This is a genomic window from Paenibacillus sp. YAE3 (genome assembly GCF_057546105.1).
Genome location: NZ_BAAIYF010000010.1, coordinates 1 through 57,671, shown reverse-complemented (window position 1 = coordinate 57,671; position 57,671 = coordinate 1). Strand labels below are relative to the sequence as shown.

49 protein-coding genes, 9 tRNA genes and 1 rRNA gene are annotated in these 57,671 nt (G+C 45.4%); 39 read left to right on the top strand and 20 right to left on the bottom strand.

Annotated features, from left to right (window positions below; all coding sequences use genetic code 11):
- Positions 1-269: 269 nt before the first annotated feature.
- The 3 genes from AC27KL_RS19530 to AC27KL_RS19520 are packed head-to-tail and all read left to right on the top strand — an operon-like array spanning position 270 to position 3,973.
- A complete protein-coding gene (locus tag AC27KL_RS19530) occupies positions 270-1,514 on the top strand; it encodes an ABC-three component system protein (protein ID WP_024982829.1) in 1,245 nt (414 codons plus the stop codon).
- Entirely contained in the window at positions 1,498-1,995 is a 498-nt protein-coding gene (locus AC27KL_RS19525; protein ID WP_024982828.1) for a three component ABC system middle component, read from the top strand. The genes AC27KL_RS19530 and AC27KL_RS19525 overlap by 17 nt, the downstream gene beginning before the upstream one ends.
- Before the next feature lies 1 nt (position 1,996).
- Complete coding sequence (locus AC27KL_RS19520) at positions 1,997-3,973, top strand: DUF3732 domain-containing protein (RefSeq protein ID WP_024982827.1); 1,977 nt, start codon at positions 1,997-1,999, stop codon at positions 3,971-3,973.
- Between the two features lie 129 nt (positions 3,974-4,102).
- Here AC27KL_RS19520 and AC27KL_RS19515 read toward each other — a convergent pair whose 3' ends face one another.
- Together AC27KL_RS19515 and AC27KL_RS19510 are read right to left on the bottom strand one after the other, a co-directional pair.
- Positions 4,103-6,034 (bottom strand): UvrD-helicase domain-containing protein, encoded by a 1,932-nt coding sequence (locus AC27KL_RS19515; protein WP_024982826.1) that lies wholly within the window; start codon positions 6,032-6,034, stop codon positions 4,103-4,105.
- Positions 6,035-6,038: 4 nt separating this feature from the next.
- Entirely contained in the window at positions 6,039-8,048 is a 2,010-nt protein-coding gene (locus tag AC27KL_RS19510) for an ATP-dependent nuclease (protein WP_024982825.1), read from the bottom strand.
- Positions 8,049-8,210: 162 nt separating this feature from the next.
- On the opposite strand from AC27KL_RS19510, the gene AC27KL_RS19505 reads away from it, so the two are divergent.
- The 31 genes from AC27KL_RS19505 (at position 8,211) to AC27KL_RS19355 (ending at position 32,212) form a co-directional block, all read left to right on the top strand.
- Positions 8,211-8,408: a hypothetical protein gene (locus AC27KL_RS19505; RefSeq protein ID WP_024982824.1), complete on the top strand. Its 198-nt coding sequence runs from the start codon at positions 8,211-8,213 to the stop codon at positions 8,406-8,408.
- A gap of 26 nt (positions 8,409-8,434) precedes the next feature.
- Entirely contained in the window at positions 8,435-8,602 is a 168-nt protein-coding gene (locus AC27KL_RS19500) for a ribonuclease HepT family protein (RefSeq protein WP_213581089.1), read from the top strand.
- 213 nt (positions 8,603-8,815) lie between these two features.
- A complete protein-coding gene (locus tag AC27KL_RS19495; protein ID WP_340673239.1) occupies positions 8,816-9,391 on the top strand; it encodes a hypothetical protein in 576 nt (191 codons plus the stop codon).
- Positions 9,372-10,607, top strand: coding sequence for a MobP3 family relaxase (gene mobP3, locus AC27KL_RS19490; protein ID WP_024982822.1), 1,236 nt, complete (start codon positions 9,372-9,374; stop codon positions 10,605-10,607). Before AC27KL_RS19495 ends, mobP3 begins: the two co-directional genes overlap by 20 nt.
- Before the next feature lie 280 nt (positions 10,608-10,887).
- On the top strand, positions 10,888-11,538 hold the full coding sequence (locus tag AC27KL_RS19485) for a hypothetical protein (RefSeq protein WP_024982821.1): 651 nt from the start codon (positions 10,888-10,890) through the stop codon (positions 11,536-11,538).
- Between the two features lie 33 nt (positions 11,539-11,571).
- On the top strand, positions 11,572-12,270 hold the full coding sequence (locus tag AC27KL_RS19480; protein ID WP_024982820.1) for a hypothetical protein: 699 nt from the start codon (positions 11,572-11,574) through the stop codon (positions 12,268-12,270).
- 54 nt (positions 12,271-12,324) lie between these two features.
- Positions 12,325-13,170 (top strand): hypothetical protein, encoded by an 846-nt coding sequence (locus AC27KL_RS19475; protein WP_024982819.1) that lies wholly within the window; start codon positions 12,325-12,327, stop codon positions 13,168-13,170.
- A complete protein-coding gene (locus AC27KL_RS19470; protein ID WP_024982818.1) occupies positions 13,167-13,661 on the top strand; it encodes a hypothetical protein in 495 nt (164 codons plus the stop codon). Before AC27KL_RS19475 ends, AC27KL_RS19470 begins: the two co-directional genes overlap by 4 nt.
- Positions 13,630-15,222 carry a VirD4-like conjugal transfer protein, CD1115 family gene (locus tag AC27KL_RS19465; RefSeq protein ID WP_024982817.1) on the top strand — a complete coding sequence of 531 codons (1,593 nt, stop codon included), beginning with the start codon at positions 13,630-13,632 and terminating at the stop codon, positions 15,220-15,222. Before AC27KL_RS19470 ends, AC27KL_RS19465 begins: the two co-directional genes overlap by 32 nt.
- Positions 15,223-15,237: 15 nt before the next feature.
- Positions 15,238-15,579, top strand: coding sequence for an Mbov_0395 family pilin-like conjugal transfer protein (locus AC27KL_RS19460; protein WP_024982816.1), 342 nt, complete (start codon positions 15,238-15,240; stop codon positions 15,577-15,579).
- Between the two features lie 64 nt (positions 15,580-15,643).
- Positions 15,644-15,874, top strand: coding sequence for a DUF6133 family protein (locus tag AC27KL_RS19455; protein ID WP_024982815.1), 231 nt, complete (start codon positions 15,644-15,646; stop codon positions 15,872-15,874).
- Positions 15,875-15,931: 57 nt separating this feature from the next.
- The gene (locus tag AC27KL_RS19450; protein ID WP_231504261.1) at positions 15,932-16,780 is read left to right on the top strand and encodes a conjugal transfer protein TrbL family protein; all 849 of its coding nucleotides are present in this window, start codon (positions 15,932-15,934) and stop codon (positions 16,778-16,780) included.
- 15 nt (positions 16,781-16,795) lie between these two features.
- Complete coding sequence (locus AC27KL_RS19445; RefSeq protein WP_231504263.1) at positions 16,796-16,996, top strand: mercury transporter; 201 nt, start codon at positions 16,796-16,798, stop codon at positions 16,994-16,996.
- 74 nt (positions 16,997-17,070) lie between these two features.
- Positions 17,071-17,400, top strand: a complete 330-nt coding sequence (locus tag AC27KL_RS19440) for a hypothetical protein (protein ID WP_487170723.1) — start codon at positions 17,071-17,073, stop codon at positions 17,398-17,400.
- Positions 17,401-17,413: 13 nt separating this feature from the next.
- The gene (locus tag AC27KL_RS19435) at positions 17,414-17,839 is read left to right on the top strand and encodes a prepilin peptidase (RefSeq protein WP_487170722.1); all 426 of its coding nucleotides are present in this window, start codon (positions 17,414-17,416) and stop codon (positions 17,837-17,839) included.
- Positions 17,840-17,851: 12 nt separating this feature from the next.
- Positions 17,852-18,607 (top strand): Flp pilus assembly protein CpaB, encoded by a 756-nt coding sequence (gene cpaB, locus AC27KL_RS19430; protein WP_487170721.1) that lies wholly within the window; start codon positions 17,852-17,854, stop codon positions 18,605-18,607.
- Complete coding sequence (locus AC27KL_RS19425) at positions 18,600-19,409, top strand: hypothetical protein (protein WP_487170720.1); 810 nt, start codon at positions 18,600-18,602, stop codon at positions 19,407-19,409. Before cpaB ends, AC27KL_RS19425 begins: the two co-directional genes overlap by 8 nt.
- Positions 19,406-20,752 (top strand): ATPase, T2SS/T4P/T4SS family, encoded by a 1,347-nt coding sequence (locus tag AC27KL_RS19420; protein WP_487170719.1) that lies wholly within the window; start codon positions 19,406-19,408, stop codon positions 20,750-20,752. Before AC27KL_RS19425 ends, AC27KL_RS19420 begins: the two co-directional genes overlap by 4 nt.
- The gene (locus AC27KL_RS19415; RefSeq protein WP_487170718.1) at positions 20,749-21,681 is read left to right on the top strand and encodes a hypothetical protein; all 933 of its coding nucleotides are present in this window, start codon (positions 20,749-20,751) and stop codon (positions 21,679-21,681) included. The genes AC27KL_RS19420 and AC27KL_RS19415 overlap by 4 nt, the downstream gene beginning before the upstream one ends.
- A gap of 25 nt (positions 21,682-21,706) precedes the next feature.
- The gene (locus AC27KL_RS19410; protein ID WP_487170717.1) at positions 21,707-22,006 is read left to right on the top strand and encodes a hypothetical protein; all 300 of its coding nucleotides are present in this window, start codon (positions 21,707-21,709) and stop codon (positions 22,004-22,006) included.
- Positions 21,963-22,754 carry a JAB domain-containing protein gene (locus tag AC27KL_RS19405; RefSeq protein WP_487170716.1) on the top strand — a complete coding sequence of 264 codons (792 nt, stop codon included), beginning with the start codon at positions 21,963-21,965 and terminating at the stop codon, positions 22,752-22,754. Before AC27KL_RS19410 ends, AC27KL_RS19405 begins: the two co-directional genes overlap by 44 nt.
- Positions 22,755-22,767: 13 nt before the next feature.
- On the top strand, positions 22,768-23,640 hold the full coding sequence (locus AC27KL_RS19400) for a secretion protein F (RefSeq protein WP_487170715.1): 873 nt from the start codon (positions 22,768-22,770) through the stop codon (positions 23,638-23,640).
- A gap of 15 nt (positions 23,641-23,655) precedes the next feature.
- Positions 23,656-24,051, top strand: coding sequence for a DUF4320 family protein (locus AC27KL_RS19395; protein WP_487170714.1), 396 nt, complete (start codon positions 23,656-23,658; stop codon positions 24,049-24,051).
- A complete protein-coding gene (locus tag AC27KL_RS19390) occupies positions 24,048-24,584 on the top strand; it encodes a hypothetical protein (RefSeq protein WP_163859538.1) in 537 nt (178 codons plus the stop codon). The genes AC27KL_RS19395 and AC27KL_RS19390 overlap by 4 nt, the downstream gene beginning before the upstream one ends.
- Positions 24,585-24,697: 113 nt before the next feature.
- Positions 24,698-25,303, top strand: a complete 606-nt coding sequence (locus AC27KL_RS19385; protein WP_487170713.1) for a DUF6550 family protein — start codon at positions 24,698-24,700, stop codon at positions 25,301-25,303.
- Between the two features lie 73 nt (positions 25,304-25,376).
- The gene (locus AC27KL_RS19380; RefSeq protein WP_487170712.1) at positions 25,377-27,116 is read left to right on the top strand and encodes a DUF8193 domain-containing protein; all 1,740 of its coding nucleotides are present in this window, start codon (positions 25,377-25,379) and stop codon (positions 27,114-27,116) included.
- Between the two features lie 25 nt (positions 27,117-27,141).
- Positions 27,142-27,834, top strand: coding sequence for a TraC-like domain-containing protein (locus tag AC27KL_RS19375; protein WP_024982799.1), 693 nt, complete (start codon positions 27,142-27,144; stop codon positions 27,832-27,834).
- Positions 27,824-28,669, top strand: coding sequence for a C39 family peptidase (locus AC27KL_RS19370; RefSeq protein ID WP_487170711.1), 846 nt, complete (start codon positions 27,824-27,826; stop codon positions 28,667-28,669). The genes AC27KL_RS19375 and AC27KL_RS19370 overlap by 11 nt, the downstream gene beginning before the upstream one ends.
- Complete coding sequence (locus AC27KL_RS19365; RefSeq protein WP_213618259.1) at positions 28,670-30,490, top strand: VirB4 family type IV secretion system protein; 1,821 nt, start codon at positions 28,670-28,672, stop codon at positions 30,488-30,490. It begins immediately after the preceding gene.
- 95 nt (positions 30,491-30,585) lie between these two features.
- On the top strand, positions 30,586-31,596 hold the full coding sequence (locus AC27KL_RS19360) for a hypothetical protein (protein WP_244862489.1): 1,011 nt from the start codon (positions 30,586-30,588) through the stop codon (positions 31,594-31,596).
- Positions 31,597-31,870: 274 nt separating this feature from the next.
- Positions 31,871-32,212 (top strand): acyl-CoA thioester hydrolase/BAAT C-terminal domain-containing protein, encoded by a 342-nt coding sequence (locus AC27KL_RS19355; protein WP_487170810.1) that lies wholly within the window; start codon positions 31,871-31,873, stop codon positions 32,210-32,212.
- A gap of 52 nt (positions 32,213-32,264) precedes the next feature.
- Here the strand turns inward: AC27KL_RS19355 and AC27KL_RS19350 are convergent, their stop codons facing one another.
- From AC27KL_RS19350 to AC27KL_RS19330, 5 genes are all read right to left on the bottom strand, one after another.
- A complete protein-coding gene (locus tag AC27KL_RS19350; protein ID WP_213618261.1) occupies positions 32,265-34,151 on the bottom strand; it encodes a hypothetical protein in 1,887 nt (628 codons plus the stop codon).
- Between the two features lie 7 nt (positions 34,152-34,158).
- The gene (locus AC27KL_RS19345) at positions 34,159-34,569 is read right to left on the bottom strand and encodes a transcriptional regulator (RefSeq protein WP_163859544.1); all 411 of its coding nucleotides are present in this window, start codon (positions 34,567-34,569) and stop codon (positions 34,159-34,161) included.
- A gap of 50 nt (positions 34,570-34,619) precedes the next feature.
- Complete coding sequence (locus tag AC27KL_RS19340; RefSeq protein ID WP_340673245.1) at positions 34,620-35,192, bottom strand: hypothetical protein; 573 nt, start codon at positions 35,190-35,192, stop codon at positions 34,620-34,622.
- A gap of 398 nt (positions 35,193-35,590) precedes the next feature.
- Entirely contained in the window at positions 35,591-37,282 is a 1,692-nt protein-coding gene (locus AC27KL_RS19335) for a methyl-accepting chemotaxis protein (RefSeq protein ID WP_340673246.1), read from the bottom strand.
- A gap of 171 nt (positions 37,283-37,453) precedes the next feature.
- On the bottom strand, positions 37,454-44,062 hold the full coding sequence (locus tag AC27KL_RS19330) for a fibronectin type III domain-containing protein (RefSeq protein ID WP_487170710.1): 6,609 nt from the start codon (positions 44,060-44,062) through the stop codon (positions 37,454-37,456).
- A gap of 263 nt (positions 44,063-44,325) precedes the next feature.
- Between AC27KL_RS19330 and AC27KL_RS19325 the strand changes: the two genes are divergently transcribed.
- Entirely contained in the window at positions 44,326-46,944 is a 2,619-nt protein-coding gene (locus AC27KL_RS19325; protein WP_340673916.1) for a winged helix-turn-helix domain-containing protein, read from the top strand.
- Here the strand turns inward: AC27KL_RS19325 and AC27KL_RS19320 are convergent.
- The 3 genes from AC27KL_RS19320 to AC27KL_RS19310 all read right to left on the bottom strand — a co-directional run bounded on the left by AC27KL_RS19320 (position 46,918) and on the right by AC27KL_RS19310 (position 52,531).
- Positions 46,918-47,325 (bottom strand): S-layer homology domain-containing protein, encoded by a 408-nt coding sequence (locus AC27KL_RS19320; protein ID WP_163859575.1) that lies wholly within the window; start codon positions 47,323-47,325, stop codon positions 46,918-46,920. The genes AC27KL_RS19325 and AC27KL_RS19320 overlap by 27 nt on opposite strands.
- A gap of 513 nt (positions 47,326-47,838) precedes the next feature.
- Positions 47,839-51,891, bottom strand: a complete 4,053-nt coding sequence (locus tag AC27KL_RS19315; RefSeq protein WP_340673914.1) for an Ig-like domain-containing protein — start codon at positions 51,889-51,891, stop codon at positions 47,839-47,841.
- A gap of 55 nt (positions 51,892-51,946) precedes the next feature.
- Positions 51,947-52,531 carry a TetR/AcrR family transcriptional regulator gene (locus tag AC27KL_RS19310; RefSeq protein WP_163859577.1) on the bottom strand — a complete coding sequence of 195 codons (585 nt, stop codon included), beginning with the start codon at positions 52,529-52,531 and terminating at the stop codon, positions 51,947-51,949.
- A gap of 988 nt (positions 52,532-53,519) precedes the next feature.
- On the opposite strand from AC27KL_RS19310, the gene AC27KL_RS19305 reads away from it, so the two are divergent.
- The 4 genes from AC27KL_RS19305 to AC27KL_RS19290 all read left to right on the top strand — a co-directional run bounded on the left by AC27KL_RS19305 (position 53,520) and on the right by AC27KL_RS19290 (position 56,258).
- Positions 53,520-53,903 (top strand): sigma-70 family RNA polymerase sigma factor, encoded by a 384-nt coding sequence (locus AC27KL_RS19305; protein ID WP_163859578.1) that lies wholly within the window; start codon positions 53,520-53,522, stop codon positions 53,901-53,903.
- A gap of 75 nt (positions 53,904-53,978) precedes the next feature.
- A complete protein-coding gene (locus tag AC27KL_RS19300; RefSeq protein ID WP_340673913.1) occupies positions 53,979-54,179 on the top strand; it encodes a helix-turn-helix domain-containing protein in 201 nt (66 codons plus the stop codon).
- Positions 54,180-54,757: 578 nt separating this feature from the next.
- On the top strand, positions 54,758-55,027 hold the full coding sequence (locus tag AC27KL_RS19295) for a helix-turn-helix domain-containing protein (protein ID WP_213581040.1): 270 nt from the start codon (positions 54,758-54,760) through the stop codon (positions 55,025-55,027).
- 76 nt (positions 55,028-55,103) lie between these two features.
- Positions 55,104-56,258, top strand: coding sequence for a tyrosine-type recombinase/integrase (locus tag AC27KL_RS19290; protein WP_163859582.1), 1,155 nt, complete (start codon positions 55,104-55,106; stop codon positions 56,256-56,258).
- A gap of 59 nt (positions 56,259-56,317) precedes the next feature.
- On the opposite strand, the gene AC27KL_RS19285 is transcribed toward AC27KL_RS19290, so the two are convergent.
- The 10 genes from AC27KL_RS19285 to rrf all read right to left on the bottom strand — a co-directional run bounded on the left by AC27KL_RS19285 (position 56,318) and on the right by rrf (position 57,486).
- Positions 56,318-56,403 (bottom strand) — tRNA-Leu (locus AC27KL_RS19285).
- Positions 56,404-56,579: 176 nt separating this feature from the next.
- Positions 56,580-56,653: transfer RNA gene (locus AC27KL_RS19280), tRNA-Arg, on the bottom strand.
- 5 nt (positions 56,654-56,658) lie between these two features.
- Positions 56,659-56,733 (bottom strand) — tRNA-Gly (locus tag AC27KL_RS19275).
- A 15-nt stretch (positions 56,734-56,748) separates the two neighbouring features.
- Positions 56,749-56,824, bottom strand: a tRNA-Lys gene (locus AC27KL_RS19270).
- A gap of 49 nt (positions 56,825-56,873) precedes the next feature.
- Positions 56,874-56,950: transfer RNA gene (locus tag AC27KL_RS19265), tRNA-Asp, on the bottom strand.
- Positions 56,951-57,023: 73 nt separating this feature from the next.
- Positions 57,024-57,097 (bottom strand) — tRNA-Met (locus AC27KL_RS19260).
- Between the two features lie 32 nt (positions 57,098-57,129).
- Positions 57,130-57,205, bottom strand: a tRNA-Val gene (locus tag AC27KL_RS19255).
- A 1-nt stretch (position 57,206) separates the two neighbouring features.
- Positions 57,207-57,281 (bottom strand) — tRNA-Glu (locus tag AC27KL_RS19250).
- A gap of 4 nt (positions 57,282-57,285) precedes the next feature.
- Positions 57,286-57,361, bottom strand: a tRNA-Asn gene (locus tag AC27KL_RS19245).
- 8 nt (positions 57,362-57,369) lie between these two features.
- Positions 57,370-57,486 (bottom strand): 5S ribosomal RNA (gene rrf, locus AC27KL_RS19240).
- Between the last annotated feature and the right edge of the window lie 185 nt (positions 57,487-57,671).

Sequence of the window (57,671 nt, the reverse complement as noted above, 5' to 3'; positions counted from 1 at the left end):
ATAACCATACGATTCTAATCATACTGATCATATACAAAAGGACGAATCTAAAATAGAAATTACAATTGCTATACACCGGGGTACATCGGTCATCATACAAGGCATTGGTCCTAGTTGAGGATATGAGCATTGGTTGAGGATACCAATGTTTAATGTTACCATATATTAAAGAAAACTTCGCAAGGTGCTATATAATCATTTTCATTAGACTAAATTAACTAACCTTGCTACTGATAGCTCTCTTATCCTCGTAACAGGAGTTGAAGTCAGTGGTTAAAAAGCAAAACAAAATCCCCAAAAAAGAGATTAATTTAGCAAATACGCACGTTCCTGATAAAGTATACGCATATTCTTTACAGGTAAAACATGCTTTATATGAACTACAAAAATGTTCGGGCGATGACATGGTAAGTGTTGAGGTTCTTGAAGATGTCGCTATCCAGAAATCAGATGGAACCGTAAAAGCTATACAATTAAAAAATGTTTCATCTAAGCATAATCCAATTTCCAATCGTGCTAAAGACCTTTGGAAAACGTTATCTAACTGGTTGTTAGCCGTCAATAGCAAAGAACTCGATGTTAATAGCACAAAATTCATTCTCTTTGTTACTGCTGACAGGAGCGGATCAATAGTTGATTCGTTTAATAAAGCAACAACATTTGAAGAGTCACAAAAGGTTTGGGATGAAGCTAGAAAAGAATTTTATCATGAATCCGGGGAAGAAAAAGAAACACCTGAGGATTACGTTTTTTATATAAGACATTTTTTTAACCCAGCAAATAAACTGTTGGCAAGCAAAATTATTGAAAACTTTAGTCTAAGTACGATAAATGTAAATTACACTGCTCTTCTTTTTGAAGCATTCTGTGAGAGAGCTATGGTTGAGGAAGAACTCGGGGATGTTTTATTTAAGTATATGCTGGGATGGATAGAAAAAAAGGTATCCGAGTTGGTCGAAAACAAAAAACCAATGTGTATTGCCTACCAGGAATATAAAACTGAACTTATGGCAATTAGACGCGAGTACAATCAAAAATTAAGTCTAAAAGAATTAGCCCCGAGGCCAACTGAACAAGAAGTTCAAAATGAGATGAATGCATTGAGGAGATACTTAGAGCAACTGGACATTGTTGAGTGTGATTATACAGAAAAAATAGAAGCAATAAATGATTATCTCAGAGCTTCTACTAACCGAACTATCTGGGCAAAGCGTGGAGATATTAGTGACGGTAGCTTAACAAGTTATCAAGAAACATTGATTAAAAAATGGGATACTAAGCGAAAAATATTGTCACTTAAAAATAAAAGTCTTAATCTTTCACCCGAGGAATTGGGAAAGCTTTTGTACCTTGAGTGTAAAGATGAGCCAGTAAATATAGATCATCTTTATGTTCCCGATTTTTTTACTGCAGGATGTTATCATGCTTTATCTGATGATGTAATAATTGGTTGGCATCCACATTATAAAGATATTTTTATGCCAGGGAGCGGATTTAATGTCCAACTTAAATAGGGAAATTCAGAATGTACAAAACCCTGCCTTTGGAGCTTTTATTATATGGAACTTTGTAAGGGGATATTACAGCAATAATAGCAAACTGGTTCCTTTCCCTTTATTGTTTATTGTATTACCTATCATATTTCGTGAAGATTTTTCTGATTTGTTGGCTTCCACTAATAGGCCATCTGGCCTAAGGTACTTCGCGAACAAATTCCTTTCAACAAAAGTACTTAAAAATGATCTTGTATCGAACATTCATGCAAATGCTTTAAATATGAAGGAATTATCCCTTCAGTCCATTCGGATAGGACTCTATTCTTCCCTCATTTCTTTGGACTATGAGGAGGCCCTTGTTTTTCCATTTACAACAACTGAACGTAAGCAGGAGCCTAAGTCCATTATTAAACTTGGAAAGGCATCCGAAAAGTTGGGCTATTGGTGTTCTCAACTCACACTTCATGAAATCTCTCAAATACTGAAAGTGAGGTTTTAAAATGAATCTTCAAATAAAGAGATTAATCCTGTGGCCAAAAGATCCTCAGTTCAAGCCAAAGGAAATTGAATTTAAAACAAACTCTGTAAATATTATAACCGGAGCATCGCGTACAGGAAAATCCGCTATCATTCCAATAATTGACTATTGCTTAGCTTCGGATTCTTGTCACATACCAGTCAAAACAATAAGAAATGCTTGTAGTTGGTTTGGTATCGTCATTCAAGTCAATCAAAGACAAGTACTCCTAGCTCGACAAGAACCGGGCCTACAAAAATCAACTGATAATATGTACATAGCATCAGAAACAGTAGTTAGTACACCTGATATTCCTATTAAAAATACCACTAAGGATTCCGTTAAAAAATTTTTGGATGAGTTATCTTCATTGTCTTTTTTAGACATTGATGCCGATAATTCAAATAATTACTTAGGAAGACCTTCCTTCAGAGATTTAATGGCATTTTGTTTTCAGCCCCAAAACATCGTAGCAAATGCAAATACTTTATTTTATAAGGCTGATACTACTGATCACCGAACAAAATTAATAAACATTTTTCCGTATATTCTTGGTGCAGTAACTCCGGAAATTCTAGCAAAACGACAAGAAATTAATAATCTTTCTAAAGAATTAAAGCGTAAAGAAAAAGAATTACTAAAGCTTAAAGAAGTGTCGGATAAATGGAAGACTGAAATAAATGGTTGGCTCGCAGCAGCACAAGAATTCGGACTTATAAAACTGGATACATCAATTGATCGTTCCTTTGAGGAACAAATTGAAATTCTCTCATTAATATCCCAAAAAAGAGCATCTGATTCTAGTATTCTAAATAGCAATATTGAAGCTTCTTCACAAGAAATTGTGGCATTAAGGAAGGAAGAAAATGACCTCTCACTTAAACTCTCTTCCTTGAAAAACCGTTATACTGAAATGAATCAGCTGATGAATAGTTTAAATGATTACCGCGAATCTTTGACTATACAGGTTGAACGATTAAATATTTCCAAATGGCTGAAAAGCTTAACAGATGATAATGAAACTTGCCCTATATTCGGGAAAAATGTAGAGCATCCCAAAGAGCAAATAGAGAAATTTTATACAAATTTGATTAAGCTCGAAGATGAAACAGGGTTCACCAGCAAAATTCCTGCGGCATTTGAACGCGAATATCAAAATGTAAAAACAGAGATTAAAGTGTTGACTGAACAAATTATGGCTGTTCAAAAAAGAATAAAATTACAAAGCCAAATAAGAAATTCCGCAGCAAATGAAAAATATACTATAGAGAATATCTCCAGATTCATCGGTCAGGTTCAATACGCAAGCGAAACTTTTAAATCGTTAGGCTCAGATAGCCAATTAATTGCTGAAATTAATGCTATCAACGAACGTCTAACGAGTTTGCGGGCTGAAGTAAATGAAAGTGCAATAGTAAATAGAGTCAATGCAGCATTAAGTAAAATTGGTGCTTATGCAATAAGACTTCTACCTTTACTTGATTCAGAACGTCCAAATGATCCGATTCGTATTGATTATCAAAATCTTACTGTTATTGTCAGTGGTCAAGACGGACGTGATGATTATCTTTGGGAAATAGGTAGCGGCTCAAACTGGCTTGCTTATCACATCTCAGTAACATTAGCATTTCAGTTGTTCTTCAATCAGCAAAGTCATTCACCTGTGCCGAGCTTTATTGTCTACGATCAACCTAGCCAAGTCTATTTTCCAAAAAAATTGGCTGCTAGAAAAGATGAACAGGAAATTGACCCAAGACTTGAAAATGACGAGGACAGAATAGCTGTGAAAAAAATCTTTAGTACAATGTCTGAGGCAATAAAAATATCTCAGTCCAAATTTCAAATTATAGTCTTAGAACATGCGGACAGCAGTATTTGGGGAGATATTCATAACGTTCATGAGGTTTGTGAGTGGCGCGGCGAGAATAACAAACTTATTCCAGAAGAATGGATTGATTAATAGTCAATATTTCCAAGTATATAAAGTTTGCCGCGGATAGATATTATAAATCTATCCGCGGCAACCAAGCGGCTTACATTTAACTCGCTTATGAAACTATCACTACCACACTTTGAGATGCCCTTTACATTACACGCACTCGTTAATTTCTACGATATCTTTCATGTGAACATTCGCATTCTGTAATATTTGATATAAAGATGAAATGTTTTGATTAAACTGAGGTCGCAGTTGAACATCCCCAAAACGCAGGATTTCTCTTGAAGCACTGAAAGTAAAAAAACATTGATGCTTTGCTCTGGACAATGCGACAAAGAAAGCACACATATCAGCAGCTCTTTGTGTTTGGAAACTCCAAAATGCATCGTCTTCTAATCCTAGAAATATGACAGTGTCATATTCTAATCCCTTGCTCTTATGGATTGTCATTATAGGTACACTAGACAATCCTAAAAAATCAGAGATAGCGTCGCTCCAGTTTAAATGTTTCGAATATGCCTTCGATAATTTCCCAATTGTATCATCAAGTAATTGATTGAAGAAGAAACCACTAGTATACTTTGGATATAAACGAAAATACTTTTCCATCTCAATAAAGGAAAAAATCCCTTTAACAATTTTCTCAATCATTTGGTTACAGCTATTTTCGTCATTTTCTACCTGAAGTTCACGTCTTATCTGAAGGATATATTCATCAAGTTCCGATTCCATTTTTAATATTTTTGCATGGTCATGGTCAGGATCAAAACCTTGAATAAAAGATAAAACTTCTGAAACTCGCACCCATGCATCATGTTTTTTTTCTGTTGCAGCTAGTGTTAGAAAATCAATAATTAGCTGTACACATTCTTCTGCAAGTAAATCTTGATATTCTTTTTCAATTCGTGCCTGAATGCCTTGCTTTCCTAACTCCTCAAGTACATTTTTGGCATAGATATGTTCATGTTGTTTTACAAGTATACAAATATCTCGTGGGGTTACATTTTCTTGCCGTATCCTTTTTGCTATACTTGACGCTACAAAAACAGCTTCGTCTAAATGATTTTGAAAATTCCAAACCTCGCACACACCCTCCACATTACGATGTTTACTAGAAACTGTGGCATCTGTGGCGCTTTCATTAATAATTTTCGCCAAAATATTTTGAATTTCTATTAATCTGGGAGCGGACCTATGATTATGTGTTAACTCTATTTGACTGGCGTTAAAGTCATGTTTAAACTGTTCAAATGAATCAGAAAGTGCACCAGCCCAACCCATAATTTTCTGTTTACCATCTCCTACACTTGTCAATATTGCTGAAGAATTTAAAAAAATTGTTTTGACTAATTCATACTGTAGAAAAGTCGTATCTTGAAATTCATCCAAAAAAACATGACTATATGTGACCTGCAGCGCCTTTTTGATTAATGGATTCTGTTTAAGTAAAAAATCAGCAAGTTTTGAAATCATAGGGAATGTTAATGAACTCTGAACTTCATTTTTTTCATGAATCATCACATTCCACAGCCTAACCAAAATCCAAGAATAGATATCTACTCCGTCATCATAAATTGGAATAGAATCCTCAGCTAATCGCCTATATAAAACATTAAAGTTAATCTCGTGTTGCCAATTAGGCTGATTCGGATGGCGCTCAATAATATAACCAGTAGCTATATCTCGAATATCCCTATTAGAGGTAACGATATTATAGTTTTTTGATGGACGATAAGCATCTGGTAGGCCTAATCTAAAGCGATCTAATAATTGTTTAGAAAACGAATCAAATGTTCTTGACTCGAATCTTGCAGCTAGTTCTTTTCCACACCGTAATTCTACCCTTTTTTTCAAGTTTTCCGCAGCATCTTTCTTAAAACTAATGGCCAAAATTTTCTGCGGATTTGGACATAAATTGGTTTGTAATAAAAAGCAAGCACGTTGCGCTAACAACTCTGTTTTCCCCGCACCTGGCCCTGCCAAAATTAGAGTATTGAATTCCGATTTAACTGCTATCTCTGCTGCCGGTTCCAGCGTAATTCCTTCCGACGGATTCCAATTTTCTGGTTTAATATATGGCATAGACTTAATCTTCCTTTTGCAATATTTCTTTTACCCGCGTTACTAACTTACAAAAAAGTTCAGGTATGAACATTTTCAGATCATCGTCATCCAATTTTAAAAGAGCTTCAATGTGTGTGCTTGGCTTGCTTCGCCCAAGAAATAGAGTATTATACCAAACCATAAGTTCATGTTGAGCATCTGTATACGTTTGACCTGTTGCCTTCTCGTTCTTTAAAGCCGCAATAATACCGCCTTTTATTTTTTTGTCATATTCGTCAGGATACTTTTTACGATCAGGAATACTAGGACCTCTAGGTACAGTTTTTTTATATTCTTCAGGAAATGATTCGAGCATAAGAAAATCTAAATCCAAAGGCGAAGAATAGAAAACATTATATTTATCTTCCATTAATCTTTGAAGCCATAAATTATTCATAGATTCTATCCATTCAGGGGTCATTGGATATGTATCCATTTCTTCTATTTGTGCATCAGTAAGAATTTCTTCCCTTTGTCCGTACCAAACTCTCAGTAACTCATCACGATTACAGCCATTAAGTAATAACTGTTTAATGGCATACTTAATCCTACTCCAACCACCGCCCCCACGTTCACGATCCAAATCCAATAAAGTAATATGCGGAATATTCAATTCATTGAGTAATTTCCACATATGGTTTACATGTCTTCCTCCAAGAGGAACTATTGATATACCATAATCATCAGGGTGTATTCCGTTAGCTGCAAGTATTCTGGGAATTACAATCTCTTCGGAATCACCCTCACCCAAAATCACTAATCTCGAAAAATAGATTTCCGGATAGGCTCTTACAGCTTCCTTTATGTATGTATAAGAATCAGCAGTCTTACTTGGCAATATTATTTTCTTTACTATTGTTGTAAAGCTCGTCTGGTCAATTCTCAAGTGGGTAAGATCTTCTGGATCTAACCGCTTAATAATTGAAGCACTGTGTGAAGTTAAAACAACTTGGGCATTTGATTTAACAGAAATATTTTTCAAGTTCTCCATCACTCGTCCAAGAAGATGTGGAGATATATGATTTTCTGGCTCTTCTACCGCGAGTATAGTTAAAGAAGCATTTGATTTCCCAGTAATTTTCATTTCAGCTTCAAGTAAGGACGACACCAATGAGATATAAAATAAAGATCGAAGTCCATCACCCAACTTATCAACACTATATTCACCTAAGTCATGTGTTGGAGAAAAAGATACTTCTATTTTCTTAAGAATTGAGGTGAGTGTTGAACTGCTAAATTGTAATTTTGCATCCTGGTAACGAGCATCCTTGTGGTATTTTTTCCATTCCTCTCCAATGATACTTCTTATCTGCGAAACCCCATTAATGCCGTCGAACAACTTATTTATAGGTTCCATTCTTACTTTAATGGAATCATTAATGTCATCTGGCCAAGAAATATTATTTAAAATCCTCCATAGTATTGTGCCCGAAGCATTGCGTAGCTGTGCAGATGGTTCTCTTACAGCAGGAACATATATGACTTGTATTGTTGAACGTTGGTGAGGGGTGATTGGAACCTTATCCTCGTCTGATTCATCAATACCTTCAGCTACAGTAATAAAGTATATTTTTTGTTCAATTTCTCCTTCAGGAGTATTATCCGCTACCCATTTTGCTTCTAACCTGACACGTAAATAAGGAGCTTCAGCAGTAGCACGAACTACAAGTTGATTAATAAATGGAGGAATACTGTTTCGGCTCAACTCATCATGAGTGCTTTCCATTAATTCGGGAAAGTCAATCCGTGCCTCAATTGACAATTGAAGTTCTTTTATTGTTTCTACGTTGATTTGTTTGGGAATGTGAAAATCTGACTTTTCCAATGTACGTTCATGCGAAGTCACTCCAAACAATTTGAGTAAAGCATGTATAAGAGCAGTTTTACCTGCGGAGTTTTCTCCGACAAAACCCGAAAGCTTATTTAAAGTAATTGTTGTTCCCTCGTCGCCAAAACTTCTAAAATTTTTTAAATGCAACTTTGTAATTTGCACAACAACCCCTCCTCGTAAATAACTAGTTTGGACGAGATTAAATAATCATCTGAGTAAGCCCTTAATTAACGCTTACTTAATGAATAATTTCTAAGCTATTGACTGATTTCGACATTTTCCTAGTAATCCCTTTTTAGAGCGAACCCTGAAAAGGAGAATTGTATGAAAAATCCACCTGTTTCAAACTCACAAATCTACTTAGCCAATAATATCAACCTAATCGAATTTGCCAAATCTCAAGGCTACATTCTCGAAAATGGCGGCCGCCGCGCGCTTCACGCGAAGCAAAGTGGCGGTCTTTACTTTTTCCGATCTCGGGACTGGATGTGTTTAGCCAGCTCGCCCATTTGCGAAACGTAAAGGTACAGGCGGAAGGCCCATATCGCTTGGAGAAGCATACGCGGCATGCGAACATTGATTTGGTCGTGCTTTGGGACACTATTACCACCAGTCTGCCTGAGCTCCAAAAACAAATCGAAGAGATTCTGATCCGGCAATCTCAGGAAACGGATATTTTATCACCGTTTGAAGACGAAGAAGAATACGAGCGATAAATGAATAAGCTTAGCAGCAGAACCAGCCACATTCCAAATGAGGGGTGTGGCTTTTATCTGTTCCACTCTGGCTAAGGAGCGATGAAACCATGCCCCCTTTTTCCCTTTTTTCTCATTGGATCGAAGTTCTGCCTTCCCCCAACCAGAGGGGACCGCCCTCTGGTTGGGGGTTAAAGGCAGGAATAGCAAAATGTCATTTTGCGAAAAAACAGCGTGAAAGCAGAGCTTTCACCGACATTTTTACGGGTGTTCCCCCGACAATCGCATGTCGCTTGGCGGATAACCCCCAAGAGTGAGGTGCTGCCTTTGGCACGCGCAGAGAAAACGGTGCAAATCACCGTCAAGCTGCCCAAAAAACAATATGATGCATTAAAAAAATACGCCGCTTCCAAGCATTTGAGCATGGCGGATATTGTGCGGGCGTTTATCCAAAAAGGCATGTCTGTGGAGGCTTATACCGAGGAGATCGATTTCATCACTGCCATCATCCGCCAGGAGATCAAAATTGCCATTGACGGATTAAGCAACCGGCTAGCCGGACTCGCCAGCAAGGACTTAATCATGTCGGCTGCCTCCTACTACTCCACCATCGCGATTATCTCCGATCTGATTGATACGAATCGGTACACGACCTTTCGGGAGATCGAGAAGAAAGCGCGGCGGCTTGCGGTGGACTATGTCAAAATGAAGCTCACCGATGCAGAAAAACTGTTTTTGTCGGGGAATGCGTTTGATCAGAGCATCGAGCATCTACGCGGGGGCGACTCCGATGTCGATCCTGATCTATAAACAGCGCTTCTTCCATCCCAACCACCCGAAAACGGCGAAAAGCAACTACTGCCATATCGGATATATTGCCACCCGTCCTGGTGCGGTGAAGAATGGAGGCATGAATCATGGGTTGTTCGGGAAGCTGCGCCCCGGAGACTTGCAGGAGTTTTCCTCTTGGCAAGAAGTGGCCCGACTGGCCCGCGACTTATCCCGACAAAAAAAGAACATGTATCGCAGCGTCATTTCATTCAAACGAGATACGGCGCTGGAACTGGGCCTAACCAATCAGAAGGCTTGGCAACAGTATATTGAACAACATATCTCCACCATCGCCGCCCAAAATCACATTAAAGGAAAGAACCTCTGTTGGGCCGCCGCTGTCCATAATGAGAAGGAGCATCCGCATCTTCATGTCGTCTTTTGGGATCGACAACAGGACATCCTGAAAAACTATACCCACCCCGAGATTCCCAATCGCATACGCAGGCAATTGATCAAAGACACCTTTGCTTACAAGATCAAACAATTTTGCGCTTTGCGGGATCAGTTTAAATCCGGTATTACGGAAATCACCGACCGCATGGTAAGTGAATTCGAGTTGTATATCAAGAATCTGAACCCGAAATCGTTCAAGGTTTTCTACAAGCGCTTTATGAACGAGGATGAAGATTTCCCGCACCGTCTGCCGAAACACCATCTTTTTCAGCAAAGCCATGCCGCTGCGCTAGCCGAAAAACTGGTTCAACTCCGCGCAAACATGCCGAAAACCGGAAGACTCGCTTATCAACTCCTCCCCCCTGCTGTGAAATCCATGTTGGATGAACTCGTACAGGAATTGATGAAAACCAATCCCTATCTGGCACAAATGGTTGAGGATTATGTCCAAGTCAAAGTCCAAATCGCGATGCTGTATGACACCGATCCGGAACGTATCGCTAACTACCGTGAGAAGTATCTGACCGAGGCGAAAAAGCGAATCGCGAACCGTATTTTGGGAACGGTCCGTACGCTGATCAAAATGGAACGGGAAGTATCCATGGAACAAAACCATAGGATACGGCGACAGTACCTGGCCGAGCAGCTTCTGGTTGGCATCCTTGATATGCTGGAGAGTCTGATCATGAACGGCAATATAGACTACGATGACAAAGCAAAAGCCATGGGCACGGAGTTATCCAAACAAGCCAAAAAGGAATGGTTTATAAAACATCGGGACAAGGGTTTAGAAAGATAACATCCATCATATTCTCTATCCACCATTGTGGATAAATCTGTGAATAACCGGTGAATATTCTGTGGATAATTACACCCTTTATTTACGAAATGGCTTTTCATTTTGATTGAAGAAAGGAACGATCTTATGTTATTTACCGAAGGCAAACATCAACAGTACGAACGAATGATGCGGCAGACTCCGCGAAATCATCCACGTTCAAGGAAAGAAAAAAAGAACTCGGAAACAAAACGTACAGCTCAGAAGGTTCCCCCGAACCATCCCAAGGAGCGTTGTTCTTATGGAAATCAATGAACGTATGAAAGATGTATTGCAAGTCCAGCTTTCTCCCTTGGGCCTGGAATTAAAACCGGAGGATCGCTTTCCTCTAACCGTGCTCCATGATGATCGCCCGGTTGCATACATCCAAGAGGACGGTGCAGTCCATTACCCTGTTGATCGAGACACCACGCCTGCCCGCCGAATTCCCGGTGTCATCGCAAAAGTTTGGGAGATGGAGCAGGCTTACCGTCAGGCTCCACATCTGGAACTATCCGGCGTGAACAGTTACAAAAAAATTCTTCAATACAACCAACATCTATTGGCTGCCCGGTACGACGGAAACGGCCATTTTCGTTTTGTGACCTGGCAAGTCAATTTCGATCAAACGGGTGTAACGCTGGGCCACTATTTTTATCGGAATGAATACGAGCAGGCGAAAGAAGATTTTATCCAACGCAGCGGACTGGTGGACGAACGAAAATTATTCAGCAAGGAACAGCTTTCCCTTCTCTATTCCGCGTTGCTCTATTCTAGGTTCCATGATATCAATCTGGACTACGCAGATAAGCAAGAAATTGACCAATTAATTCGACACATTGAAGCTGTAGCCCCAGTTTCCCAAACCGTTCGGCAACCTGCATCCGACTGCGAATTGGATTACGAACGCTAAAACGGTTCCGCAAAGTGAAAGGAGATGGCATTTTTGAAAAGCAAAACGGAGTTCTACAAAAAGTTTTTTGAAGCCGTGACCAAACAAGGCTTTGAAGTGAAACGCTCCACCTCTGCCGACTATTTGGCCGATTTGTATTACAAAGATCAGCTCGTCGCCTTCTACACCCGGATGGACACGATCGAGAAAAACCCATTCGTGACCGTGCCGGACCGGCTCATGAGCGCGATTCACGATTTGGCCAGACAATCGGCGTTGCAAGCTGGAATCTGCGTGGAAAAACCTTACACGGACAAAGACCCTAAAATCGCTAACGGCGTCTATAAGCTGAGCGAATACAACGATGTGATCTTGGCTTGCAAGCATCATCCCATGTTTGAGTATGTGTTTTCCACGTATCGCCTTTCCCCGGAAAACGGAACGCCAGTGCAGCGGCAGTATTTTTACAATAAAGAAGAAGCGTTGGAAAACTTCGCAGTACGGAGTGGACTCGTAGATGAAAAAAAGCTGTTTAGTGAAGAAGAACTGGTCCTGATCCATTCCGAACTGATCAAATTCATGATTACGCCCAACGATAAAACGGTCGAACAGTTCGAACGAGCCGGAATCATCATCGAACGGATTGAGGAACTTCTGCCGGCATTAAAGGATCGGGAAATTCATCTGGAGTTCGAACTCGAGTTTCAACATGAAGATGAACTGCTGGCCGAAGAAATGGAAATCGGAGATTAGTCTCTGTGTTTCCAACTACTTTGCTAAAGCAGTCGTTACAAGGAGGGATTTGCCTTGGCAAGCGTAAGACCGGAAAGCTCCCTCTGGGGGAACATCATAACCTGCACCGAAATCGCCCTTCATGTTTATGAGATCGTGGCCGAGTATAAAAGCGGAATCGTCATTCCCACTGAGCAAGCAGAAGAGTTGCTAAGTCCGAAAGCCATTGCACTTGGCAACGAAAAGGACGGGTATCTGCATTACGAGGATGACCAAAAGAGCATGATTCCGGCCTACGAACTGCTGCAAAAAGACCTGATCACGGACTCCAATTTTAAAGAGAAGTACGGAACGCCGGAACAATTAGAAAAGGAAGGCCCCTTTTTTGTTCCTGAATATTTCGGAACATTGGAAGAACCGCAGACTTCGCCTTGGGGCGACATTGCCAAGACAAACGCGATCCACCATGGGATCGGTTTGATTGAAGGTGAAGGGAACACCGCGTTAGCCGTCCATCAGACCATTGCCGATCTCTTCTTGTCCGACTTAGCGCGGCAGCATGCTGAAACTGAAGGAAACTATCTGTTTTATACCCTTGATGCGAACTGTGCTATCCCCATCTATGAACTGTCGGCATCGCATCCGCAAGTGCTCGAACTGATTATCGACGAGGACAGTCTGGTGCATACGCTATGCGAGGATTTCCCCGATTACGTCGATTTTCATAACCGTCATGTCGACGAGTGGGGATGGATTCAAGACTTTCCTGCCCCCAAAGGGTTATTTTTACAAGCTCAGGTAGACCAGGAAATCGGTCATCCGCTTCGTACCAGCGAACAAGTTGCCGAATCTTCCTTATCGTATGGAAGTGAACCGGAGACCGACGACTTTTTTGAGCCAAACGGAGAGTATGAGTTGTGAAAACCAAGTACAAGGTGATCATCTGTTTGTTCCTCTTCGTTGTTGGAGCGTTCTTCAATCTGTTCTTTACCACCGCCTTGCACGGCATCTTATCCGGAAAATCCCATACGCTTGCTTTCACTCCTTTCGCAGGTTGTATCGCAAGTCTCATTGCCAGCAAACAACATTTGCTGCTTTTTTTATGCTTGCAAGGATTGGTCGGCGTCGTGTCCACAATGTTCTTTTTTACGAATCATCGCCCTTACCAAAGTGAACTGGCCCACATCACGCCGCAAATCGAAACGCCGGTTCCAGTTGGTCAGCATCAGCACGGCTCTTCCAGATGGTTGACGGAACAGGAGAAGCAGTCCGCTTTTGATACGCTCGTACTGGATCTCAAGCATCCGCTGATCCGGGAACTCATCGCGACCGGCTACGATCATCTGGAATTTTACCAACGCGGGGAGGAGGAGCAATCTCATGAAGTATCCGGAGAACATTTCAAAGAATGAAGACGGGGCCGCTGCAAAGGAACAGCCTCTGCCCTTCTCGCAAGGCGGAATCGTGGTAGGCATGAACAAACTGCGCGGGAAAGAACGCATCTATTGCATCCAAGACGATGTGCACACGCTTTGCCTGGGCGCAACCCGCAGTGGAAAATCGAGAACGGTCGTGCTGCAATCCATCTGTACGCTTGGCCTTGCCGGGGAATCGCTGGTCATTTCTGACCCCAAAGCCGAATTGTACCACTATACCCACGAATTTTTGCAAAAGTTGAATTATGACGTGTATGCACTGGATTTCCGTACGCCTGAAAAAAGCCATCATTACAATCTGCTCCAACCGATCATTGATGCCGCCCTTCGCGGTGATCAGGAACAGGCGGAAATGCTGGCTTGGGATATGACCAACGTTCTTGTCGGCAAATCACAGGGAGAAAAAATCTGGACAAACGGGGAAATGTCCGTCATCGCCGCCACGATTTTAAGTGTGGTGTGGGACAATGCCAAACGGCCGGAATACCAGAACTTGACCAACGTCTACTGGTTTTTGGCCGAGATGAACCGTCAAATCGGAAATAAAACGCCAATGCAGGACTATATGAAGCGTCTCCCGCCCACCCATCCTGCCAGAGCCCTGCTCAGTATTTCCGACATCGCGCCTTCGCGCACCAAGGGAAGCTTCTATACTTCAGCTCTGACGACACTGCGTCTTTTCACGTCCAAATCCATCTATGCCATTACTCACAAAAGCGACTTTTCGTTAACCGAATTGGGGGAGAAGAAACAGGCGCTGTTTATCATTTTACCGGACGAAAAGACGACCTTCTACCCTGTCGCTTCCCTCATGGTATCGCAGTTGTATGAGTTACTAACAGCAGAGGCAGATAAACGCGGCGGCAGACTGAAACGGCGCGTGAACTTCATTCTGGACGAATTCGGTAACTTTACACCGATTGCCGATTTCACGAACAAGCTGACGGTAGGCGGCGGGCGCGGCATGCGGTTCAATTTGTTCTTGCAAAGCTTTGAGCAACTCAAGGAAAAGTATGATGCTCACGCCGCCAGTACAATCAAATCAAATTGTCAAACCTGGATTTATTTGCAGGCGGATGACCTGGAGACGCTGCGGGAAGTCAGCGAAAAACTGGGCACGTACACCACTTCCAGTTACCAGCTCTCTGCTTCTAACAGCAAATATTCTACGCCAAGCACATCGCACAGCATGAACCTGATGGAACGCAAGCTTTTGACCGTAGACGAGGTGCGCCGCGTCGCCCGGCCGTATCAAATTGTCATTTCTCGAAGCCACCCCGCGATGATGTTTTCGCCCGATTTAAGCGAATGGGCTTTTAACGCCATGCTGGGGTTGGGCGATAAAGAGCATAATCGTCAGGTTCGGGAAGAACGGGAACGAAAGCGGCCAGTTCGGACCGATACGCGAAAGGAGGTGAAACTGTGGAATATCTGGATTTATTATCAGAAAGACATCGCCAGACAACTGGAAGAGAAAAGACTCCAGGAGGCAACAGGGGGTAACGTTTTTTTCGGACCCAATTCGGACATAGAATAGGAGGTCTGCCTTGAAATGAAGAGATGGATACGCAGAGTCATTCGCTACAGCAGAATGGCTCTTTTTGTGTTGGGCACAAGCTTATGGCTGACCCAACCTGCTAATGCAGCGGATATCCAAAACAGCAAGATTGTAAAGGGAACGGAAAAGCTGATTGGGGATGTCACAACCTGGCTGATGATCCTCGCTCCCGTTGTTTCCGGTCTGCTGATCATTTACTTCTGTATTCGGCGTTCTGCAGCGGATGAAATGGATCAGAAGAAATGGAACAACCGCATCATCGTTGCCGTTGTTTCCTGTATCGGAGCCGTACTTGGTTCCGCCACACTGAACGTCATTATTGGCTACTACAAGTAAACCGAATCTGCCCTGATTGGGGCTTTTTTGATGAAATTCACTACATTTTTGGAGGGTAACACATATGAAAAAGTGGCTGAAAACCGTAAAGAAAAACTCGATGCAACGTATTTTGCTGGCAAAATCGGTCATCACCGACCGCCGCGGCGAAGGGTTTGTAGATACTGCCGTGAAAATTTTGATGGCTGTCGTCATCGGCGCTTTGGTGCTTGCGGGCTTGTATCTGCTCTTCAGCGATACGATCCTGCCTACTCTGACAGAACGGATTCGGAACATGTTCAATTACAGGGGATAACGGATACCCTTTGGCGGGAACGGCTGACAAGTATAGGCCGTTCCTGTAGAAAGGAGGTTGAGGAAACTGGAAGCCATTTTAGTGGTGCTGATCGTAGCCATCCTGAATGGAGCCTTGATATACATCGATACATTGCTGAAAGATATTATTCCGATGACCCTGTACGCTGAACGTTCTATGACCGCTCTCTCGGGCGGGAATATCGCGGATTCCCTGTTCGATATTTTGTTCGGCTTCGGGGTTTCCCTCATCATTTTGAAGTTTTTGAAAAAGGGATTTGAAATTTATGTGATGTGGTCCGATGGCGATCCTGATGAAGAACCGCTATCGCTGCTCACCAATTTTTTCAAAGCGATGGCCGTAGCGATTTGTTTCCCGACAATTTATCTATGGCTGGGCCAGATCGTGGAAGAGTTAACGGACAAGCTGCTTGTTGCCCTCGGGCAATCGACCAATTACGATTGGAATGCCTGGGTAAGCGGGATTAGCTCGTTGGGATTGGTGACAGCCATTTTCGGGCTGATCTTCATCATCTGCTATTTCATTCTTTACTTTCAATTTCTCATGCGCGGGTTGGAAATTCTCATTTTGCGCATTGGGGTGCCCCTCGCTTGCGTTGGACTGTTGGACAACGATAAGGGCGTGTTCAAAGCCTACTCCCAAAAGTTCGCCCAATCGACATTGGCCGTTGTCGTACAAATTACGCTGGCCAAGCTGGGCGTCGGGTTAATGTTGAATATGCACATCTTTTGGGGTCTTGCCTGCATGGTGCTGGCCATTCGCACGCCGCGCTTCTTGTCCGACTTCCTTATTACGACTGGCGGCAATGGGGGAGTCGTCAACAATGTATATCATTCCGTCAGACTGGTCGGTATGGCGCGCAAGATGCTGATGAAAACGGGGTGATGTCCATTGGTTACGGTGGACGAACTGGCCCAAGCGGTCATTCTGCTGATTCGTCTGGGCTGCGTCGCCCGGTTTATCTATTGCATGGTTCGCCTGTCGGGTGCGGATGAGGAGAGCTCGCAGTATAAAAAGAGAACCCGAAACGTGATTCTGTTTTATGTACTGGCTGAAAGCATCTGGCAGATCAAAGATATCGTATTGTTTTACTATCAATAGGCGATGATGTTTGGTCACTCAAGCGCCTGAAATGACAGTCGTTTTTTTCATTCCACAAAATCGGGAGGTTTTTCATGGAAGACAATCCTCAAACCCTTTATATCCCCATGGGCGTAAAATCGGAAACGGAGTTGTTTCCCGGATTCGGTCGAAAGCAACTCTTTCAATCGGTAATCGGTTCGCTAGGAGCTGGCCTTGTCGCTTTGCTGCTCTGGATTTTCGGGAGAAGCGTTTCCTTAACCATGGTCACCTTTCTAATCGGCGTTTCGGCTTCCGTCATGATGACTACGAAAGATCGCATGAATCTGTCGGTACTGGATCAAATGAAACAAATGATCCGTTTCGCCAAAGGTCAGAAAAAATATCCATATATCGCGATGAACGAATGGCCTGACAAGCCCTAAGGAGTTTCAAAAAATGTGGGTAGTAAAAGGTATACTCTTTGCCAGTCTGCTGCTGTGGGCAAGTATTTCCGATATCCGAAAACGGGAAATCCCGGATATGCTTCCGGCATGCATCTTATTTATCGGTTTGATTCAAGTCTCCCTGCTCCCTGCCCTATTAGGTTTGTTTGTTACCGCTCTTCCCTTTTTTGCAGCAGCGATTTTATCCCATGGGAGGATCGGCGGCGGAGATATAAAACTGATGGCTGCTTGCGGCTTTGTTTTAGGCGTTTCCGGGGGATTTCTGCAAACGATCATTGGACTTTCAATGGCTTTGATCGGGTGGTTGTTCCAATCTGCCACTTCCTGTTTCAAAAATAGTCGAAATATAGCGATGCCGCTTGCGCCGTTTTTGGCTGTAGGCGGCATCATCGCGTTTTGGATCATTCATAGAACTTAGGAGGAATGCAAATTGCAATGGGGTAAAAATCGTACCGTGCTGGGGATTGGCTGTATCGTCCTTTCTCTCCTGATTTGTTTTGGGTTAACGCCCCTGTTTCAACAATCCTTGCAGGCACAGACGGAAATCGTCAGAGTCACGCAGGACATCGCAACAGGCGAACAAATCACCAAAGAAAAGTTGGAGATCGTCCAGGTTGGGGCATACAACTTGCCGTCCAATGTGCTGACATCGATGGATGCAGTCATAGGACAGTATGCCGCTGCTGTGTTACAAAAAGGAGACTATATTCTCTCGACGAAACTATCCGCTGTTCCGCTCGCAGAATTTTTGGACCGTTTGAACGGAAGTAAGCAAGCGATATCGATCAGTATCAAAAGTTTTGCAGCGGGTCTATCGGGCAAACTGCAATCCGGGGACATTATTACCCTGATCGCTTCCGATTACGGGGAAATGAGAACGACGACCATGCCGCCGGAACTGCAATATGTCGAAGTGCTTGCCGTAACGACAAGCAGCGGGGTGGACAAAGAAAAGGCATCCACACAAAATAAATCCGACGATGACAAGCAGCAGTTGCCTTCTACGCTCACGCTGCTGGTACAGCCGATACAAGCGCGACTTCTTGCTGACATAGAGGTCAAAGGCCAACTCCACGCTGCTCTCGTATATCGGGGAGATCAAACCACTGCTCAAGCTTTTATCGCCAAACAGGATGCTTTTCTCTCCGAAAAGTCTACACCAGATAAGGAGGCTGTCCATGAATAATCACCAAATCATTGCCGTATGGGGCAGTCCGGGCAGCGGAAAGACGATAACTTCCATAAAACTGGCTCGGGAATTTGCCTCCAGGCAAATCAATGTACTGGTTGTCCTCTGTGATTCGGTATGCCCTTCGATTCCAACCCTTCTGCCAGGTGTCCATGCAAAAGAACAATCATTGGGCCGATTACTCAGTTTGCCGTCGATATCGCAAGAACAGATTTTCCAGCATCTCGTTCCATGCAAAGCTTTTTCCCACCTGGCGTTCATCGGCTATGTTCACTGCGATAACGCCTTTACCTATGCCAGCTATACCAAAGAGAGAGCACTGGATTTTTTCACCTTGAGCCGACACCTTGCAGATGTCGTCATCGTGGATTGCTCCAGTGTGTTGTCTGCCGATCCGTTATCCGTGGCCGCGCTTGAAGTCGCTGATCAGGTTTTGCGAGTGCATGAATGCACGCTGAAAAGCCTGAGTTATTTTGCCTCCCATTTACCACTGCTGAGTGACTCCCGATTTCATACAGATCGTCATCTGCATCTTCTTTCCAACGTGAAAGCAAAACAAGACAGTGTTCAATACAGCAATGTCTTTGGGGGGATTCATCACCTGCTGCCTTTTGTCTCTATCGTGGAACAACAAGCAGTTTCGGCTCGGTTATTGGACGCTTGCGAAGGAAAAGACGCCCGTTCCTACCTGAGTGCCATTCAAAAATTAGCCGGACGTTTTATGGACTATCCTTCGAAAGCAGATAAGCAACCATTCATCCAGCGCTTGATACAAAGGTTCAAAGGAGTGCGGTCATGAAAGGAGCAACGTTATTTTATCCGGCAAGTAGCAATAAAAAGCCATTTTCCGAAGTACTGAAAGAGGTGCAAGAATATCTCTCCGGCAAATACGCTACGCTTATTTCCCGAAATGCCGAGGAACAAAAACAACAGATCATTTCGTATACCACCAAATATGTCATGGATTATCGCTTGAGTGTAGACGGACTTTCTTTCGACGAACTGGTGGAACGGTTATATGCGGAAATGGCGGAGTTTTCTTTTCTTACCCCGTATTTGTTTTCCCATGATGTAGAGGAGATCAATATCAACGGGTACAAAGATGTCAAAATCACCTATACGGATGGGCGCATTCTCCCAGCTTCCGAACGGTTTACCTCACCGGAACATGCCGTCGACGTGGTCAGACGCCTGCTACACAAATCAGGGATGATCCTGGATCATTCACAACCGATCGTCCGTGGACATCTGGCCAACAATATTCGGATTACGGTTTTCGGCGCACCGATCACCGACTCGGACAAAGGCGTAGCCGCATCCATACGGATTATTAACCCGCAAAAATTGGGAAAACAAGATTTCATTCACAATGGAACGGCTACGGCGGAAATGCTGGATTTTGTAAGTCTTTGTTTGCGCTACGGCTTGTCCATTTGTGTTACCGGAGCCACCGGCAGCGGGAAAACGACCTTGATGAGCTGGATGTTATCGACCATTCCTTACGACAAGCGAATTTTCACCATTGAGAATGGCACCCGTGAGTTCGATCTTGTGGTGGAAGATGAAAATGGGCAAGTGCAGAATAACGTCGTTCATACCGTTACCCGGTACAGCGAAGATAGCCGGCAAAATATTGACCAGGAGAAGTTGCTCGAATATGCCCTTACCGCCAACCCTGATGTCATCTGCGTCGGGGAGATGAAATCGGCAGAGGCCTTCGCCGCGCAAGAAGCAGCCCGTACCGGTCATGCCGTGATTACAACGACACACGCCAACTCCTGCATTGCCACCTATTATCGAATGGTTACGCTCTGCAAACAAAAATACGATATGAGCGACCAAACCTTGTATAACCTTGTGACGGAGGCATTCCCGATTGTCATGTTTGCCAAGAAATTGGAGGATAACTCCCGCAAGGTGATGGAAATCACCGAATGTGAAATTCTGCCGGATGGAAGCCGAAATATCCGCACGCTTTTCCACTATGCCGTGGCCTCCAATACGATAGAAAATGGGAAAATTCGGATTACCGGATCCTATGAAAAAGTCCAAAATATATCGCCAAGTTTGCAAAAACGGCTGCTCGAAAACGGGATGCCGCTCCATCTGCTTGAGCAAATGATGGGAGGCGAATCCGCATGATCGTACTGCTCGTCATGGCCTTTATGGGCCTCGTTGCCGGTTCCTTCCTTGTTCTGAAGTTGAATCCCGCAGAATGGGTGTGCGAAGTAGCCGAACACATTCCTTTTCAAAAGAACCCTTCCTTGCGAAAAAAAATCAAAGCCGTACAGAATCCGAAAAAGAGAAAAGGCATTCGGCTCACGATTGATGAAGCCAAAACGATGCTGGAACAAACGGGAAGGAAAGAATCGTTTGCAAAGGTCTGTATTTCTTCCCTTGCCCTCTTTTTGGTTGGTGCGCTATTGGCCCTGGCTTTTGGCAATTTGTTTATGGTGCCGGTTCTCGCAATAGGTTTTGCCCTTCTGCCTTTTTGGATCGTACTGTTCAGCGCAAGCTTTTACAAAAAACGTCTGAATGCCGAATTGGAAACCGCTCTCTCGGTCATCACCACCTCTTACTTGCGCAGTGAAAGTATACTGTCCGCTGTAGAGGAAAACGTCGGTTATTTGAATCCACCTGTTTCGGATGTGTTTTTGTCCTTTCTGGCCCAGTCCAAGCTGATTAACTCGAATCTGCAACAAGCGTTAACAGAGCTAAAAAGCAAAATCAACAATAGCGTCTTTCAGGAATGGTGTGACGCAATCATGGCTTGTCAGGAAGACGTCACGCTCAAAACGACGCTTACCCCGATCATTTCCAAACTTTCCGATATGCGTGTCGTCTCTGCTGAATTGGACTATCTGCTTTACGAACCGTTAAAAGAATTTATTACGATGGCGCTGCTTTTGATCGGGAATATTCCGCTCCTGTATTTTCTTAACAAAGATTGGTTTCACACGTTGGTCGATACAGCGGCGGGCAAATTCGTCTTGGCTCTTTGTGCGCTAACCCTGTTCATCTCCCTGGCCGCGGTCATTCGATTAACACGCCCGATCGAGTATAAAAGATAAAACCTACTCGCAAGGAGGAACTGACATGTCAACATCACACTCTCGCGATATGGAAACGACCTTACAACGAACCGCTACGATTCTGGAAAGACTCCTTTCCCCTCCTTCCTCAGTTACTGCCCAAATTAAAAGGGGATTGAAAAAATACGGAACGCGGGACTTTTTTCAACGATTGGATGAGCTGGACCTGCCCGAAGAAACGCGTTACAAGCTACATGCCGTGCGCCTTGTCCTTTATGGAACCGGAGAATTGACAGAGGAATCCGATCAGGCAAACAGGGATGTTCCGCAGGATTGGAGGTACCCCTATGACACCATCTTATAACTCGCCCCATGCCTCCAACTTTATTGAAGGGATATCCGCACTGACCGGCATTTCGACCCACAAACTGCAAAAATACGCCAGGGATCATAATCTGTTCAATATTCTCGATCACCCTTATGTCATTGAATCCACGCCGCGCCAGCTTGAAAAGCTCCATCTATTAAACGAATTTCTCGTTTCCTACAAATTGCTCCGATTCGAAGAAAGTCAGGGGAAGAGCCCGTTCCGTTCTCCCGACGATGCCGGAAAGTTTTTTGCCGCGCAATTGGGGCATGTCAAAGACAAAGAGAAACTGATGGTTGCGTTTTTGGACAATGGGAACCATTTGATCGAGTCACGTGTGATGTCGGAAGGCAGCGTCGGGTTCGCCCAAGTTTATCCCCGCGAGATTTTAAAAGCGGCATTGAATTGCGACTGCGCTGCCATCATTTTGGCACATAATCACCCCGGCGGTTCCCTTCGCCCCAGTATGGAAGACCAAATCCTGACTGAGCGCCTTGTTTCGATTTTCTCTCCATTGCATATTTCCGTGTTGGACCATTTGATTATTGCGAACGGAACCTATGCTTCCATGGCCGCGATGGGGCAATTGCCGCAGCCTTCCGACGATAAAGTAAATTACGAGAGCATCATACTTCGTTCCGAGACCACAACCGTGAACGAAGCCTTATATGAGAACCATTCGGCTGCTTGGGATGACTTTAGTTCTCACGACACCACATGGGAAGACGATGAATTTGAACGATGAAGGAGGTGAGCCTGTGATCGGCATCCTTGTGAGCTTCGGTCTGCTATTTGCAACCGGAGCTTATTTTTTGGCCTCAGAATGGTTAAAGTTGCCTACATGGGCGGATACGCGTGTTATCATGCAAGCAACCAAGCCGTTCAAGCGAAAAAGCCAGCTTCTTGAAGCGATTGTTTCCGAACTTTCAACCCGCCTGGCTCCCCTCATTCCGCTAAGCGATTATAAACGAAGAAAGACCGAAGCCATATTGAAATCGGCAGGGGTCCGCATGACGCCTGCCGCGTTTTATGCCAAGGCCATCGTCAAATCCGGCTTGATCGCCCTGTCGATCTTTCCCTGCTTGCTCATTTTCCCCTTGCTTTCTCCCTTGCTTCTGTTTTTAGCAATTGGTGTCTACTTCAAGGATATCCAATCCGCGGACCGGGTCATTCGCAAAAAGCGGGAGCAGATCGAGTATGAACTGCCCCGCTTTGCCGCTACCATTGCACAAGAGTTGAAGGCGACCCGAGACGTTTTGCTGATCATGGAAACGTATCGAAAAAACGCCGGAGAAAGTTTGGCAAGCGAACTGGAAATCACGATAGCCGATATGAAAAGCGGCAATCACGAGACGGCATTGACCCGACTGGAGACTCGTATGGGCAGCACGATGCTGTCCGATATTGTCCGCGGCCTACTGGCTGTACAACGGGGCGACCAAGGTGTCGTCTATTTTGAAATGCTGGCTCATGATTTTAAGCTGCTGGAAATTCAGCGATTGAAACTGATCGCGATGAAGCGTCCCGGCAAAATCCGCAAATATTCCTTTTATATGCTTGGGTGCTTTTTGCTCATGTATCTGGTGATCATCGGTATGGAAATTATGAAAGCCCTCGGCAAACTGTTTTGAAGGGAGGAGTTGCGCATGCAGCATTGTTTACGGTGCAAACGCGGCGAGGGTTATATCGATGTTGTCGTACTTGTTCTGGTTGTCATGCTCGGTATCGCGTTAGCGGTGAAAGTGTTTCCTGTGTTTATCGCCAAAAACCAGCTTGACCGTTTTGCCGATGAATTGGTCAGAGAAGCCGAAATCGCCGGCAGGGTCGGTCAGGAAACAAGCACCCGCGCGATACAGTTAAAGAACCAGACTGGGCTTGATCCGACCATCTCCTGGTCCAAAACGGGAAATGTGCAAATCAACGAAGAAGTTACTGTCACCTTGCAAGTAAAGGTGAACATTGGGTTGTTCGGCAGTTTTGGTTCTTTCCCCATCGACCTTACAGCTAAGGCATCAGGAAGATCGGAGGTCTATTGGAAATGAAGTTCATCCGCAATACATCCGGGAACGGATACCCGCTTGTCATAGCTGCGGTGCTGGCGATCCTGATCATTTCCTGCGCCATATTTGAGTATATGCGACTTGTCATTATCGCTTCCGGCGTACGGGATGCAGTGCAAAGCTCCATCATCGCGGTCGCGACAGAAAACTATGCGCAAGTGTATAACGGGCTAAGGGAAGGCTATTCCGGCGGCTATACCTTAACCGCCGCGGATACGTGGAGTGAACAATTCAGTACCGGCGATGTGTATGCTCGCCTGGATCAAACGCTTGGGCTTACCGTGCAAGGCAACAAACATATCAAGTATGCCGATACCGAGGAAGAATTTGCAGTGTCAGGTCTTAGCATTTCTGTTCAAAACGCTCCCTTTGCTCCCGCTTCCCCCAGTACCGTTTCAAAATTCGAAGCAGAAGGAACGATTACGCTTGAAGTGCCCTTCTCCTTCGGCTGGCATGCCCTTCCCCCAATGAAATCCACCTTGACCGTGAAGGCGGGCTATACGCCAAAGTTCTAAAATCATGTGTCAACCACTGTTTTGTTGAGATTTACAAATATATACAGTACAATAAATTTAGGAGAATGACTGGTTTATTGTACTGTACTCTGAGAAAAAGGAGATGAGTAGCGATGTTTACTCCGAAATCCAAATCGAAATGGCTGATTCTAATCTCGGGAGTATCCGTTATCTGCCTTCTATGGGCAGTTTTTATAATCGGTTCACCAAATAAAGGAGAGCAGGAGCCGGTAGCCAATGTCCCGGAGAATTCAACGCCAGCTTCCGTTGCAATTAACACGGAAGAGAAACAATCCAATAACATTGCGGATATAAAAGATCCTCAACCGGAATCTTCTACGGCTCCGTCACCCTCTTCCGTTATCGTACCTGAAATAAAAGATCAACCAACCGTAACCGATTCACCGGTACTGCAACCTGAAACGAAAAAAGAAGATGTGAAAGTTTCTATTGCAACTCCAAAGGAAGCACCTAAACCAACGGAGCCTCCAAAACCCAAACCAAAAACTACTACACAGGATAAATCCACTCCTCCTGTTTATGACGAGAAGGAGACGCAGCCAGCAAAAAAAGATAGCGAACCTAAATCCGGCGATAAAAATAGCAAAGGCCAGGTATGGTTTCCCGGTTTTGGATGGGTAGATCAGGAAGGACCAAATCAGGAAACTGCGGCAAACGATATGTACGAGAATGGCAATAAAATTGGCAGTATGGATTAAAATGAAATCTATTAAACCTTGTTAAAGAGTGCGGCTAATATAGCGTGCTCTTTTTTTATGGGAGGTGTTCGGCTTGCGAAGGCTATTCAGCATTTTTGGCTTCTTCATTATCGCTTGCATGCTCTCTACTACTACATCCGCATTCGCTACGGGTGACGGCAATATCGATAATGGCGGAGGAGACATGGGGCAAGGTAACTCGCAAAACAAGTGGAGCCCTGGTGATGATGGGGTTCGAATAACCGTCATTCGGGCAAGCGATGAAATGCCAGTTTCTACCCCAATGGACTATACCAATAAAACGATACCTGAAAATCTTCTTCACTTTGGTAAAGTCAGTAAAATTCACTATCGCAATGGAGCAAATTTAACACCGAAAAATGGTGGCTACATCTATATAAAAGCCAGGCAACCCATTCCCAAAATCATTAGTTCCGGCAGTTCCCCTTCCAATATTGAAGTCATCAAGAGTTATTTCACAGACGAGCAAGTGATACGAAGTATCGCTTCATCGTCTGGAATCGACTTTGATACCCTCACCAACGGAAACTACCGTCTATTACTCGAACCTATTGCCTACTTCACCTTCCAAGGCTCCAAAGTGGGTATGACCGCCCACGAAGCAGCGCTATATGACCAAGTCCTGAGCGGCGGATTACGTTCGAAAATGGTCAGTCTTACTCATCAAAATTTGCCGCTAGCTATGTTTCTGGAAAAGCCGGATCTGAGTTTCCCTGCATGGTCTGGCTCCAGCAGTGACCGTGTAACCAATGCCCAGATTATTTCCTCGCTGGGTCTTGGCATTGTACGGTTCAAAGAATTGCCGCCACCTCCTCCCCCTCCGGTTGAAAGTGATGCGGAATATGAGTATCGGACCGATACCGAAGTGATTACCTCGGTATTCCTATCAACTGGAGAGCAGATTACTCCTGAAGATCCGGCACAAGTCACCTACTCCGTTATGGGCAGCTCCTACACCGTAACAGACATCGTCATTCCGGAAGGCGATAGCCAGGTTGTCTGGTTTAAATGGCGAACTCCTCGTACACCACAAATGGTCACGATACATGTAAGCACGAGCCAAGGAAGGTTAAGTCAACAAACCATTCAGGCCAATATTGTTGATCTTGACCAAAATCCACCGCCAAATCCTACCGCCACAGATCGTAACGATTCCTTCAAACTCCCCACTCTTCCTTCCCATCCTCAGAAAACAACGGCTTCATGGGGAGTCTGGTCAGCAAGTTGGCATGCCAACTGGGTTTGGATTTCGAATTGGGTATGGCACGGAACCGGAGATGGCGGCGGTTACTGGGTGGACCATGGCCATTGGGAAGATCAAGGCTGGTGGGATTATCATTGGACAAGCTACATCGCTTCCTTATCGGCCACCCATACCGTCAAGCCGGACGATAAAGTGCCCACCGCTTCAGGTAAAACGATGAAATCCGGGTACGGTATTCAAATGAGCGTCAAAACTTCCCTTGCCTCCAATGCTCCCGCCTCACATATCACCGGAGCGCAGCATGCTGTAGCTTATTTCCCTGAATTCCAATATTCCACCTACTGGCGATTGTACGACCGAATCACTGGCGGATATCAGGCGGCCTTTGAACTAAAGCCCAATAAATACTCGACCTATAACCGGAGGGTCCATTTTACGCCGATCTGGTTTCCTGATGGAATCTATGAGCCCTATACGGAAATTACCGATGCCTGGACGCCTGACGGAATGTTGCAAGTCAATGTGTCAGATCAAATTCAAATCAAGGAAAATCTGTTCTCGGATTGGCATATCGCTCCCAAAAAATAATTAGGTACGGAAAGGCGGTACAACCATGCTGCTACCGATTATCATGCTGCTCCTCTGCCTTGTTGGCGGAGGTGCAGTCTTTTTTTATCTCAACATGAGCAACCGAAAAAAGAAAGCTACATCTGATACAAAACAACAAACAGCCCACGAATTTATCAACGTGAAGGATATTCGCGGACACTATTTGTATACCTTGGATGGTTTGGTGCTGTGCTTTTTGAAAGTTTTCCCCGTTAGCATTGACCTGCTCAGCAAGAGCGAAAAACAGCATTTCATCAATATGCTAACCGCCGAGCTTTCCACCGTTCAGTATCCGTTCAAGTTTATTGCGGTTAGCCGTCCAGTTGATATCTCTCCCGTCATCTCACAATTGACCTCATTATTGAATACCGACGACCCCAAACAAAAAGAACTGCTCAAACACGAAATATTGGAGATGAACACATTCGCGCTCTCTGGAGAAGTGGTTGAACGTCAATTCTATCTATCTGTCTGGAATCGCCTTGAACCGGATGGTGAACGAGAATCGCTCCAACGTATTAAAAGTCTGGCTCAACATTTTGAAGACTGTCAAGTACAAACCCAAATCCTGAAACAGCAGGATATTGTGCGGCTGTGCAATCTGGTTCACAATCCGGGGTATACCCATCTGGAAACGACAGATCAAGATGCGGTCATTCCCTTTTTAACGGAAGGGGGCCTATTACATGGCCGTTGATCCGGGTACCGCCAAAATCATTGCACAAGTTGCTGCAAAAATAGCTACCGATGAACAAGCCCGTAAACGAATCCTCCTGCTTGTGCTTGCGCCTGTCATCACTTTCCTCCTCCTCATCGCCATGATTCTGCAAATTCTAACCGCCCCCTTTCAATTTCTCGGTAGCCTGTTTAAACCGAATGAATTGCCTTATGTCACGGAAATGAGAGCAGACTACGGTTTCACCCAGCTGCTGCAAGAAGCAGATGATGGGTACCGGGAAAGTCTTGGTCAGCAATACGAGGGTGTCATCCTGAAATCGGGTGAAACCGAAGTCGTGTACTACAACCAAATGGATTCCCGATGGGCTAATAAATTGTACGGCACTAGCGATACGATTGGCGTAGCCGGTTGCGGCCCAACCTCATTGGCCATGGTGGTATCCACCCTTTCCGGCCAAACGGTCGACCCGGTCACCATGGCAAACTGGGCGTATCAGCACGGTTACTATGCAGAAGGCAACGGCAGTTACCACAGCCTGATCCCGGAAGGCGGCAAGCATTTTGGTCTGCAAGTGGAAGGCTGCAACGCCAAGGAAGCACAAAAAATTGTGGATGCCTTGGCAAGCGGCAAATTGGTGATTGCCATTATGGGCAAAGGGCACTTCACTTCATCCGGGCATTTTATCGTACTGCGCGGCGTCACGGAAGAAGGGAAAATCTTGGTTGCCGATCCTGCCAGCAAAAAACGCAGCGAACAAGAATGGGACCTCGACATTTTCTTAAAAGAAGCTCGACAGCATGCCGCCGCGGGCGGTCCCTTCTGGATATTTTCCAAACAAGGAGTGAACCCATAGATGGCAAAACGAAAAGAGCATTGCGAAATATCAGTGAATCCCTCGTTGCTTAATGTCATTACTCCACTCGGATTGGGGTTTGAACGCAATCGGTTTGTTCTCGGAGAAAACAGTGCAAAAGTATATGGAGTGATTCAGTATCCGCAAAAAGTCGATGTCGGTTGGCTCTCGAAAATGACCCACATTCCCAGCACCATCGTCACTATTGGTTATCAACCTACCGACAACAGCGCTCTGATCTCGGCCATTTCCAAATCGATCATTCAGAATCGAGGCACAGCGGAAAGCGCCAAGGATCCGCTCACTCGTCAACGGGCAGAAAAAGCGGCAAATGACGGTGAACGAATTATGCTTCAGATCGATCAGCACGGAGAAACCGTAGGCTTGATGAATATCACCGTCATGCCGCTGGCCGACGACGAGAAAGGGTTTAGCCGTGTTTGCCGCAGAATGGAAAATACGCTGAGTATGTTAAAGTGTAAAGTTCGTACGTTGGCCAATTTGCAAAAAGAAGGATTTCAGCATCTCTCCCCCACGTTTCCGGGAAACGAACAGGTTGAAAATATCCTCAATCGGATCATACCGATGAGTACGTTTGTAGGGGGCTTTCCCTTTGCCAGCAGCGGTTTTAGCGACGAGAATGGCTACTATTTTGCCAAAGACAGCCACGGCGGACTTGTTATTGTCGATACCTGGCATCGCGGCAATGACCGTACCAACTCCAATTTCGTCATTATGGGTGTGGCAGGCGTAGGAAAATCGACAGCCGTGAAACATATCGCACTCAGCGAATATTTTATGGGAACCAAGCTAATCTTCATCGACCCGGAGTCTGAGTACAAAGAACTATGTCAAAGTTTAAACGGGGATTGGATCAATGCTGGCGGCGGTTCGAACGGGATGATCAACCCTTTGCAAATTCGTCCCGCTCCCCGTGATGAAGAGGGGGAAAAAAAACCGCTTTATAAGGATGAAGGCAATGGAATGTCAGATATGGCCCTACACCTGAAAAATCTTGAAATCTTCTTTAATCTTTACATTCCTGACCTGACCATTATGCAAAAAGCGGTACTCAAGCAATGCCTGATTGAGTTATACAACCAGTTTCACATTACCTGGACCACAGATATTACAACACTAAAAAATACCGACTTCCCCACCTTCTCCGATCTGTTCCAATTAATCCGCCATAAGGAATCGACACTCGAAGACGAAGTCTATAAAGAACTACCCCTGCTGCTCTATGATATTGCAAACGGCGGGGATTCTTTTTTATGGAACGGACATAGCACGATTGAAACCCATTCCCGCTGTATCTGCTTGGATACTCATACACTGCAAAATACATCCGACAATATTAAGCGAACCCAGTATTTCAACCTGCTTTCCTGGTGTTGGGAGCAAATGTCCAAAGATCGGACGGAACGGGTGCTGCTCATCTGCGACGAAAGTTACTTGATGATTGACCCGAATGTGCCTCAAAGCCTGGTTTTCCTGCGAAATGTGGAAAAACGCGCTCGGAAATATGAATCCGGGTTAGCGATTATTTCACACAGCGTCGTGGACTTTCTCGCCCCGGAAGTAAAGATGTACGGGCAGGCGCTTCTGGATATTCCCTGCATGAAGATTATCATGGGAACGGACGGAAAGAACTTGCAGGAAACGCGAGAGCTTTACAATCTTACGGATGCCGAAGAAGAACTACTGGCCAGCAAGAAACGAGGACATGCCCTATTTATGATCGGTTCCAAGCGGCTGCACATTCATTTTGATATCCCTGAGTACAAGTTTGCTTACATGGGAAAGGCAGGCGGACGATAACGATGGAACGAAAGAAGAAACTCATTGAATTGTTCCTCTACATCGCATTTGTTCTTGTAGGCACGGTATTGCTCTTGCTTAGGGGAGTGTAAGCGATGATTTTATATTTGACCAGCAAGGACAGAGTGAATCTGCTGGATTTTGCTGAACAGGAAACCAATCTCATTGCCAAAAAGCTCACTGGCCGTTTTTCTCTTTTGCAGTTTGTCGTAAAAGACATGCGTAACTTTAGCCACTTCAAGTACTTTGTGATAGATCGAAATGCCGTGGTCGAGGACGATGTAGAATTTGTAAAAGCCATTGCGTCCTTTCTCACCATGTACGAAGCCAGAGTAATTGTAATAGCCGAGGGTTTGCAAGCCGAAAGCTCGTTTGCGAAAGAATTGATCCAATCCGGTGTATCTGATCTTGTGACCGCACAAGACATAGAAGAAATTCAAGCTGAAATTTTGGAATGCCTTTCCGCTAATGGCATGCAAAGATATAAGATCTCCCCCGCTCCTACTCAAACCAATAATGAATTACCTCTGCCCGAACAAGAGCAGTATCGTTTTGACTGTACCAATATTACAATCGCTATTGCAGGAAGTGATCGCCGGACTGGAGTAACAACAACGGCGTTCAATCTGGTCTGCTGGATTAACAGCCATGGTGGAACGGCTTGCTATGTAGAGGCTAATACCAGCAAGCATCTGGCCCATATCGTCCAGCTATTTCAGCCCGAGCAGGACCAGAACGCCTATATACTTGAACAAATGGATTTCTATTTCACAAAGGAGTTAAACAAAGATTATAACTTTATTGTTATAGATTGTGGCGTACTTGGGGAAAGGCAGCTTCAGGAGGAGTTTGTCCATGCAAATATCCGAGTACTCTGCGGTTCCGCTATGCCTTATGAGTTGCCGGTTTTCTATAAGGCAATCAGGCGGTGCAAAGAGTACGCTGTACAGGCATTGGGGCTTTTTGTCCCTGGGGATTTGCAGCCTCATGTGCAACGTTTAATCAGCAATAACATCCGGTTCGGTGAAAGCTCCCATGATTTGTTTGATACTAATGTCAATGCAACAGTGTACAAACGATTGCTCTCTGAGTATATCCTCATATGATTCATACTTGAGGAAAATTGGCCTTGCAATTAGGAGCAACCTATCCGGAAATATCGGCCGTCATTACCGCCTCCCCGAGCGCATACCGTTACGCGGGCACCCGCAATAATATGCCTCTCCCACAACCTGCATGGACGCTGAACAATGAGGCTTTACCTTATTTGAAACCAAAATTTGACGTAAGCGGTACATTTCGATTCTTCTGGAACTGGATCACACGGCGCCCAAGCGGCAATAAGGCCGGCTTTATCAAGACGTTGAAAGACTCAGCCAAATCCGAGCTGCCCGTATTCCTGGTGAGCGAATGCAAGGACCGATCATGCTCGTCTCGGGTGGCGACGACCAGCTATGGCCTTCATCAAAGTTTGCTGAGATCGTGATGGAATGGTTAAACTGTCATCACCATCCCTATAAAAACATCCATCTTCATTATAAGGATGCAGGTCACTTCCTCTGTTTTCCGTACACCTTGCCCTATATGCCGCCCAATGTAATGCTGTCTCCCGGCGGAGGTATGACGGTTACATTTGGCGGCAGCGACAAGGCCAATACCCGCACCGCTCTCGACGCCTGGCCCAAGATGCTTGACTTTTTGAAACAAAACTTGGATGGATAAAGCTCGATAATATCGTTTAAAGGAAATTCCAGTTGAATTTTTTAGGAATTTCCTACCATTTTAACTCATAACCGTTTCTGCATTTCGAATCCCAGCATAGGAGGGAAAATTGCTCATTTCGATATTGCAACCTCAACGAGCCTTTGCATTTCGGACACTTACACTTCGAAGCAGGCCATCCCATAAGCTGAAGGTATTCGAAAATGGCCTGCCCCAGTTTGGAATAAAGTCCTTTCATTGCCTCTCTTGGTGACAAATTCAGCTGATTGACACTAAAGTGATGGTCAATAACTCTCTCTTGAAGGGAATGATCTGCCGGAAGCCAAGCCTGATCATGTGCCGTGTAAAGTTGCATAATTGCTCTGATGATACCCTTAGATTCATCTTCTACGCTGCAATGGAATCCGAGAAACAAATCCCATCGAGGGTGCCTTAGCGGAATACGAAAAAGATATGGATCAAATGCAGCTAATGTTCTCTTGAGTTTTGTTTCTGTAACAGCGCCTCGATCTGCTCTCTCGATGTCTTGCTTTCGCTTTTCCAATGACTGCTTCCATTTATCCCACTGAAGTTTCTTCTCGTTATTTAGTTGAAGTGTTTCTTCTTTTGCTTTTAGTCCCTGATTGATTTCTTGAATTTGTTGTTGGATGCGATTTCGATTATCTTCATGAGCCCCCAAAGTTTTTCGGTTAAAACCGAATCTGGATGATAGCTTCGCACCTTCACTCCGAAGCGCCGCGGCAACTTGCTGCAGCTCCAATTGCAATTGTTCAACCTGTTTTTTATCGTTTGCTATTTGCGAACGCAACTTGTTCCAGCTCGTCATAAATGCCTCGAAGCCGGGTTGCTTCGCTTCTTCTTTCGCCAAATTTGCCTTGTGTTGTGCCGCTATTGCTTGTCCATGTATGGTTAATAAATCTTTGATCATTTGATCGGCGAGCCGCTCCGTTCCCCAAAATCTTGATGTGAAACCTGAGCATTCTTGCAGCGCGTAATCAATCGGGTCGTCAGGCTCTTCAATTGAGCCGATTCTTTTCCGATCCGGAGGGTTTTCGAAAAAATAGATTTGATGCTCTATGGAATACAACTCCATTTGATAAACCGTGCCATGTGCCAGCATTTTCTTTTCCGCAAAACCATAGCAAGCGATCTTCTGATTTTCTAGAAGCGTAACGTCGCCAACTTTAGCTGCGTAATCATGATGCACATAGAGTCGAAATGGTTTTGAATTTCGTCTTTTTTCCTCTCTACTGGTGGAAAAATCAATTATTATATGACCTTTATGAGTAGCATTTCTTACGGTACCTACGACTACAGCCAAGCAACTTGAACCGAGTTTGTCGATTCTGTTGATGATATCGTCCTGCATTCCGAATATATCGGCAAATTTAACTTTTTCCCCGCTTTCTGTTAGGACACCGAATGCAGAAACGTTATTCTTGAAGGTATTAATCTCATAATCTTTCAGCAGACTGGATAAGAAAAAATAAAACTTCTGGTGAGCAGGTTGGGTAAAGAATTTAGCATACGCTCTTCTTGAATACCCCAATGGATCCCCAATTTTTCTGACCAATTTGGCGCTTGTTAATATTCTGATCACCTTTGCTCGTTCATCGACGGACATTCCGTTTGTTTCTGCCAGCGAAATGACTTTTGAATCTGGACTCCGGAAACGGCACCTTTCGTAATGCTGCTGCAACTTGCCTTTTCGAAAAAAGGGATATTCATCGTCGGCGACATGTTCAAGAACCGTTGGTTGTTTGTCCTTTTCGTTCGCTGATATGAGATGTTTGGGAAGTTCTTTACATCCTAAACAGACATAACGATTTGGCTCCTTCAAGTGCTGGTGATTATGAACCTCCCTTGCCGATCTTATTTTCTCTGTCTTCCGGTCAATCGCCCAGTTCATGCTTAAATCAGAAGATTTAGGTTGAGACATGCTTCCATCATTCCTTTATCGTTTCCACTCGTTTTTGATAAGGTGAACCTCCGATATAAATCAAGTGCCCCCAAGCAACCTGGATGTCATGATAAGAAACACCCATGATCTCCGCTTGTTTGGTATAATCCATGATCACTTCAGGATGTTTCTGCAACATCAGGATCAATTTTAATGCGAATCCAATCGGTGTTTTTTCGATGACATTGGTATTTTTGACACAGTAAGCTCCTGCATGACCTATTCTCTCAACTGCACCGAATCTGATTAATGTTCTCAGCTTTTTTGATACATTACTTTGAGATACTTGTAGAATTTCGGCCATCTTTGTTTGTGGAATCCGACTTATTCCTTCCTTATCTCGATACTCCAGAAGAAGATCGATTACTTTCTGGTACGACTCGATTAGATACTTCAAATTTTCGAGCTCCTGTCTTTCTGTATGCATATATTTCCACCGTCCTGTTTTCAATCGCTTTTTGCACGTTCAATCTCTGCGCCAAAATCACGAATTATCATTTTGGAGAAGCTCTGAAATTCTTCCGGACTGGTCAAAACCTCTGCCATGTACCGATTAAAAACCGTTTCAATATTGTCGGCTAGTTGCCGAGGATTAACAATCATAAATCGATTTTCAACGGTAATCATCCCACCAAAAATATAGGAGAACTGCCCTCCATCTTTAATACGTCCTTCATGTACCAAACCGTTTCTGAAATGTTTGTAAAATAAATCGGCCAATATATGCTTTTTACCTGGTAGACGCTGGGCGAACTCCGGGATCTCAGTGGCCAACCAATGAACATACCTTTTGCGCACTTCTTCGCTATTTGATTTCAGTCTTGATAGCACATCCATTGTTGTTACACAGAGCAAGCCTGCCGCAAATGCGTCATTGTCTTCATTCAGTTTCTTTATTGGCCCTAGGTAGAAACCATTTATTCTATCTCTGAATGCTTGGATAAGCATCTCTGGATTATCCAATTCGACATCGCGATATTTTAGAGTGGGTGAAAAGTAAATGCCGTCTTCGATTCGCATATAATCAATTCCTTAAAGGTTTTTGGAGATAAAACAATTGCCGCTTAGATTCCCTGTCGGGAAACGAGCGGCTTTTTATTGCCAAGCATGACGCAAACACAAGTGAGGGACAATGGATGGCGTATGCAGCAAGAGGATATACCGCCCATTGTCGTAAGAGCCGCGAAAGCAAAAAGACCTATTTGATCCATAGCGGATAAACAATGAATATGAAACTACTTTTGCAATATTAGCCGGAGTTGTCTCCAACGAAAACAAATTGAAGATCTGTTAGCACAAGCTGATTCGGATGACATGGCCCCGAACCCGCTTCGAGTAGAAAAGCTGTCAAATCGTTCGTAAAAACGGTTATCTACTTCGCTTCGGTAGAGAAGAGAAATGACCGGAACTAGAATATTTTAATGCTCAACTTTGAACTTGTGAATAGAGTTATTCAATTCTTTGGCCATGCGGCTTAATGTTTGCACGGAAGCAGAAATCCCTTCTATCGAGGCCAACTGTTCCTGTGAGAATGAAGCAGCATCTCTACTCCTTTTGTAAGACGCTGTGGCAATGTTGTTCAGTTCACCGATGGAAGCGCTAATTTGTTCAGAACCGGCTGACATTTGTTCCGTCGCCGCAGAAACTTCTTCGGCCTGCGCAGCAATCTTTTCTGAATCTACAACAATATTTTGGAAAATCCCTCCTGCCCATTGTATGATTTGATTCCCTTCATCCGCCTCTTTTGTACCGATTTCGATAGATCGGACCACTTTGATAATATCATCCTGAACTTTTTCGATCATATCCGCGATCATGTCCGCCGACTGTTTGGATTGTTCCGCAAGTTTTTTGACTTCGCCTGCGACAACTGCGAATCCTTTTCCTTGTTCTCCGGCTCTCGAGGCTTCGATGGCGGCGTTTAAGGACAACAATTCCGTCTGACTGGTAATTCCCGCAAGAACCTCGGTTATGCGATTAATTTCGTTCGATCGTTCCCCAAGCTGTCTGACCAGGGAAGCCGATTCATGAACCGTTTTGCTAACCATCTCCATTTTCCTAATCGCTTCTTGAATCGATTCATTACCTGCGCCGGCTGCTTTTGCCGTTTCGTTGGAGAGTTCCGCCACTTCACCGGAAATTTCGGCAATGCGCTGCACACCAATCGCCATTTCTTCCGTTGCCTTGCTGCTTTCTTCCGTCACACTTACCTGCATATCGGAGCCGCTTGCAATTTCCTCGGTCACCACGGCAACCTGATTAACAGCCAGTACAGTTTCTTCGACGCTGCTTGCCAATTGCTTTGACGAATCTGCCACCTGTTCGCTTGTTGCTTTAATCCGTTCTATTAACGTGGCCAAATTCTGCCGCATCGCTTCGAAGGAAAGGGCAAGCTGTCCAATTTCATCCTTGGATATTGCCGCTATTGGCTGGCCTAAATCTCCCTCGGCAATCCGTTTCGTGCCTTGAATGAGTTTTTTCAGCGGCCGGATGACTGAACGACTATGCAAATAAACAACCACAAGACCGACTGCAAGTACGATCACAAGGTAGATGACGGACAATTGGTTATTAGCCTTGTTCGTTTGTTCGGCCTGTAAGACTGCGTTCGTGATCTCGATTAATTTGCTGTTACGGAGTTCATCAATACGTTTATTGATGTCCTCGGCGCTTTTGTCAAATTCGCCCATGATCCGATTACCACGTTCGTATCCGCCGGCGATGTACTCGTTTGCCATCTTTTTCCCCATTTCATAGTATCGGTCAAAAAAAGTTTTGGTTTCATCCAACTTTTGTGCTTCATGCGGATACATATCTTTCATTTTTTTCAAGTTTTCGTGAAAAAGAACCGCGTATTTTGCGGCTTGGTCGAAACCGTCGTCAAGTCCATCCTTGCCTCTCGTCGCGCTTATATCAGTGAGCCATTGCTGCACTTGCACGACAGATAACTTTAAATCATCCGCCAAAAGGGCAGCTTTCAAGGTATGATCCTCAATTTTTTTCAATTCCTTCCACTGTGCTTCGGATATGAAGTACTGAAACAACTGCATCGCTATAAAAGCGATAAAAAGAACTGCGAACGAAATGAAACTTTTCATTTTAATACTCATAATCTATTGGTTCTCCCCCTTGTTTTTTATCTATTTAGAATAATTATATTTAAAAAGATGAAATTAAACAATGAACACGGGCACCGATGTGCAATCAATTTTTTATAGTTCCCTTGCAAAAAAATCACGCGAAGAATCCCTTTTTCAGGACGCTTCGCGTTGTTTAAAGATTTATTTTAGAATGTCTACCATCCGGAGCAAAATAGTAGCCGCTTCCGCTCTTGTCATCGTATCATTTGGCACGAACTTGTTACCTGCGCGGCCGCTGACGATGCTAAGCCCACGAATCGCTTCTACAGAGCCTTTCGCCCACTGGGGGATCGCTTCATCATCAACAAAACCAGTTGTGGTATGGGCTTTGAGCGGTCGTTTGATCGCTTGTGCGACCATGACCGCCATTTCCGCGCGGGTAACTGACGCATTCGGGCGGAAGCTGCCGTCTTCATATCCGTCGATAATTCCCGCCTGTACCGCCTGGGCAACCGCTTGCTTCGCCCAAGCCCCGATTTGATCGTTATCAGTGAAGGTAAGTGGAGCGCCCATCTCTTCCAATTGCAAGGCACCCGTCAGCATCACAGTAAATTCCGCGCGAGTAACGGAATGGTTCGGTTTGAACGTTCCGTCCGGATAACCGCTGGCAATGCCTTTCTCCGCGGCACGCTTGATGTTGCTTTCTGCCCAGTGTCCGGCAATGTCGGTAAATTCGATAACTGGTTCGGATGGCTCGGGTGTTTCACGGTAAATAGTCAGCGTGTATTTCTTCTTTGTACCATTCTCCGCCTGTACCGTTAACACAAACGTATTGTCGCCTTCCTCCAGATGTACTTTCGTTCTGTCCGTAATCACTTTTTCTTTCAACATCACCTTCGCCCCAGAGTGTGCAGGTTTTGCTGCAATCTCGACCTGCCCGGCTTCCGTTCGGGCCGTATAACTTGTCGTACCAGCTGCAAACGATGGACTGAGTTCCAACTTCTTATCCTTATCCCATACCCTCAATTCTTCAAGAATGGCGTTACTGGATAACGCTCTGCCTCCTGCGGAACCACTGCCTCCGGAACCGCCTCCTCCACTCGAAGATCGGGCTGTTGTTAACTGCTTTCTGAGCGGCGCACTCTCGTTACCCGCCGCATCATAAGCCGTGACTTTGAACATGTACGTCGTATTGCCCGACAGGCTGTCGACTGTGGTTACATATATGTTCCCGCTTACCGTCATACGCTCCTTGTCATCGACGTAGATCCGGTAGCCCGTCACACCGAAGTTATCCGTCGCTGTTGGCCATGACAGATTCACGCTATTTTTCGTGATACCCGATACAGTCAGCTGACTGCCGCTTGGCCATTGCGGTGCTTCGGTGTCCGGTTTCGATGGCTGCGGCAGCGTCCTGGCCGAAGTAGTCAATGCCGCACTTTCGTTACCCTCTGCATCGAAAGCCGTGACTTTGGGCGTGTAATTCGTATTGGCCGTTAAGCCATTGACGGTGGTTGCGTATACGTTCCCGCTTACCGTTGTACGTTCCTTGCCATCGACGTAGATTCGGTAGCCCGTCACACCAACATTATCCGTCGCACTTGGCCAGGACAGTTTCATGCTCGTTTGCGTGATGTCCGACACGGTCAGCTTGCTGCCATCCGGCCATTTCGGTGCTTCCGTGTCCGACTCCGTTGGCTGCGGCATTGTCTTGGCCGATGCGGTCAATGCATCGCTTACATTCCCCGCCGCATCATAAGCCGTGACTTTGAACGTATAGGATGTATTAGCGGTCAGACCGTCGATGGTGGTTGCATGTACATTGCCAGCTACCTTTTCGCGCTCAATTCCGTTGACATAGATCCGGTAGGCGATCACAGCAACATTATCCGTCGCTGTTGGCCATGTCAGTTTCACGCTCGTTTGCGTAATAGCCGACACGGTCAGCTCACTGCCATCCGGCCATTGTGGCGCTGCGGTGTCCGGCTCCGTTGGCTGCGGCATTGTCTTGGCCGAAGCAGTCAATGCATCACTTACGTTCCCCGCCGCATCATAAGCCGTGACTTTGAACGTATAAGATGTATTAGCGGTCAGACCGTTGATCATGATTCCATTTCCACTACTGCCTACCGTTATGTACTCGAAGTCATCTACATAAATCCGGTAGCCCGTCACTCCTACGTTATCCGTTGCTCTCGGCCAGGACAGCTTCACGCTCGTTTGCGTCACATCCGAAACCATCAGTTCACTGTCATCCGGCCATTGCGGCGCTTCGGTGTCCGGGTCCGTCGGCTGCGGCAGCGTCTTGGCCGATTCGGTCAGTCCCGCGCTTTCATTCCCTGCCTCGTCGTGAGCAGTAACTTTGAACATATAACTCGTTTCTGCCGTCAGACCAGTGACAATGATTGCATTCTCGCTGCCGCCTGCCGTTTTGTACTCGACGTCATCTACATAAATCCGGTAGCCGGTCACTCCCACGTTATCCGTCGCGCTCGGCCAGGACAGCTTCACACTCGTCTGCGCCACATCCGAAACCGTCAGTTCACTGTCATCCGGCCATTGCGGCGCTTCGGTGTCCGGCTCCGTCGGCTGCGGCAATGTCTTGGCCGAAGTAGTCAATGCCGCACTTTCATTCCCTGCTTCGTCGTAAGCCGTTACTTTTAACATATAACTCGTTTCTGCCGTCAGGTCAGTGACGATGAGTGCATTTTCGCTGCCGCCTACCGTTTTGTACTCGAAGTCATCTACATAAATCCGGTAACCGGTCACTCCCACGTTATCCGTCGCGCTTGGCCATGAAAGTTTCACGCTCGTCTGCGTGACATCCGAAACCGTCAGTTCACTGTCATCCGGCCATTGCGGCGCTTCGGTGTCCGGCTCTGACGGTTCCGGCAATGTCTTGGCCGAAGTAGTCAATGCCGCACTTTCGTTCCCCGCCGCATCATAAGCCATCACTTTAAATGTATAGGTCGTCTCTGCTGCCAGACTGGTCACAGTGGTTCCATTGACGCCGCCGCCTACCGTTTCGTGCTCGGTTCCGTTGACATAGATCCGGTAACCCCTTACGCCCACGTTATCCGTCGCTGTTGGCCACGACAGCTTCACGCTCGTGTACGTGATGTCCGAAACCGTCAGTTCACTGTCATCCGGCCATTGCGGCGCTTCGGTGTCCGGCTCTGACGGTTCCGGCAATGTCTTGGCCGAAGTAGTCAATGCCGCACTTTCGTTCCCCGCCGCATCGTAAGCTATCACTTTAAACGTATAGGTCGTATCTGCTGCCAGACTGGTCACAGTGGTTCCATTGACGCCGCCGCCTACCGTTTCGTGCTCGGTTCCGTTGACATAGATCCGATAATTCGTTACGCCCACGTTATCCGTCGCTGTTGGCCACGACAGTTTCACGCTCGTTTGTGTAATATCCGACACGGTCAGTTCACTGCCATTCGGCCATTGTGGTTCTTCGGTGTCCGGGTCGGGCTGCTTTGCTTTCGGCGTTACCGGATTCGATGGGGCTGATGGAACCGAGTTTCCCACTTTATTCGTCGCTTCAACCGTGAACATATACGTCGTACCGTTCGTCAAGCCGGTAACGATGATCGGACTTGAATCGCCGCTCTGTGTGATCGGCGTTGCTGTTCCGTCCACCCAGGCAGTGACAGTGTAACTTAGGATAGGGCTACCTCCGTCATTCTCCGGCGCATGGAAGCTGACCTTCGCTTGACCGTCTTCCGCCTCAGCCATTACATCGAGGGGTGCACTGGGTACTGAAGAGACAGGATCTGCGGCAGGGATTGCAATTACTTCATCCGAGAAATCACTTGCTCCTTTTGTATTGAAGGCTTTCACCGCAAAGGCATAACTCATGTAATTCATCAAACCTGTAACGGTGTATGTGTTGACTGTTATATTCTCTTGTATCAATACCCAATCATCCGGGTTTGCCGGCGCTGATGTCCCTTCGTATTTGTACACCGCGTAGCTGTCCGCATTTGCTCCGGTGCTCCAACTCAGGGTGATTTCCCGGTCGCCAGTGGCGCTCGTCAGCTTTTCTGGCGCAGAAGGAGCGGAAGGAGCGGTGAACGGAATCGTATACGTTTCCGTCATGACGTCACTATCCGCCATGCCAGCCTTGACTGCAATCGCTTTAACCGTCATGTTTCGCGTTACAGGGATCGGTTCGTGATACAGCAAGCTGCTGCCTGGAGTTGGCGTGCTGCCATCCGTCGTGTAATAAATCGACGCTCCGGCAGTAGACGCAGACAACGAAACTGTCGTTCCCGACTCCATCTCTCCACTTGGCTTGCTAGCTGTCGGCGCGGCAGCTTGTGGAGCGACGTAAAAAGGATATGCGCCTCCAACTCCCGATCCCATTTTCGCTTCTTGCCCATCTGTCGCCATTGCGAACAGCACATGCATGCCTGGAGTCAAACCATCAAGCGAGCCTTCCCAGTTTTCCTGGCCTGAGGGTGTCGCCTTCTTCCATGCGCCTTGCGAAGAATCAAGCTGGTAGTATACGTCTAGTATCCGGCCTTGAATGGGAGCGTAATTGTTTTTCGGTGTGAAACGAACGGAAGCCGTTCCATCGGTTAATCTGTTGTTCGGGAAAGCATCGATCTTCACAGGCAATGGACTCGCTGTCTCCCTTTGATGAATGGCCATCAATTGATTGGTCGTCGCCGTAGCGTAAACCTGATTTGTCACAGGGTTGACCGCTATAGCCGTCGCATTGACGGCACTCGCCAGTTTTGTCCAGGTGTTCCTCACTCCATCGAGAACCGTAATCGAATTCAATGCGGCGACATAGATTTTATCGTTTCCCTCGTCCACCGCCAACTTTTGAGGATAATCATCATCTAATGTTAATAATTGTGCGGTCGATAAGGATGCGCCGTCTATGACAGTAATGGTTCTGCCCAAAAAGTTGGAGACATAGACTTTGTTCGTTTTTTTGTTAACGGCGATCGCATAGGGTTGGTTTCCGGCGGGAACGGTACTCGTGGCATTCGACGCCCCGTCAATAATCGTAACGTTATTGCTTCCGCTATTGGCTACATAGATTTGGTTCGTTTTCTCGTTAACTGCCGCCATTTTCGGGTTTGTCCCTACCGGCACAGTAGCGGTAACCTTTTTCGTTGCGCCATTGAGAATCGAGACTGTACCATCCTGGGAATTGGTAACATACACTTTGTTGGTTAACGGATGGATAGCCACATGGACCGGACCCGAACCGACAGGCACGGTGCTTTTGTTGTTCGACGCCCCGTCAATCACAGTCACACTGCTGCTTTGATTGTTGGCGACATAAATTTGGTTTGTGATCGGATTGACAGCAATGGCGGAAGGGGACCCGCCCACAGGAACTGTTGTGACAATGGTATCGTCGGTGCCATCGATCACCGTCACAAAGCTGGGAGCTGAATCATGCACGACATAAATCCGGTTCGTCAGCGGATTTACGGCTGCCGCGATTGATCCTTCGCCAACATTCAAATTCTTTACGATGTTTAATTCTTTTGATTTCAAATCGACAATAGTTACTTCCCGACTGCCCGCATTGGTTACATACGCCTTTTGGGTAAAAGGATTGATCGCCACAAATCGGGGATTGTTCCCCGTCCCAATCCTGCTTATATCCGTACGCGTTCCGTCAATTACGTATACATTATTTTTATTCTTAGATCCGGCATAAATTTTGTTGGTGACCGGATTGACGACGAGAGGAGCATCTCCTTCTCCAATATCTACTGCCAATGTACCCAACGAATTGTTTGTATCGCCGTCAATTACCGTGACGCCGTCATTGGCGGTTACATAAATTTTATTTGTGACAGGGTTTACGACCACGTTTTTAGGTTTTGACTGCACCGGCACCGACTTTTCAATGGTTTGGTTTTTGCCGTCTATAATCAAGGCAAGCCGGTTTGACAAACCGATGGCATAAATTTTGTGTGTGATCGGATTCACAGCAATTCCTACTAAGTAGTCATTAAAAGGAATCGTATTCTTCAAAATGTCGGTATCGCCATTGATCACCGAAACGCCTCCAGCATTAGCATGAGCGATATAAACCTGGTTTGCGGCATGATCGATGGCAATCGATTCCGGATAATCTCCAACCGAAACCGACTTGCTTAATTTGCCTGTTTCCCCATCTATAATCTTTACAACATTTCCCGAGCAGGTTACATAGACTTTGTTCGTCTGCGGGTTGACGGCGATCGCACGAGGCATGCTTCCCAAATCAACGGTACTCGTCACTTCATTCGTTTCGCCGTCAATGATGGACAAACTTTTGCTTTCTTTATTGATTACGTAGATTTTGTTCAAAACCGGAATTACGGCAACTGCTATGGGGTATTTTCCCGTCCAAATGTTTCTCGTCTGTTGATTATTTCGATCAATGACCATGACGATGTCATTATCTGAAATACCACCAAGATAACTGGTGACATAGATTTTATTCGTTTTCGGATTTACAGCAACATCCAACGGCATGCCGGATAGTTGCCAACTTAGCTTTGATTGATTCGTCACACCATCAATAATCTTGAAGTTTTCTTTACCCGCATAACTGATGACATAGATTTCGTTCGTAATCGGATTCACGGCGGCTGCGCGCGGCTCGTACTTGTCTATTTCCGCAACCACCGCATCTGCCGACACGGTCTGCGGAGTATGAACAAACCCAGCGATAAGCATAACCGCGATAATCCAGATCTTGACTAATGCAGCAAACCTTCGCCTGAAGCTACTCTTCGCTATCGTTAAGAACAAACCTGCATGTGTAAGAAGTAATCCTTTTCCCATCATTCCAGTCCTCTCTATCTATTCATTCTTAGCAATCGTTACAAACAGTTGCATTTCATCCATATATTTCCGCTGCACGGGTCCTCGATAAAATTTGCAATGATAAGACAATCATCTCTATTTTATTTTGAATAGAAGTGCATATCTATTCCCCTTGGGGGAAGTTTAGGGGGTATTTTGGTGAGTAATATTCCATTGATGCACCGACAGTGTTTTACTATAATCAATTTATGGAAAACTTCGAAAATGAAAAAAGGACTTCCACTATGTACCCACAATCTGAATCCCGGCCACTTTCTCATCTTCTGCAAACCAAATTGCATATCCCCGGCACCGGGTCAACGCTTGTGCAACGGCCATCTTTACGACGTCTTCTCGATCAGGGACTTGGCGCCAAGCTGACGTTGGTGACCGCACCGGCGGGCTTCGGCAAATCGACGCTGATCACGGAGTGGATTCGTCAGCAGCCGTATTCATACGGATGGATTTCTTTGGACGGGCGTGACAACGATCTGGTTCGCTTCATGGAATATCTGATCGCCGCGTTGCGACCGATACAACCCGGGCTCTGCGATTCCGTGTTGCAGTACATTCAAGAAACGAGGAACCTCTCCGTTGAAACGGCCATGACCCTCTTGATGAACGAGGTCCAGGCACTGAATCAGGAAATCATCATCATACTTGACGACTATCATGTGATTTGCGAGTCGTCCATCCATCATGGGCTGACTTTTTTACTCACGTATCTTCCTCGAAATATGCATATGGTCATAGCAAGCCGTTCCGAACCTCAACTGCCTTTGCCGGCGATGCTTGCCAGACGGCAGCTTGTCCGCATTTCAGCGAACGATTTGCGTTTTACGGCTGACGAAATTCGCGAGCTGTTCGAGCTAACGGTTGAGAAACGTTTGACGAAGGAAGAACTGGCCTGCCTGGAGCGTAGAACGGAAGGATGGATAGCGGGGTTGCAAATGATCCTTCTTTCGGGCGGGGAGTACGGCGTAAGTACGACGGAAACCAACCTCTTCATAGACTCATTCAAGCAGCATCCGTCAGAAGAGGTGGAAGGAGATATTGCCGATTATTTGACGGAAGAAGTGTTGGCCCGACAGTCGCCTGACGTGCAGCAATTTTTGCTCAAGACGGCTGTGCTTGAACGGATGAACGAGTCTTTATGCCGACACATCATCCAGAAGGAAAGCGGCCAGTCGTTGTATGAAGCGGTTCAAGCCGGATTGTTCCTGATTCCGCTGGACCGGGACCGCGTATGGTACAGATATCACCATATGTTCGGTCGTTTGCTCTATAATCGCTTAACCCGTCAGTATGCCGAAATCGTTCCTGAACTGCACCGGCGTGCAAGTGAATGGTTCAGGATCAACGGCTATACTGTGGAAGCGGTCGAACATGCAGTAGCCGCGACCGATTTCAATACGGCTTGCGAGCTTATTGTACAAGAAGCTTCGGAACTGCTCCGTAATGAAATGCATATGCTGTTGCGCTGGTTTGGACAATTTCCCGAGAACTTGCTCACACATAACCCCGCACTCGCTGTTCTGTATGCCTGGTCGCTGGCCACGTTCGATCGACTTGAGGAAGCGGAGGACGTCCTTGATCGCGCGGAGCCGTATCTTGATTCGGGGGAAACTGAACTCCAATCGCTTAACGGCGAAGATATACTCGGCTATTTCGCGGCTATGCGATGCATGATTTGCTTGGGCCGGAACGAGACAGAGAAAGCGGTTGTTTACAACGAAGAGATCATGAGAAGGCTCGGAGGAGTCGGCAATATTTCCACCGCGTATATTGTGGGCTATAACCATGACGGAGAATCGCTGCTAAGAGGGAGATTCGGATTTTTCGGGGGACTGAAACAAACATTAGCGATCTATCCTCCCCTGATCGCACGTTGGCAATCGGCACATGACCATTTTTACGGCTACTTGCATACGGCGATTGGAGAGTGTTACTACGAACGAGATGACTTGGCACAAGCGGAGAAATACGTCAACATAGGAGCATCGGTTGGTTTGAAATGCGAAAATGCCGGGATTTTCGTGCCGGCTTTGCTCACAAAGGCTCGCATGAGCCTGGCCCATGGCGAGCAGGAAGCAGCCTTTGCCCTTGTACAAGAGGTTCGCAATCAGGCGTTGAGGATACACGCTCTTTCGTTTATGCCGGTTATCGACGCTTTTGAGGCCAGACTGTTCATTCGGGCGGGTCAACCCCAGCATGCCGCAAGATGGGCCGAAAACTGCCGTCTGCAAGTGGATGGATGGATCGATCCTTCCCGTGAGTTTGAGCAAATTACTTTGCTCCGTCTGCTTGTTTCCTTGGATGATGGAGAAACGGCATACCGTTATGCGGAGCGTTTGGTGCAAGTATACGAGCTGAAAAACCGTAAAGCGGCGGTAGCTGAGATCAGAATCCTCCAGGCTCTCCTTTTGGAGAGGCAAAAAAATCTTTCTGCTGCGGTTAAAAAGCTTGATCAATCGTTGGTCCGGGCTTTCTCCGAAGGTTATATTCGTTTGTTTGCAGACGAGGGAGCAAAACTTTATCGTCTCTTGACCTTATGGAAAAGGCAACGTAGCAGTGTGTCAAAAAGGGCGCAAGACCCTTTTTTTCAAGATTACACTGATACGCTTTTTTCCTTTTTTCAAGAGGAAGACGGTGCCTCTCCGCAACATCTGCTTTCCAGGCTTACGAGACAGGAAATGAACGTATTGAATCTGTTGGCGCAAGGATTCGCAAACAGGGACATCGCCGAAACGCTAAGCACCTCTACGGAAACGGTGAAACGGCACTGCAAAAATATTTACAAGAAGCTATCGGTATCTAATCGACATGAAGCTGTCTCTTTATTGAGCGATCACTTTATCGTTTAACATCCGGAGCAGCATGGCCGCTGCTTCTGCACGCGTTGCTGTATCGTTCGGAACGAAGCGATTCCCGCCTCGGCCAGAGATGATGCCAATCTCACGAATCGCTTCGATAGCGCTTTTCGCCCACTTGGGAATCGATTCATCGTCAGCAAAAACAGATACGCTGTTGGCCTTGAGCGAGGGTTTGAGCGCTCGAGCGATCATAACCGCCATTTCTGCCCGGGTAATCTGTGCATTTGGGCAGAAGCTTCCGTCTCCATATCCATTAATCATTTCTGCCTGTACCGCCTGAGCGACAGCTTGCTTCGCCCATTTACCGATCTGATCGTTATCGATGAACGTTACAGTTGCGCCTTGCTCTTCCAATTGCAAAGCGTAATACAAAATTTGGAAAGTTAAACAAAGCTAAAGGAACAAAAAACTATAGCAGTTATTCAGACTACATAAAAAACATCTGAAGGAAAAATGAAAGTATTTACTTTTAAACAGTTCTTCGTGGTCGATCATTCCATCGGAGCACATTGAAAATAAGAACAGAATCATGTTTCCAAGTTGTAAGCATAGTGTTTTGATTGAAGACTGCCTTCAACTGCAACAACAGTGAAAACAAGGATATCCGATCCTGGCTTGTATTGAGTAAGCGTAAACAGTCCACAACATCACGGTTGAAGTGATCCAAATCTCAAATTGATGAGGCAACGATCCAAGAGGGAGAAGACCTGCTTACAAGTTTCTGATAAATCCACGTGTTGAATGGGAACTGAGGTGATCTGTTTCCACCCCACATTTTATCCTGACAAAACAACTATCTCCCTACCTGTGAGATCCACAAAAATACTTACAAAAATAACAAGTGCGATAGGCCTGGATGAACTGCCCTCGCACTTGTTGGATTGCTTATTTACCTCTTTCGATCATACGTAGTAATATCACCGCCGCTTCGGCACGAGTTGCCTTTTCGTTCGGCACGAAGCGATTCCCGCCGCGACCATCGACGATGCCAATCCCACGAATCGCTTCCACAGCGCCTTTTGCCCACTGAGGAATCGATTCATCATCAGTAAAACCAGCCACGGTATTGGCATTAAGCGGCAGTTTCAGCGCTCGGGCGATCATGACCGCCATTTCGGCTCGGGTGATCTGCGCATTCGGTCGGAAGCTGCCATCCCCATATCCGCTGACAATGCCCGCTTTTACTGCTTTGGCGACTGTTTGCTTCGCCCATGTTCCGATTTGATCTTGATCGGTGAACGTGAGCGTTGCTCCTTCTTCCTCCAACTGCAAGGTACCAAACAGCATTACCGTAAACTCTACCCGGGTGACGGGATGGTTCGGTTTGAACGTTCCATCCGGGTAACCACTTACGATGCCTTTCGCCGCGGCACGCTTGATATTGCTCTTTGCCCAGTGACCAGCGATGTCAGTAAATTCGATAACTGGCTCGGAGCGCTTAGGTGTTTCACGGTAAATGGTGAGCGTGTATTTCTTCTTCGTACCATTCTCCGCTTGTACCGTCAACACAAACGTATTATCGCCTTCATCCAGATTTGCTTTGGTTCTATCCGTAATGACTTTATCCTTCAGTATCACTTTTGCTGCAGAGTGCGCCTCTTTCGCCACAATCTCGATCTGCTCAGCTTCTGTTCGAGCTGTATAACCTGTCGTTCCCGAATCAAATGATGGGCTGAGCTTCAGCTTCTTGCCGCCCACCCATACTTGCAGATCAACAAGATCAGCATTGCCCGATAACGTGCGGCCGCCTCCGAAGCCACCACCTGAACCGCCTCCTCCGCCACTCGATGATCGGGCAGTCGTTGCTTTGGCGCTGAGCGGCTCACTTTCGCTCCCGACTGCGTTGAACGCTTTGACGGTAAACGTATAGAAGGTACCTGCTTTAAGACCCGTGACGGTTTGTTCGTACACGCTGCCGGTAACGGTCTGAGCTTCCCTGCTGTCGACATAGATGCGGTAACCGATCACCCCGTTGGTATCCTGCGCTTCTGGCCAGGATAGTTTTACGCTTGTTTTGGTGATATCCGAAACCGTCAGTTCACTGCCATTCGGCCAGATCGGTGATTTGGGGTCCGGCTCAGATGGCCTGACGACCACTTTTACTTTCGCTGTCAAGCCCTGCGGATTCGATACGTCCTGTGCCAGCGTGCCAGTAAAAGTATACTCTCTAGCTGTGTTACCGTTATATGCCGGGATTCCATCATCCCATGATACACCAAGGCTTCGGTTAGTTTGATCACTTAGTGTGACTTGAACGGTGGACGGCAATGGCAGTGCCGAACGTTCCGTACCATAGGCTACCTCAATATCGTCAAGCGACTCAATGCTTGATACAACTGGAGGCTCTGCTGGTTTCGGGTGCACGACCACTTTCACTTCCGCCGTCAAGCCCTGCGGATTCGATACGTCCTGTGAAAGTGTTCCAGTGAACGTATACTCTCCAGCTGTAGTGCCGTTATATGCCGGGCTTCCATTATCCCACGTTACACCAAGACTACGGTTAGTTTGATCGCTTAATGTAACCTGAACCGTCGATGGCAATGGCAACGATGAACGTTCCGTGCCGTACGAAACTTCGATGTCATCCTGTGATTCTACGCTTTCCACTACTAGCGGCTCCGCTGGCTTCGGATGAACGATCACCTTCACTTCCGCCGTTAAGTTCTGCGGATTCGATACGTCCTGCGACAGGGTTCCGGTGAACGTATATTCTCCGGCTGTATTACCGTTGTATAACGGGCTCCCTTCGTCCCACGTTACACTAAGATTTCGGTTAGTTTGATCGCTTAACGTGACCTGAACCGTATGTGGCAATGGCAGATCCAAACGTCCCGTACCATAGGAAACCTCAATATCGTTGAGCGACTCAACGCTTGATACTACTGGAGGCTCTGCTGGTTTCGGGTGCACGACCACTTTCACTTCCGCCGTCAAGCCCTGCGGGTTTGACACGTCCTGCGCTAGGTTTCCGGTAAACGTATATTCTCCATCCGTATTGCCGTTATATACCGGGTTTCCATCATCCCACGTTACACCAAGATTTCGAATACTTTGATCGCTTAGCGTGACCTGAACCATTGAAGGCAATGACAGAGCCGAACGTTCCGTACCATGGGAAACCTCAATATCTTCGAGAGACTCAACGCTTGATACTACTGGAGGCTCTGTTGGCTTCGGATTCACCTCAAAGCTCACTATTGCACTAGCCGTCTTGAAGTCGTCGATTCCGTTTGTCGTGCCATCATCCTGTACGGTATAAGAAAACCGAGCTGTACCAGCAAATGTCGGATCCAAATCGAACTCTATCTGCCCGTTAACGATGGCAACAGTTCCACCAACAGCATTATCAACATTAATAATCGTTAGGGATTGCGATGATTCGTTAGCAGGACCCGCGGAATCATTCATGAGCAAATCCGCAAAGGCAATGACAACTGTGCCGCCTGCTTTCGCCACTTTTGGTAACGTATCATTGACTGCCACTGGCGGATCGTTCACTTCACTGACCGTAATCGAAACATGCGCTGGCGGACTCAATCCCGCTCCAGCGTTATCATGGGTAGCCTGCACCTGGAACGAGAATACGTCACCAGCTGGAGAGTTTGCATCAGCCTCAGGTGTAAACTTTAAGCCAGCGCCACCTTCTGAAGTGGTTATGAAATCTCCACTATGGATTTGAGTCACACCGTTATTCTTGTACAGTGTACCGCCAACAATCGCGCTAATCTTATAATGCATTACATTACCGGACTCTTCCGGATGTGGCGTGATGATGAGCCCGCTTGTACTCTGTGTATCTTCTGCGGTAGAAGCATCGGTAATGACAGGAGCTCTAGCATCCTCTGGAACCCATTTGGCAAATAAAACAACATTTTCTTCTCCGATTGTGACTTGACTATTGACGGCATAATCTTCGCCGCTGCCATCAGCAGCACTATTCCATCCGTCAAAACGATACCCTTCTCTTTCCAACATTCCTGTATTCCCTAATACCGTTGCTTGCTCCCACCTCACATACAAATTATCGTCAATGGGGACATTCCCACCACTATGGCCATTTCCATCGTAAACAACACGATTCGTAAATGGCTCAAAAAGATAGCCTTTGTATAGGGAATTGTATTGCACATGTAATTGGGCGGTCGAGTTTGCATGCCCGTAAATCGTTAATTGGGATCCGATATTCGGGAATGAAACACTGCTCAACTGGGTTGTACTTGAAAGAATCCTTACTTCTGATAATTGCGTATTACCAGTGAATGCATAGTCATCTATTTTGATCACGCTTTTGGGAAGCGTTACCGCCGTTAATTTATTATAAGCAAATGCATACTGATCTATCTTCGTCATACTATCAGGGATGGTTAAACTTGCTATTTGATTATAGGCAAATGACCATTGACCGACACTTGTGATTCCATTAGGTAGCGTTAGAATTGTAAGTTTGTTGTATCCAAAGGCTTGAAAACCAATATCACTTACACTATCCGGGATGATCAAAGTTGAAAGGGAATTATGAATGAATCCATACCTCCCAATATGTATTAGACTATCCGGTAGTTCTATACTTGTAAGTTTATTATTACCAAATGCATAATCCCCAATCTGTTCTAACCCATTTTGCAATGTTACACTTACAAGATTATTGTATTGAAATGCTTCATCTCCGATACTAACGATAGTATTAGGAAACTCCACGCTTGCGAGGGATTTGTTGTAAAAAGCTTTGTTCCCAATAGCTGTTACATCTCTATTATTCAACTGATTTGGGATAATCAGATTCCTTGCTGAACCCTTGTATTTTGTAATCGTAACTGTACCATCCTCGTTTTCACGCCATTCGTAATCCGCTTCATTCGCATAAGCCTCATATCCAACTGAAAGAATAGTAAAGAAAAGTAACAAACTGAATAACCCAAATCGAATGCCACTCCTCATGATGAGTTCATTCCACCTTTCTAAAAAATTAGTACGAAAAAGATATAGAAATAATCTATTCCGCAATCATCCCATTTAATAATAAATCGACGATTTGGGTCGCTAAATGACCTGCACTACTTAAACCTGGCAATAAACGTGTTTCTGTTAACTGTTCGATCATACTTACTAAACATTCAGCCACAAATTCCATATCCAAGTCACTGCGAAAATAACCAGACTGCTGTTCTTTGACCAAATTATCCCGAACCATGTGAACCATATCCGCTCGAATCTGAGCTCTATTCGGATTGACGAATAATCCAATTTTCGTCAAATCGGGTTCCATCGCCAAAAACTCAAAGAACATTTTCAACTTTGTTTTGATGTGTTCAAAAACATTCTCCTGTTCCATTGCGGAATCTAGTAAGCTATTTTCAATTAATGTCCTCATCCGGTTATGAAAAGCTTGAGTTAGTTCTATAAATATCGCTTCTTTACTAGAGAAATATAGATAGAATGCAGGCTGAGTAAGTCCGGCCGCGGCTACAATATCACTGATTTTAGTATCATGATAGCCTCTTCTAGAAAACTCAGAGGCAGCTAATGTAAGCAATCGAGCTTTACTTGCTTTTCCTTTCTCCTTAATTGACTTTACCATCCAATCTTCCTTTCTATAACTTACTCATAAATAATGTTACTATAAAGTAAGTTTATCGAAAAGTATTTTTTTCTATCGCGTACTAATACATTCAACTCATAATCCTAAGAGATCCTCTATTCAAACTACAGCAACAGCTCAAGCGTATTCGTTGCTTGAGCTCTAATTGAACAGGTCAATGTAGTGTCCGATTGAAATTTTCTTACAATCAGTCAAAACAAAAAAACGGCAGATCTGCCGTTTCAATAGTTTGTATGAATGATGGACGGGATATAGAAAGATCCATAAGCAACTGAATGAAGAATTGTTGAAGCAACTTTTCCTCTCGGATGGGAACACATTAATTTCTTAGATGAATACAAGTTTGATATCAAACAAATCGCAACACTGAAAGGGCTACGTCCACTTAAACGGCCTTCACGAGAAGAATAAAAACAAGCCGGATTTCCTTAGCATACGGAAATTCCGGCTTGTTTGACCAATTATTCGCTTAGCGTATGTTTTCGTTTTGTTGGCGGGACCCCTAATTAAGGCTATGTGTTCTATATCAGTCGTGCTGCACTTTGGTTTTTTTCATGTCCGAACGTTCCATACGACTGATGTCCTTAACGCGATAAAACCGCCATAAAGTTTTTACTTCCATGAGCTCCCGACCTATTTCTCGGGAGCTTTGTTTTTAGGAATGATGAATCTTATTCGGGGAGATTTTCGGTAATAACCCTATCGTAAGAGTCATTCAGAACTTTTGCTGCGACCCCCCATGTCATTCTCAAGATAAGACATGGTAATGGCATTAGCAACGTAGTGAACACAACCTTTACACAGTGTAAGTCCCCAATTTTGACTTTTTTGTGACCAATGGTTCAAAAAATAAAAACGGGAACGTTATCATCCGAAATACCTACTATTAATAATTTTAATTAATTTTGACAGGAGGTTGCTTTTGTGTGGACAACTTCCCATTTACTTAATGAGGAGGTGTAACATTATGGAAAAACAGCAAAGCGCAATTATCGCAATTGAAAAAGGTTTTAGTAGGTATGTTAATTCATGCCTTAGTCGAGCCAGTCGTGATTATTTCAGAAGACTCAAAAGAGAATACCAACGACTGGTACCCTATGAAGAACATGTTCCAGAGCTCTCTCTTACTTGCAGTATTGTTGTATGCCCTTTCATTTATGTCGAAAAACGAATCAGTCTGGAACAGGCCATGCAAATTTTAAGTCCTTCCGAGAGACAAATGCTATACTTGAAATTTTATTGGGAAAGAACCGACAGGGAAATTGCCCGTATGTTTGGAGTAACCAGACAGGCTGTAACAAAATCGAAAATTAATTTGTTAATCAAGCTTAAAAGTCTTATGGATTGTTAAGCAAGAACACATAAGGTGTCGCGCTCCTCCTAAACATCTCGAGATTAAGACTTACTAAAAAAGGAGGAGCATGGAATGCGTGAAATCATGGAACTGATTCAGTTGGCCCAGCAGGGCGATCAACAAGGAGAAGCCGAGCTTATCGAGCGCTATGAGCCTCTGATTAACAAATACTCTCGCTATTATGGTGTGATCAATGAAGACTGCAAGCAACAACTTATCATTGAATTTATTTTGGCGGTTCGCCGTTTTGATCTTGATCGTTACAAGGATTAGAGAACGGCCGAGCTTTAGAACGTTTATGTTCTATCGCTCGGCTTTTCTTGATTAGAGTTTTATCCTGATGCCCCGCAAATACAAACTTTCCTCGCAACTTTATAAAAATATTTATTGCTAAGGTTGCCTTTCTAAGTGAATCCTCCTATTTATTTTGTAGGAGATGCAAAAAACTTTGGTCTCCAATATCCACTTGATCATTGACAATACCATATGCATACTTCAAGTACTTTTCTTTTGCATCCGTTAAAAAACGGAAAGCGACTGGACGGAAGCGCGAAGACTGCCAGTTCTTACTGGCAAGAGCGATACCTTCTGGCTCCAAATCAACCTGTGGTGGGTTGAATCGCCATGATGTGCAAGAGTGATAATGATACTTCTGCCCGGCCAGCGTCACTGCATTGGGGGCAGCCCGCTCGGACGAGGGGGAGTCTCTGTGAAAACCCGGAGCTATGATGCCGCATTACCAACGGCAGCTTGAAATGTGCTTATTTTCAGGAAAACACAATTTATTCAGATCTCTTTATGTTCACCGCCTAACGATGATTTATACATAACTTTGTAGAGAGGAGATTGCGATGTTGTACAATTCATTCGATACATTGAGTCAAAAAGAAACATATGACTTGCTGTTTCAAAATTATCCGGATGTAGTCAATGTTGTTCAAATGTGCGAAATGTTGGGCGGCATCAGCACCAAAACTGCCTATAAACTGTTGAGAGCCAATAAAATTGAACATTTCAAAATTGGCAGAGCTTATAAAATACCGAAGATTAACATTCTCCTCTATCTCCAACATATGACTCAACATTATTCTACTTCACACTGTAACGCTTTAGTGCATTGAATTTCTTATTGTACTATGTTACACTAGGACCGTCAATGGTAGGAGATAGGGCTGCTATATCAAGGAGGGACATGGATTGGTAGCAGGCCACCTACAGGAGAAGAAAGGTTATTTCTACATCGTTTTAAATTATAAGGATGAGCTCGGTAAAAGGAAAAATAAGTGGATCTCCACCGGATTGCCCGTGAAAGGTAATAAGAAAAAAGCCGAAGCATTGCTTGTTGAAGCTCGTAAAAATTTTGAATCCCCTCAGCAAGCAGATAAAGAAAACCTGTTGTTTTCAGACTTCATGCTTCAATGGCTGGAAATGATGAAGCACCAGATTGAAATCACTACTTATGCTTCCTATTCACATGCTGTAAAAGGCAGGATTGCGCCCTACTTCAAAGAAACAGGAATTTTGCTTAAAGAACTGCAACCAAAGCACATCCAGGAGTTTTATCGATATGAGTTAGAAGTACGCGGCGTTACAGCGAATACAGTGATTCATTACCACGCTAACATTCGTAAAGCACTTCAATACGCTTTCAAAACCGATCTTATTCCGTCGAATCCCGCTGACAAAGTGGAACGCCCGAAAAAAAATAAATTCGTCGGCAGTTTCTATGACAAAGAAGAAATGAACAAGCTGTTTGAAGCAGTTAAAGGCGATCCAATTGAATTAGCGGTATTGCTCGCTGCATTCTACGGGCTGCGTCGAAGCGAAGTGGTTGGGTTAAAGTGGGATGCGATTGATTTCAAAAATAAAACTATCACCATTCAGCATACGGTGATTGAAGTATCCGTTGAAGGAAAATATATTACCGTGGAGAAAGATCGCACCAAAAACAAATCGAGCCATCGTTCCTTGCCGCTGGTTGTCGCATTCGAAGAATTGTTACTGCAAATAAAGGAACAACAAGAACGAGATAGGTACCAGTATAAAAATTCTTACTGTACCGACTATCTTGATTATATTTATCTGGACAAGTTGGGGCATCGAATCAAGCCGGGATATATCACACAGCATTTTCCGCTTGTTCTCGAAAGACATAAGTTGCGGCGGATTCGTTATCATGATCTGCGACATAGTTGCGCTAGTCTTCTTCTCGCTAACGGAGTGAGCATGAAAGAAATTCAAGACTGGCTTGGCCATAGTGATTTCTCAACAACCGCTAACATTTATGCTCATCTGGATGTCAGTACGAAAATTACTTCCGCTCATGCAATGAGCGAATGCTTACAGCTTTAAAAACATAGAAACAAAAAAGTCCTTTAGGGCTTATCCCAAAGAACAACAACGTAGTAATATGGTACCGGTGAGAGGACTCGAACCTCCACTCCCTTGCGGGAACCTGATTTTGAGTCAGGAGCGTCTGCCATTCCGCCACACCGGCATATTATTAAGCCTCCGATGCTCCTCCTGATAAAGGAGAGAACTACAGGAGAGAACTTGAAAACATAACTTCAGAGAGATACAGTAATACCAAGGCTTTAGCGGTAATATCCTTGACTGACGAAAGCGATTTTGAGTCGCGCGCGTCTGCCAATTCCGCCACACCGGCTTATAAAACGCGCCCTAAGAGATTCGAACTCCTGACCTTTTGATTCGTAGTCAAACGCTCTATCCAGCTGAGCTAAGGGCGCAAATTTGGAGCGGACGACGGGAATCGAACCCGCGACCCTCGCCTTGGCAAGGCGATGCTCTACCGCTGAGCCACGTCCGCAAGTGAAAGTGAAACTGGTGAGCCATGAAGGACTCGAACCTTCGACACCCTGATTAAAAGTCAGGTGCTCTACCAACTGAGCTAATGGCTCTCACTTTGATTGAGTCGTTCCAAGAAATCATTCCTGAAGCGAAGTAAAATGGCGGAACCGACGGGATTCGAACCCGCGATCTCCTGCGTGACAGGCAGGCATGTTAGGCCTCTACACCACGGTTCCACGGCCTTGAATAATTCTCCTGCAAAGGATCTGCAATATGTTATGAAACATATGTAGGCTTTTTGGAGATAAATTGCGGGGGCAGGATTTGAACCTGCGGCCTTCGGGTTATGAGCCCGACGAGCTACCGGACTGCTCCACCCCGCGTCATTATAAATCCTCGTTGAATGAGGATGATATGGTGGAGACTGAGGGGATCGAACCCCCGACCCTCTGCTTGTAAGGCAGATGCTCTCCCAGCTGAGCTAAGTCTCCATGGTGACCCGTAGGGGATTCGAACCCCTGTTACCTCCGTGAAAGGGAGGTGTCTTAACCCCTTGACCAACGGGCCTTAATGGCTCCCCGAACAGGACTCGAACCTGTGACAACTCGATTAACAGTCGAGTGCTCTACCAACTGAGCTATCAGGGAATATGTACGCTTGGCAACGTCCTACTCTCCCAGGACCCTTCGGTCCAAGTACCATCGGCGCTGGAGGGCTTAACGGTCGTGTTCGGGATGGGTACGCGTGGAACCCCTCCGCTATCGCCACCAAACGATTCAAGTGCTTTGATCACCTGAAAACTAGATACGAAACGTTTGCGTTTTAAATACTCCGTAGCATTTCCCGGTTTTTGTTCCGGGCCCCGCCAAAGTACTTGGAATCAGCTGCGAAGCTGCTCTTCACTTTGGTGGGTCATTTAGGATAAGCCCTCGACCGATTAGTATTGGTCAGCTCCAT

Bases quoted from the DNA above. Each gene is read 5' to 3' on its own strand.
- AC27KL_RS19525 (WP_024982828.1), top strand. From the start codon at position 1,498: ATGTCCAACTTAAATAGGGAAATTCAGAATGTACAAAACCCTGCCTTT.
- AC27KL_RS19520 (WP_024982827.1), top strand. From the start codon at position 1,997: ATGAATCTTCAAATAAAGAGATTAATCCTGTGGCCAAAAGATCCTCAG.
- AC27KL_RS19515 (WP_024982826.1), bottom strand. From the start codon at position 6,034: ATGCCATATATTAAACCAGAAAATTGGAATCCGTCGGAAGGAATTACG.
- AC27KL_RS19505 (WP_024982824.1), top strand. From the start codon at position 8,211: ATGAAAAATCCACCTGTTTCAAACTCACAAATCTACTTAGCCAATAAT.
- mobP3 (WP_024982822.1), top strand. From the start codon at position 9,372: ATGTCGATCCTGATCTATAAACAGCGCTTCTTCCATCCCAACCACCCG.
- AC27KL_RS19485 (WP_024982821.1), top strand. From the start codon at position 10,888: ATGGAAATCAATGAACGTATGAAAGATGTATTGCAAGTCCAGCTTTCT.
- AC27KL_RS19465 (WP_024982817.1), top strand. From the start codon at position 13,630: ATGAAGTATCCGGAGAACATTTCAAAGAATGAAGACGGGGCCGCTGCA.
- AC27KL_RS19460 (WP_024982816.1), top strand. From the start codon at position 15,238: ATGAAGAGATGGATACGCAGAGTCATTCGCTACAGCAGAATGGCTCTT.
- AC27KL_RS19455 (WP_024982815.1), top strand. From the start codon at position 15,644: ATGAAAAAGTGGCTGAAAACCGTAAAGAAAAACTCGATGCAACGTATT.
- AC27KL_RS19440 (WP_487170723.1), top strand. From the start codon at position 17,071: ATGGAAGACAATCCTCAAACCCTTTATATCCCCATGGGCGTAAAATCG.
- AC27KL_RS19435 (WP_487170722.1), top strand. From the start codon at position 17,414: ATGTGGGTAGTAAAAGGTATACTCTTTGCCAGTCTGCTGCTGTGGGCA.
- AC27KL_RS19425 (WP_487170720.1), top strand. From the start codon at position 18,600: ATGAATAATCACCAAATCATTGCCGTATGGGGCAGTCCGGGCAGCGGA.
- AC27KL_RS19420 (WP_487170719.1), top strand. From the start codon at position 19,406: ATGAAAGGAGCAACGTTATTTTATCCGGCAAGTAGCAATAAAAAGCCA.
- AC27KL_RS19415 (WP_487170718.1), top strand. From the start codon at position 20,749: ATGATCGTACTGCTCGTCATGGCCTTTATGGGCCTCGTTGCCGGTTCC.
- AC27KL_RS19410 (WP_487170717.1), top strand. From the start codon at position 21,707: ATGTCAACATCACACTCTCGCGATATGGAAACGACCTTACAACGAACC.
- AC27KL_RS19405 (WP_487170716.1), top strand. From the start codon at position 21,963: ATGTTCCGCAGGATTGGAGGTACCCCTATGACACCATCTTATAACTCG.
- AC27KL_RS19395 (WP_487170714.1), top strand. From the start codon at position 23,656: ATGCAGCATTGTTTACGGTGCAAACGCGGCGAGGGTTATATCGATGTT.
- AC27KL_RS19390 (WP_163859538.1), top strand. From the start codon at position 24,048: ATGAAGTTCATCCGCAATACATCCGGGAACGGATACCCGCTTGTCATA.
- AC27KL_RS19385 (WP_487170713.1), top strand. From the start codon at position 24,698: ATGTTTACTCCGAAATCCAAATCGAAATGGCTGATTCTAATCTCGGGA.
- AC27KL_RS19375 (WP_024982799.1), top strand. From the start codon at position 27,142: ATGCTGCTACCGATTATCATGCTGCTCCTCTGCCTTGTTGGCGGAGGT.
- AC27KL_RS19370 (WP_487170711.1), top strand. From the start codon at position 27,824: ATGGCCGTTGATCCGGGTACCGCCAAAATCATTGCACAAGTTGCTGCA.
- AC27KL_RS19365 (WP_213618259.1), top strand. From the start codon at position 28,670: ATGGCAAAACGAAAAGAGCATTGCGAAATATCAGTGAATCCCTCGTTG.
- AC27KL_RS19360 (WP_244862489.1), top strand. From the start codon at position 30,586: ATGATTTTATATTTGACCAGCAAGGACAGAGTGAATCTGCTGGATTTT.
- AC27KL_RS19350 (WP_213618261.1), bottom strand. From the start codon at position 34,151: ATGTCTCAACCTAAATCTTCTGATTTAAGCATGAACTGGGCGATTGAC.
- AC27KL_RS19340 (WP_340673245.1), bottom strand. From the start codon at position 35,192: ATGCGAATCGAAGACGGCATTTACTTTTCACCCACTCTAAAATATCGC.
- AC27KL_RS19335 (WP_340673246.1), bottom strand. From the start codon at position 37,282: ATGAGTATTAAAATGAAAAGTTTCATTTCGTTCGCAGTTCTTTTTATC.
- AC27KL_RS19330 (WP_487170710.1), bottom strand. From the start codon at position 44,062: ATGATGGGAAAAGGATTACTTCTTACACATGCAGGTTTGTTCTTAACG.
- AC27KL_RS19325 (WP_340673916.1), top strand. From the start codon at position 44,326: ATGTACCCACAATCTGAATCCCGGCCACTTTCTCATCTTCTGCAAACC.
- AC27KL_RS19315 (WP_340673914.1), bottom strand. From the start codon at position 51,891: ATGAGGAGTGGCATTCGATTTGGGTTATTCAGTTTGTTACTTTTCTTT.
- AC27KL_RS19310 (WP_163859577.1), bottom strand. From the start codon at position 52,531: ATGGTAAAGTCAATTAAGGAGAAAGGAAAAGCAAGTAAAGCTCGATTG.
- AC27KL_RS19305 (WP_163859578.1), top strand. From the start codon at position 53,520: ATGGAAAAACAGCAAAGCGCAATTATCGCAATTGAAAAAGGTTTTAGT.
- AC27KL_RS19300 (WP_340673913.1), top strand. From the start codon at position 53,979: ATGCGTGAAATCATGGAACTGATTCAGTTGGCCCAGCAGGGCGATCAA.
- AC27KL_RS19295 (WP_213581040.1), top strand. From the start codon at position 54,758: ATGTTGTACAATTCATTCGATACATTGAGTCAAAAAGAAACATATGAC.